Raw genomic sequence first — 57,470 nt, 5'->3', positions numbered from 1 at the left:
CCGCGCTCCAGGTGCTCGCCCTGCCAGGCCGCATCCACTTGCAAGGGCGAGGCCCAGCCCAGAGGCCGCTCGCGAACCTCGGCCGGCAGCGCCGCGCGAAGTTCGGCGAAACCATCGAGCGCTTCCAGCCCGGTCACCACCACGTAGACCGGCAGGCTCAGCCCCAGCCGCTGCAACAGGTCGTTGAAGCGCCGACGTAGCTGGATGCTCTCCTGGGCAAGGCTGGCCGGGTCCAGCAGACGCTCCGCCGGCACCGCCCAGATCACGCCGTCCAGCGGACGGCGCGGACGCATCCGCAGCAGCAGGCCGAGCAGCCGCCGCCAGGGCTGCAGCGACGACGGTGCGCTCTCTTCCGGCATGAACAGGGTCTGCGGTACCGCCAGCAAGGCGCCGTCCTGATCGGCCCACCAGCGACCGAACCAGGCCGGGCGGTTCACCGGAGCCAGGCTCCAGTCCGCGGCCAGGCGCTCGCCCAGCAGCGGGTCGCCCAGCAGGAGATACCAGGGCACGTCGTAGCGGTCGGCGACATCATGGTCCTGCTCCATCTGCCGCACGGTCAGGTAGAAGGTGCGTACCGCTTCGCCCCCCTTGCTGCGCAGCCAGAGGAACCCCGCGACTGCCAGCGCCACCACCAGCAGCAACAGCAGGGCCAGCACCAGCCAGCCGCTCAAACCACCCGCTCCGGGAAGGCGGCCGCACAAGCCAGGTCGAGCAAGGGCGCCAGTTCACCGCGCACGTCGCTCCACAGCCAATGGCCGAGGACGATGAGCAGGAAGACGCCGGCGACAACCATCAGCATCAGGCGCAAGCCGTCGGGCAGCGCACGCCGCAGCGGCAGTCGCAGAGGTACTGCAGCGGCCGGGCGCGCCAGGGTCTCGAGCAACGCCGGCACCTCGGCGTCACGCTGCCAGGCATGGGCGAACAGCGCGTGCCGCCACTTCTCATGGAGCGCCTCGCCCTTCGGACCGCGCAGCTTGCCGTGGAAGCCCAGCAACAGGCATTGCAGGTAGACGTTGGCAAGATCACGCGTGCCCGGTGCGCGGGTATCCAGCAGGCGATGTATCGCCTGGGGCACCCGCTCCCCGGCATTGCGCGTGCCATACAGGCGGGATTCCAGCGGCCGTTCCTGCCACGCGGACTGGCCATCCCAGGGATCGAACAACAGGCTTTCGTCGAGCAGCGCGACGAAGGCGTAAACCATGCCTTTCACCTGCTCGCCGGCGGCATCGCCGACGCTGGCATTGGCGCTGCGCCACAGGCGACGCACCACCGCCTGGGCTTCGTCGGCGACCCGCTCCAGCGTCGCACTGTCCTCGCCGGTGGATTCGCGCAGCTCTTCCCAGCGCCTGCGCCACTCCAGCCAGGCGGCCTGGAAGGCGCCACTGAGAGGGGCCTCGCCGAACGACGGCGGATAGATCGCCTGATTCCCTTCAAGCATCTTCGCTTCCCTGCCTCAGGCGCTGCTGGCGCCGTCCACGATGAACAGCACGACCTGCCAGGGACTGCCACCGCCACTGCTGCCCGCCGAAGCGGCCCGCAGGCACAGGCGCTGGGCGGGATCGAACCAGTCGCCCTCCGCCTGCACGACGAACAGGTGGGTGTCTTCCCCCACGCTGTAGGCGATCTGTTCGGCGCGGCTCATGGGCAGATGCTCCAGGCCGGACATGCGCTGCCGCCCCAGTATCGCCAGGCTGGATTCGGAGGCGACGATGCAGCGTGACAGCCACTCGTGGGCCTGCTCCTCGCCGCAGCCGGGCGGCATGCGCAGGCCGATGACCAGACGCTGGACCGGCGAACGCAGGTCCGGCAGGGCCAGCGCGAAGTCGTTGCCCAGCCGTTCGAAAGCCAGGCTGCGGTAGCCCGCGCGCACGCGCCCGAGGGTGACTTCCAGCCACTCGATCACCGGGTTGAAGGTCCGCAGCAGTTCGTTGAAATCGAAGGTCGGGAAGGCCGGGACGCCGCCCAGCGGATCGAGCACGCTCCAGCTGCCGGCCATTCCGCACAGCAGGCCATGCAGCTGTGCCGGGCTGGCTGTGCCGCTGTAGAGCGCGGCCTCCAGTTCCGGCAGGCGTGCCCACAGCGCCGCCAGCTGGCGGCGGATTTCCTGGCTGTCCTCGGTGTTCTCCGCCTGCTGCGCCTGGCGCAGGCGGCCGGCGAGAAACACGCATTTCTCCCGCGCATGGGCACACAGCGCCACCAGCGCCTGCCCCAGCATCGACGCCGGTGCGATTCGCGGAGTCGGCGCCACGTAAGGCAGGCCGACGAAACCACCGGCGTCCTTGCCGACACGCAGCAGCGGCAGGCACACCGAGTCGGCGCGCTGCGCTTCGGTCACCAGGCGCAGGGCCGGGCGCCAGACGACGACGGGTTCGGGATTCTCGCCACTGGCCAGGTCCGGCACGGCCGGCCCGCTCAAGGATTGCAGACGGCCCTTGAGCGGCAGCACCTGGCCGCCACGGGCGAGTGGGCTGAGTGCGAGGTAGAGGGTGATGCTGGCGTCGGCGGCCGCGGCGATGGCGGCCGTGGCGTCGAACACCAGCGTGCCGCCCTGGCCCAGGCTGACCGGCAGGCCGTCGGGCAGGATCGCCTCCAGCGCGAGAATACGCACCACGCCGGTACTCAGGGCGGAAGGGTCCAGCTCCAGGTGTTCGAGCCCCCAGAACCAGGGGTTGGCCGCATGGGCCAGGCGCGCGGACAGCACTTCGGCGCGCAGGCCCTGGAGCTGGAAGTGCTGGGGAAGCAGTTGCATCCCTTCGTGCCAACAAACTGCGTCAGGCAGAACTCTCACACCACTCCCCCTTCGACGTCCTGGATTGTCATGGGCCCGCCTGGCAAGGCGGTGGTTCAGTGCTCCTCGGCACTCAGCAGGCGCATCTCCCTGCTGTCGAAACGCAGCCACAGGTTGGGCTGCTGATCCAGGCGCATGCGATGGGCGCCGGGAGTGTTATAGCCGGCAAAGACCAAAAGTCCAGAAGCCGGCTTGCCGGCCAGGGGGAAGTCCCTGGCCTCCATGAACTGCCCGGGCACCAGTTCTAGGCTCCACACGGAGAGCTGCTTCTGGTAGTCGCGGCGGTACTGTTCGCGGTCACTGAACCACTGCTTGGCGCTCATCGCCGAGAGCAGCTTGAGCAGGTCCGCATCCTGCACCGCGACAAAGTCCACGGCGATGGGCGAATCGCCGTTGGCCTTGCTCGCGACGTCGAGGGTCAGACGGTCGACATCGACCTTCGGACCGAACCAGGAACAGCCTCCGAGAACTGCCAGGAGCACAGCACAGAGGCAGGCTTTCGTCGACTTCATGAAACGTCCTTGTGAAATGTCTGTCAGAGATTATTTTCGGATTTGCGTTTTTAGCAACCTGATCTAGCTTGCTTGGTTAGCTCGTGGACAACGAGCCCAGATGGGATCGCCAAGGACAGGCCTGTATCGCATTCCCCCTTCCTGTCGTGTGGTCCAGCCAAGGAGCGCGACGACAGCGAGCCCCGCTGCGGCGTGCCCGTCTCCTACGCAGTGGAGTTCGCCAGCATGGCAGAAAGCACGCAGCACAAACTGGACCGGGTGCGCCCTCCCCGCGTCCAGATCACCTACGACGTGGAAATCGGCAACGCCATCGAGAAGAAGGAGCTGCCCCTGGTCGTGGGCATCCTCGCCGACCTCTCCGGCAAGCCGGTCGCTCCCCTGCCCAAGCTCGGCGAGCGCCGCTTCACCGAGATCGACCGTGACAACTTCAACGCCGTGCTCTCGTCCATCGGACCGCGCGTGGCGCTGCAGGTCGACAACACCCTGAGCAACGACGGCAGCCGGCTCAACGTCGAGCTGAACTTCAAACACATCGACGACTTCGACCCGGTGAGCATCGTCAACCAGGTCGTACCGCTGCGCCGCCTGTTCGAAGCCCGCCAGCGCCTGCGCGACCTGCTCACCAAGCTCGACGGCAACGATGAGCTGGACCAGCTGCTGCAGGACGTGGTGAGCAACACCGAGGGCCTGCAGGAAATCCGCGCGACCCACCCGGTGACCGCCGATGCCGGCGCCGCCAACGACACGGCCCAGGCCGCCGCCGACGAAGGCGAAGCACCTGCCGAACCGCAAGCCTGACCCCGCCCGCAAGGAGAGCACAGCAATGGCCAAACCCAGCTCCGCCGCGGCGCAAGGCGCCGAAGGCAGCACCCAGACCCTCGACCTGCTCGACCGCATCATCGCCGACGGCCGCATGGCCCACGATGACAGCCAGCAGGAATACGCCCGCGACATGCTCGCGGAGTTCGCCACCCAGGTCCTCGACGAAGGCATGGCCGTCAGCAAGGACACCGTGGCCATGATCAACGAGCGCATCGGTCGCATCGACGAACTGATCAGCGCCCAGCTCAACCAGATCCTGCACCACCCCGAACTGCAGCAGCTCGAATCTTCCTGGCGCGGCCTGCACCAGCTGGTGCAGAACAGCGAGACCGGCTCGCGCCTCAAGCTGCGCCTGCTCAACGTCAGCCAGCAGGACCTGCAGAACGACCTGGAGAAAGCCGTCGAATTCGACCAGAGCGCGCTGTTCAAGAAAATCTACGAAGAGGAATACGGCACCTTCGGCGGGCACCCCTTCAGCCTGCTGGTGGGCGACTACTCCTTCGGCCGTCACCCGCAGGACATCGCCCTGCTGGAGAAACTCTCCAACGTCGCCGCCGCGGCCCACGCGCCCTTCATCGCTGCGGCCAGCCCGCGCCTGTTCGACATGGGCAGCTTCACCGAGCTGGCGGTGCCGCGTGACCTGAGCAAGGTCTTCGAGAGCCTGGAGCTGATCAAGTGGCGCTCGTTCCGCGAGAGCGAGGATTCGCGCTACGTTTCCCTGGCCCTGCCGCGCTACCTGGTGCGCCTGCCCTACGGCCCGGAAACCCTGCCGGTGGAAGGCATGAACTTCATCGAGGACGTGGACGGCACCGACCACGCCAAGTACCTCTGGGGCAACGCCGCCTGGGTCATGGCCCAGCGCATCACCGAAGCCTTCAGCAAGTACGGCTGGTGCGCGGCGATCCGCGGCAGCGAAGGCGGCGGCGCCGTCGAAGGCTTGCCGGCCCACACCTTCCGCACCCAGGCGGGCGACCTGTCGCTCAAATGCCCGACCGAGGTGGCCATCACCGACCGCCGCGAGAAGGAGCTCAACGACCTGGGCTTCATCGCCCTGTGCCACAAGAAGAACACCGACCTCGCCGTGTTCTTCGGCGGCCAGTCCACCAACAAGCCGCGCCAGTACAACACCAACGAGGCCAACGCCAACGCGCGGCTCTCGGCGATGCTCCCGTACGTGCTGGCGGCCTCGCGCTTCGCCCATTACCTGAAGGTGATCATGCGCGACAAGGTGGGCAGCTTCATGACCCGCGACAACGTGCAGACCTACCTCAACAACTGGATCGCCGACTACGTGCTGATCAACGACAACGCCCCGCAGGAGATCAAGGCGCAGTACCCGCTGCGCGAAGCCCGCGTGGATGTCAGCGAAGTCGCCGGCAAGCCAGGGGTCTACCGCGCCACGGTGTTCCTGCGCCCACACTTCCAGCTCGAGGAGCTGACCGCCTCGATCCGCCTGGTAGCCAGCCTGCCGCCGCCGGTCGCAGCCTGAGCCAGGGGGCCGCCCGTGCGGGCGGCCCCTTCACCTGATCCCACCTCTTTCAAGCAGCGGAGTTTTCCACCATGGATGCGATACTTCTCGACCTGGGCGACGACATCAAGGGCGACAGCCTGCTGGCCGGCTTCGAAAACAAGATCGAAATCATGTCGTACAGCCACAACGTCGCCATGCAGGTGACCAACGATGTCAGCAACTCGGAGCGCACTTCCGGCAAGCCGCACATCGGCGAATTCACCCTGACCAAGTTCGTCGACACCTCGACCCCGACGCTCAACGAATACTGCTGCTCCGGCAAGGCCATCCCCACCGCCACCCTGACCATCGGCCGCAACGCCGCCGAGGGCGACGGCAAGATCATGCCCTTCATCACCTACACCCTGAACAACGTGGTGCTGTCCAACGTCAGCGTCAGCGGTGGCGCCGGTGGCAAACCGGTGGAAACAATGTCGTTGAACTTCACCAAGATCAAATGGGAGCTCACGGCGCAAAAGGACGACGGCAGCAAGGAAGGCACCGCCGCCTCGACCTGGGACATGGCCGCCAACAAGCTGGCCAGTTAAGGACACCGGGCCTTGCACGGCATCGCTCGGCCACCGCTGCTGGACCGTCTCTCCGAAGCCGGAGAGGCGGAACCGGCCTTCGACCAGCGCGCCCTGGCGGCCTCGGTCGCGCAGGAGCTGTCGCGTCTGTTCAATAGCCGCAGTCCCGTGGGCAACGGTGTTGGCATCCTGGCTTACGGCATTGCTGACTGGACGGCCCTGCAGCCCCGCCGCGAAGCCGACCGCCTGCACCTGGCCCGGGAGATCCGCCGCGCGGTGACCCGCTTCGAACCACGCCTGGGGCTGAGCGAAGTCGTGGTCGACGCCGATCCGCAGCACCCGCAGCGCCTGCGCGTACGCCTGCTCGGCAATCTGTGCCAGGACGCCGGCCGTGCGCCCCTTCTGTTCGAACTCATCCCCGTTGGCGGAACACTGGAAGTACGCCATGAGCGACTCGATTGATGCCGAACTGCTGGATTACTACCAGCGCGAACTGACCTGGCTGCGCCACGCCGGCGCCGGTTTCGCCGCGCGCTATCCCAAGGTGGCGCGCCGGCTGGAACTGGGCCCCGGCGAGTGCGGCGACCCCCATGTCGAGCGCCTCCTGGAAGGTTTTGCCCTGCTTGCCGCGCGCCTGCAGCGACGCCTGGACGACGACTATGCCCAGTTCAGCGACGCACTGCTCGAACAGCTCTACCCCATCGCCCTGCGGCCCCTGCCCTCCTGCGCCGTGGTGTGCTTCGAGCCGGACCCGGCCAAGGGCAAGCTGAATGCCGGCTTCCACCTGCCGCGCGGCACCCCGTTGTTCGTCAGCGTACCGGGCCAGGAACGCATCGAACTGCCGGAAGAACTGCGCGGCCAGACCTTGCACTGGCGCACCACCGACGACGTCACCCTGTGGCCGTTGCGCATCGAAGAAGTCGTGCTGCTCGGCGCCGAGGAAGCCCAGGCCGCCACCGGCAGCGCCGGGGTCCGCGGAGCCCTGCGCCTGGACCTGCGCTGCCTCGACAAGGACGGCTGGGCTGCGCTAGACATCGACAGCCTGCGCATCCACCTGGCCGCCAACCCCGTTGCCAAGGCCGCCCTCCATGATCTGCTAGGCGCCCACGCCTGCGGCCTGGTCGCCGAGGCCGAAGGGGCGCCGCCACAACGCCTGGCTGGCCTGCCGCAACGGGTCGGCTTCGCCGCCGAGCAGGCGCTGCTGCCGGAGGACGAACGCGTGCATCCCGGCTTGCGCCTGCTCGCCGAGTACTTCGCCTTCCCCGACAAGTTCGCCTTCTTCGACCTGCCACTCGAAGGCCTGCGCGCCAGCGGCGAGCAGCTCTATCTTTATGTCCTCTTCGACCGCCCCGCCCCTGCCCGCCTGACCCTGCAGGCCAGCGACCTGGCGCTGGGCTGCGTGCCGGCGATCAACCTGTTCCCGCGCACCTCCGAGCCGCTGCGGCCGGATGGCACGCGCAGCGAATACCGCCTGATCGCCGACGCCCACCGCGAGAACTCGGTGGAGATCCACAGTATCCGCTCCCTGCGCGCCAGCACCCCGCTCGGAGTGGTCGCGGTCGCGCCCTACCACGGCACCCAGCACCGCCCCGGCGCGTTCGGCCTCTACTGGCACGCGCGGCGGGTCGAGGGCATGACGCCCAATCGGCGCGGCAGCGACCTGTTGCTGACCCTGGTGGACGCCGGCCTGCAACCCCTGGAAGAAACGCCTCAGTACAGCCTCAGCGCAGAACTCCTGTGCACCAACCGCAGCCTGGCCGAGTACCTGCCGGCCGGCACCGAGCTGGCCTTCGAGCGCCCCGGACCGGTGGCCCGCGCCAGCCTGTTGCGCGCACCGAGTCGGCAATGCCAGCCGGAACTGGATGGCCCCTCGCGCTGGCAACTGGTCTCGCAGCTCACGCTCAACCACCTGTCGCTGGTGGAGGGTCCGCAGGCCCTCGATGCCCTGCGGGAAATCCTCACGCTGCACGACTTCAGCGAAGACAAGCTGGCCGCCCGGCAGATCGGCGGGCTGGTCCGGCTGGACTGCACGCGCGTGGTCGACCATGTCGGCAGCGACGCCTGGCGCGGTTGGCGCAACGGCCTGGAGGTTCGCGTACACCTGGAACGCCAGGCCTTTGTCGGTGCCAGTGCGGTGCTGTTCGGAGCCGTGCTCGCGCAGTTCTTTTCGCTCTACGCCAATGCCAACCGCTTCGTGCGCACGGTGCTGGTGCAATCGGACCAGGAGATCTGCCGATGGCAACCCCAGGCCGGCCAGCCCCTCACTCTCTGAGCCGGCGCCTGCGCGCCGAGCCGCACCGCTTCGAGTGGCTGCAGGCGCTGCTGCTGCTCGAGCACGAACAGCCCCAGGCCACGCCGCTGGGCCACGGCAGCCGTCCGGACGCCGAAGCGCTGCGCCTGCGCGGCCCGCTGACGCCGGTGTTCGCCCCCAGCCAGATCGATACCCTGGAAGACGAGGATGACCGGCCGCTGCTGAGCACTTCCATCTTCGGCCTGGGCGGCGCCGACGGTGCCCTGCCCTACGCCTACCAGGAATGGCTGCAGCAACGCGCCCGGCAGAAGGACCACGCGCCCGCCGAATTCCTCGACCTGTTCCAGCACCGCCTGCTCAGCCTGCTCTACCGGGTATTGCGCAAACACCGGCTGGCCGTGGGTTTCCAACCCCCTGCCGCCGCGCCCCTGCGCCGCCCGCTGCGGGCCCTGGTGGGCCTGCTGCCAGCCGGCCTGCATGAGCGCGGCGCGCTGCCCGACGCCAGCGTGCTCGCCCGCAGCGCGCACTTCTCGGGCAATCGCCGTTCGCTGGTGGGCTTCGCCGCCATGCTCCGCGAACAGTTCGGCATCCCCGCCGAGTGCGAGGCCTATGCCGGCGCCTGGCGCGAGATTCCGCCGGCCCGGCGTAGCGTGCTGCAACGCGGGGGCGCCAACCTGGGCCTCGGCCGCGACGCCATCGCCGGCACCCGCGTGTGGGACGAACACGCCGGCTTCCACCTGCGCCTCGGCCCGCTGGACGAAGCCACGGCGCGGCACTTCTTCCCGGACGGCATCGCCTATCCGCTGCTGGCCCACCTGAGCGCGCTGTACTTCGGCCCCGACCTCGACTGCCGGCTGCGCCTGCTGGTGCGCGCCAGCGGGCCGCTGGCCCTCGGCCGCAACCATGCCCCGAGGCTGAACTGGAACACCGGCCTGCGCCGCAGCGGCGGCGCCGTACAACCCATCGACCTGACCCTGCGCCACGCGGAGATGCCCTGATGGACCTCGCCAGCCTGATCGGCCGCCTCAACCCAGAATCCCGCCGCGCCCTGGAGCGCGCCGCGCAGCGCTGCCTGCAACGCACCCACCACTACGTCGAGATCGAGCACCTGCTGCTGGAGCTGCTGGACATCGACGGCGGCGACCTCGCTCGGCTGCTGCCGCGCTTCGGCCTTGAGCGCGACCAGCTGGTCGGTGAGATCAACACGGCGCTGGAGCTGTTCCGCATCGGCAGCACGCGCACCCCGGCGCTATCGCCACAGACCATCGGCCTGCTGGAAGACGCGGTGGTACAAGCCAGCGTGCTCGGTCAGCCGGCGATCCGCTCCGGACTGCTGCTGCTCGCCCTGCTCGACCGCGAGGAACGCCGTGCCCTGCTGCTCAACAGCGCCTCGTCGCTGCTGCGCATTCCCCACGAGACACTGCGTGAAAAGCTCCTGGAATGGACCGAAGGCTCCCGCGAACAGCCCCCCGGCGCACGCACCCCGGCCAAGGCCGCACCCACCGGTGCAGCGGCCCAGGACAGCGTGCTCGACCAGTACACCCAGGACCTCACCGCCGATGCCCATGCCGGACGCATCGACCCCATCGTCGGGCGCGACGGCGAAATCCGCCAATGCGTGGACATCCTCCTGCGCCGCCGGCAGAACAACCCGATCCTGGTCGGCGCCCCCGGCGTCGGCAAGACCGCCGTGGTGGAAGGCCTGGCCCTGCGCATCGCCGCCGGCGAGGTGCCACCGCCCTTGCAGGGCGTGGTGCTGCGCGTGCTCGACCTCGGCCTGCTGCAGGCCGGCGCCGGGATCAAGGGCGAGTTCGAACAGCGCCTGAAAGGCGTGATCGATGCGGTGCGCAGCAGTGAGCATCCGATCATCCTGTTCATCGACGAAGCCCACACCCTGATCGGTGCTGGCGGCGCGGAAGGCGGCAGCGACGCCGCCAACCTGCTCAAGCCGGCGCTGGCCCGTGGCGAGCTGCGCACCCTGGCCGCCACCACCTGGCTGGAATACAAGAAGTACTTCGAAAAGGACCCCGCGCTGGCCCGGCGCTTCCAGCTGGTGCAGGTCGAGGAGCCCGACGAGGCCACCGCCGTGGATATGCTGCGCGGCGTCGCCGCCAAGCTCGAACAACACCACGGCGTGCAGGTGCTGGACGTGGCCATCCAGGACGCGGTGAAGCTCTCGCACCGCTACATCTCCGGCCGCCAGTTGCCGGACAAGGCCATCAGCGTGCTGGACACCGCCTGCGCCCGTGTCGCCCTGGCCCAGCATGACGTGCCTCCGGCCCTGGAAAACCTGCGCCACCGCGAACTGGCGGTGGAGGAAGAGCTGCAACGCCTGCGCCGCGAACAGGCCACCGGCCTGGACCACAGCGCGCGCATCACCGGTCTGGAGCAGGAATCGGTGGGCAACCTGTCGTCCATCCGCGCCCTGGAAAAACGCTGGGGCGAAGAACGCGAGGCGGTGCGCGAACTGCTGCAATCACGCCGCGAACTGCTGACCCTGAGTGAGAGCGCCGACGCCGCCAAGCCCGATGAAGAACTCGACGGCCGCATCGACCACCTGGCCGCCGAACTGGCGCGCCTGGAAGCCGGCCTCGACGCCATCCGCGAGGACGACCCGCTGGTGCCCGAGCAGGTCGACTCGAAGACCGTGGCCGCAGTGATCGCCGGCTGGACCGGCATCCCCGTGGGCAAGATGCTTGCCGATGAAGCCCACGCCATCCGTACCCTGGCGCAGCGCATGGGCCAGCGGGTGATGGGCCAGGGAGCCGCGCTGGGCACCATTGCCCAGCGCATCCAGGCCTACCGCGCCGGCCTCACCGACCCGGCCAAGCCGGTGGGCGTATTCCTCCTGCTCGGCCCCACCGGCGTGGGCAAGACCGAGACCGCCTACGCCCTGGCCGACGCCCTCTACGGCGGCGAGCGCAACCTCATCAGCATCAACCTCTCCGAGTACCAGGAAGCCCACACCGTCAGCCAGCTCAAGGGCGCCCCGCCCGGCTACGTCGGCTACGGCACCGGGGGTGTGCTAACCGAAGCCGTGCGCCGCCGCCCCTACTCGGTGGTGCTGCTGGATGAAATCGAAAAGGCCCACCCCGACGTGCTGGAAGCCTTCTACAACGTCTTCGACAAGGGCGTGATGGAAGACGGCACCGGCCTGGTGGTGGACTTCAAGAACACCGTGATCCTCGCCACCAGCAACGTCGGCGCCGAACTGCTGCTGGACACCGTTCCCGACCAGATTGCCACGCCGGTGTTCGACGAACGCCTGCGCAAGGTGCTGCTGCAAGCCTTCCGTGCGGCTTTCCTGGCGCGCATGACGGTGGTGCCCTATCGACCGCTGGAGGAAGCGACGCTGGAAGGCATCGTCGTCGCCAAGCTGGAAAAACTGCGTGAGCGCTACAAGGCGGCGACCGGCAAGCAGTTCGATTTCGACCAGGCAATCGTCAAGGCAGTGCTCGCCAAGTGCAGCTCGGCGGGGGCAAGGGATATCGAGAATGTGCTGATGGCGGAAGTGACAGGGAAGTTGGCGGAGTGGGTTCTTGAATAAGCAGAATTATATTTCGCACAATTTTCCACGATACGAAATTACTGATAAACCAATGTAAATCCCACATGGAGACCTTATGTCCATAGAATCACAAGTTTATCAAATTGCCCTAAAAGAGCACAACGCCAATGAAACCAATTGGTCCGCCCCCATATATAACAGCACTGACACCCAAATACACATAGAGACAGGGGCGCATCTAACCTTCAAGAAAAAATCGAGCCTGGAACAAAGCCAATTCACAATAACCGGCAGCCAGGACGGGAGCTTCACCACAAAGTCAATGTCGGTCCAGGAAGTGCTCCGACTAAGCAGATACATTGACCAATACTATATGACAACAAACTACAGAAAAGTCATTGAAAATCAAAAATGGAGGGAGCTTTACCAGGTAACCAAACGAAATTTTTCATATATAGACGGAGAGCTTCCAGGTGAAGAGGAAACCGACGCCATCCCCTGTCACAGCTGCGGAATTGTACTTCCCAGCTACCTCATAACCATTGATCACACGAAGCCGGTTTCGACTGGAAGCGACCAGGCGGTACTTAAAGTATTGCGTTTTACTGGGGGCTACCTAACTCATTCGGGCGCCCACGGCACTTTGTATAATGCACTGCTCAATGCGGGCCCCATTCGAATCCCGACCAAGCGCAGCGTCATCAGGTTTGAAAAGGAAATCAGCTATCAAAAAGCCAAGAGATACACCCTTACGGACAATGGGATAATTTTTCTTTCAACCATTATCTCAGCAGCAGGAGAACAAGGAGTTATAAATGCATGCATGCATTCCATGATAAATCTGAGACCATTTTGCTCTCACTGCAATCCGTCGAAGGGGAATGCAATGGAAAGTCTCGATGGAATCAATACAGGTATTTACTAATAACTCTGATACACAGCAGGGCTTCGCTTCTCTGTTCCGGTTAGTTGAAACTCTTAAACTTAGAGATCGCAGATGCCCCGTCCCAGCGATACCACCACAAGTATTTCCCTAACGGCGTCGGCGCTGACGGAACTCTATGCGCAGACAGTTTCCGGCCTGGAGGCGCTGAACGGTGTCGCCCGCTTGGAGTTACTAGGCTTCGCCTCCAGCCCGCTCATCCTGGCCAGCGGAGTGAATACCCACGTCACCGCCAACCTCCACAACGACGGCAGAAGCCGCCCCCTCGACGCCCTCGTCGCCGAAATCCACCAGCTCCCCGCTGACGCCACCGCCGATCGTTATCAGCTGGTGCTACGGCCCTGGCTCTGGTGGCTGACCCTGGCCAGCAACAACCGCGTCTTCCAGAACCTCCCCACCAGCGACATCGTCACCACGATCTTCAAGGCCCATGGCTTTACCGACTTCAAGCTGTCGCTGACGGGCAGCTATGAGCCCCGCGAATACTGCGTGCAGTACGGCGAAAGCGATTTCGCCTTCGTCTCGCGGCTGCTGGAGGAAGAAGGCATCTTCTGGTTCTTCACCCACGAAGAGGGCAAGCACACGCTGGTGCTGGCGGACAGCAACGACGCCTTCCCTCCCATCCCCAATGGGCCGAAGGTGCCGTACCTGGGCCAGGAGATCGGCGTGCGCGAGCTGCACGGCATCCGTTCGGCGCAGTACTGCCTGCAGGCGGTCGCCGGGACCTACAGCGCCACCGATTACGAGTTCACCACGCCTACCACCTCGCTGTATTCCCAGGCGCAGGCCGAGGCCGGGCCGCGCGCGCAGTACGAACATCCCGGCGGCTACACCGCCAAGGCCCGCGGCGATGCGTTGACCAAGCAGCGCGTGGACGGCCTGCGCAGCCAGGAGAAGCGCCTGATCGGCGAGAGCGATTGCCGCTGGCTGGTGCCGGGGCACTGGTTCACCCTGACCGGGCATGACGACGCCAGCCTGAACATCGATTGGGTGCTGACCTCGGTCACCCACGAAGCCGACCATGAGCACTACGGCAATCGCTTCGAGGCCATCCCCAAGGCCACCGCCTACCGCCCTCCGCGCGCCACGCCCAAGCCGCGCATGCACACCCAGACCGCCAAGGTGGTGGGCAAGGCCGGCGAGGAAATCTGGACCGACCAGTATGGCCGTATCAAGATCCAGTTCCCCTGGGACCAGCAGGGCAAGAACGACGAGGCCTCGTCCTGCTGGGTCCGCGTGGTGCTGCCCTGGAGCGGCAAGGGCTTCGGCATGCAGTTCATTCCGCGCATCGGCCAGGAGGTGATAGTCACCTTCATCGACGGCGACCCGGACCGTCCGCTGGTCACCGGCTGCGTCTACAACGGCGACAACGCCCTGCCCTACGCATTGCCGGACAACCAGACGCAGTCCGGCATCAAGACCAATTCGTCCAAGGGTGGCGGCGGCTTCAACGAGCTGCGCTTCGAGGACAAGAAAGACGCGGAGGAAGTCTTCCTGCAGGCGCAGAAAGACATGAAAGTGAACGTGCTCAATGACAGCACCGCCACCATCGGCCACGATGAAACGCTCACGGTGCAGAACGCCCGCACCCGCACGGTGAAGGAAGGCGACGAGACCATCACCCTGGAAAAGGGCAAGCGCAGCGTAACCATCCAGACCGGCAGCGACACGCTGGACGTGAAGGACACCCGCACGGTCAAGGTCGGCGCCGACCAGACTCACAGCACCGGCGGCAACTACAGCCATCAGGTGAGCGGCAACTTCGAGCTGACGGTGGACGGCAACCTCACCATCAAGGTCAGTGGCACCCTCACCCTGCAGAGTGGCGGCAGCCTGACGCTGAAAACCGACGCCGACCTCGCCGCCCAAGCCGGCACCTCGGTGACCAGCAAGGCTGGCACGACCCTGACCAACCAGGCGGGTACTTCGCTCACCAACAAGGCCGGCACCACCCTCACCAACGACGCCGGCGTCAGCCTCACCAGCAAGGCCGGCGCCGAGCAGACGGTGGACGGCGGCGGCATGCTGACCCTCAAGGGCGGCCTGGTGAAGGTCAACTGAGGACGACAACATGGCCAACAGCAGAACCCTCGACCTCAAGCGCGGCGACAGCACCCTGCAGGGCCGCCTGCAGGACGGCGCGCTGGAAGGCCCGCTGCGCATCAGCGAGCGCGGCCGCCCGCAGGCCAGCCTGGACTACCGCGACGGCGAACTGCACGGCACCAGCACGCTCTACCACCCCAACGGCCAGGTCAGTGCGCAGTTGCCCTACGTGCGCGGACGCCTGCAGGGCGAGGCGCGTTACTTCGCGGCCGAAGGCTGGCTGCAGCGCAAGGTGGGTTACCGTGACGGCCTGATGCATGGCGAGGCCTGCAGCTATCTCGCCGATGGCACGCTTGCCGAGCAGGCCTTCTACCGCGAGGGGGTGCAGGAAGGTCCGTTCCGCCGCTTCCACGGCAACGGTCAGGTGGCGCAGGAGGCCCGCTATGCGAAAGGTGCGCCGCTGGATCAACCGCGAGCCTATGCCGAGGACGGCCGCCCACTGGACCACAACGGCAAACCGATCTCGCGGCTGCGCTGGTGGCTGGGCGGCCGTGGCGATGCCAGCGAGGCCTGAGCGGACTCAGGGAATCAGCATCTGCACCTGGCCGGGAAAGACTACCTTGATCGCCCCGCCCCAGGTGCACATCAGCGTACCGTTGGCGTCCAGCGCCGGCATGCCGCCCAGCAGCACCGTGGGCGGTCCGCCGGGTATCCACGGCGCGGCGGTGGCCGGTATGCAGGGCATGGGCGTCAGTACGCCGAGGGCGGCTGCAGTAGCGGCGGCCACCGTCGGATTGGCAGGGCTGGTGCACAGGCCGAAGGGCAGGATGTTCAGCAGGGGTATGTGATCCTGCAGGTTGGCTGCCGGCATGCCGCCGGTGAGGGTGCGATTGACCGGCAGCACGTTGAGCACCGACGGTGCGACACCGAAACTGCATTGCAGCGTCGCGCCGCTGCAGACCTGGGGACAGCCCATGAAATCACCTCGCCTGATGCCTGCCTTGGCAAAACCTGCTCAAGCGTAGCCAGCTTCGCGCCATTGCGCCCGCAGCGAAGGCCGCCGCCGACCGGCAGAAACCCGCTTGACATTAAAGTTAACTTTAAACTTAGGGTGAGCCCATCTGCCGCCCGACTCGAAACGCCGTGCGGCTCCCACCAAGGTCAAGCAGAAGGTCAAGCAGATGAAGGCGCGATTCAAGGAAGTCGAGTTCGGCACCCAGAGCGTTGAAGTGATCGAGGGCGGCTATTACGACCGCTACCGCATGAATCCGGACCTGAACGAAGTGGCGAAGGACCCCGCCGCCGGCAACATCGACTACTTCCGGCGCATTCCCAAGCAGATGGTCACCTCGCGAGTCGGGCCGACCTGGGCGCCGAACTTCTACTACCGCACCAGCAGCATCCAGTTACTGTTCCTGGCACCCATCGACCGCCTGCGCGCCACGCTGCCGGCGCCGCTGGAACCGCTGCGCGCCCTGCCCGGCCAGGGATTGGTGGCGTTGACCTTCTTCTCCTACTCGGTGTGCGACAACGACCCTTACGATGAAGTCTCGGTCGCCATCGTCATCCGCCGTCCGGGCGCCAGGGGCAGCCATGCCCTGGAGTTGCTCGACGCCATGCGCCGCCGCGACTTCGTCGCCCACGTGCTGGCCCTGCCGGTCTCCACCGAGATTGCACGGGTGCGCGGCGTGCATGGCTACCAGTTGCCGAAATGGCGCACCGGCATCGAGGTGAAGATCGGCGGCCAGGTGTCGGCCAGCATCCAGGGGCCCGACGGTCGAGCCGACCTCGTCCTGCAGGCGCCCCTGCCGGCGCTGGCGATCGCCACCCCACAATCACGCCTGGGCACTACCACCATGGTCCACCAGGTCGATGGACGCTGGCACCAGACGCGGGTGCAGAGCAACACCCTGGCTTATGCGCAGAGGCTGCTGCCCAGCAACGTCCGGCTCGCCCGCAATGGCGGGCCGCTGAGCCAGTTGCTGGAGGGTCTGGGCGCGTCGCGCATTCTGCGCCTGGACGTGGTCAAGGACGCTCAGATCGCGCTCCACCTGCCTTCGCTGCTGGAGAACCAGCCTTGAACGGACGCCCTACTGTGGCTGGACGCTGACGGCGACGGCGGAGGTCACCCGCATCACCAGCTGGCGACCAAGGTACTCCGGCTTCATCACCACGTCGGGACGGACCTTGACCGTGTGCTGGCTGCCGTCGGCGAACTGCAGGGTGGCGGTGCGCTTGGCGGTGTCCATGGATTTGACGGTGGCGGTGACCTCCACCGTATCGGCCGCGAGCATGCCCGGCTTGTTGCCCGGCTGCGCCGTCGCCAGCAGCCCGGCGCCACCGCTGCCGGTCTCCTGGCCCGGCTCGCGCAGGAAGACGAGGCGCTCCAGCGCGACGATGGCGCGGACCCGGTCACCGACCTTGAGCTGGTCGAAGTTGCGCATCTCCGGCGGCGCCTGGAGGGTGCGGCTGTTGCCGTGATCGTCCTTGAGGGTGAAGGTCCGCTTGTTCCGGTCGATGGCACTGACGCTGGCCTGCATCTCCTCCGTCTCGGTCATGGCACCGCCCGGCACACCCTTGGCGACCGACTCGGTGCTGTCGTACTGGTAACTCAGCTCATCGTTCTTCTGGCTCTGGCAGCCGATCAGCAAGCCAGCGGAGAGGGACAGGCAGATCCAACGGGACACACTCATCGGGCGACTCCTTGCGTCAGGGTGTTTGCAGTCCGGTAGCGGGAAACCGAGGTAGCGCCAGCAGGCCTGGCCGCCGCGGCTGCATGAATTCACCCAGCGTAGCCGTTGCCCGGTGATGCGCCACGCGGGTCACTCAGTACTTGATATCCCGCGCGGTCTCGCGCCCCTGCTGCTTGGTCTGGCGTTTGTCCTGCCGGCACTGGGCGTTGTACTGCTGGTCGGCGGCGCGGCAATTCTGCTTGGTCTGGCGTGCGTCCTGGCGGGTTTCCTGGCGCACATCCCGCGCCTGGCGGCGCTGGTTGCCCTGCTCCGTGGCCCAGGCGGTACCGACCGAAGCGACGAGGAAGGCCGCCGCGACCAAAGCAGTGAACAGGGAACGGGGCATGGCGTCACCTCCTGCAGCACAAGGACAGAGACTCTCCAGTACAGCCGATTTCCCACCGGCTTGCCGATGGCGACGCAGGGTTCGCCGCACTCTTCGACGAAAGGCAGCCCCGGCCGCGACGACGGGCGCATGCCACGTCCCGCAGTCGGCTGCGCAACCTCAGTGATCGCGGACCAGCAGCACCGGACGCTTGCTCGACTGCAGCACACCTTCAGCCACGCTGCCCAGCATCAGGCGATGCACACCACGGCGGCTGTGAGTACCCATGACGATGGCGTCGGCCTTGACGGCATCTGCCTCGGCCTCGATGCGATCAGCGACTTCCTCGCCGGTGGTTTCCATCGTGACCCGCTGGTAAGTGGCGGGCACGGCATACTCCCCGACCACCTCCCGCGCCTTGCTCAGGATGTCATCGGCAGCCTTGAGCGCGGCGGCATGCAGCGCCTCGGCGTCATAGTACTTGGCGTAATAAGGCAGGTGCCCCAGCGGGCGATCGACGATGGTGATGACATGCAGCTCACCGCCACTCATGCGGACCAGCCGCGCTCCCTCGGCCAGGGCTCGGAACGAAACGGGGCTGCCATCGACGGCGGCCAGTACGTGCTCGTACATGCTGTGCTCCTCGTTGTTTGGGCAGTTCGACCTTAACTGCCCAGGCCAGGAACGCCCTTGTGCCGCATCAATGTAATCGCCCAAGGCGCATCAGTGCGCCAGAGCGGCGTCCTCACGACAGGCAGACGGGCTCAGCCCGGTCCAGCGCTTGAAGGCGCGGCGGAAGCCGCGTACGTCACTGTAGCCAAGCGCCTCGGCGATGCGCTCGATGGGCATTTCCGGGTTGTTCAGCAGGCTCATGGCGCGGGCGTGGCGCACCTGATCCTGCAACGCATCAAAGGTGATGCCGTGCTCGCTCAGGCGACGGCGCAGGGTCCGGCTGCTCATGTTCAGCTCGCTGGCGACCTTGTCGATCGGGCTGCCGTGGGCCAGGTCGCGGGCAATGGCGCGTTCCACCGTTTCCAGCAGGCCGGTTTTCTGCTGCACCGGGGCAGACTCCGCCTCCAGCAGGCTGAGCGCCTGGCGCAGGGCGACGGGATGGTGGCTGGGCAGTTGCACATCCAGCCAGTGGCTGGCGATGGCCACGCGGTTGTGCAGACAGCCGAACTGCAGGTTCGGCCCGAGCAGGCGCCGGTACTCGGCTTCATAGGCGGGCGCGGCGTGGGTGAACTCGAAGCGCAGGGGCTGGAACTGGGGGCCAATCAGGGTGCGGTTGTAGACCAGCAGGCTGGCGAAGAACTCCTCCACGGCGAACACCTGGATATCGGCGAAGGGCAGCCGGCACTCCACGTCGATGTAGCTCTCCTCCGGCCCCTCGATCAGGTTGCAGACCGCAATGCCGCCGGTGGTGTGCTGGAAGCGGCGGCCCACCTCGAAGGCATCACGCAGGTTCTTGCACAGGGACAGCACATGGCCAAGCAGACCGAGGGTGCCCAGCACGTTGCGGTGCCCGACCCAGAGCCCCAGGCCACGCTCGGGCAGTGCCGCGAGCGCGCGCTGGATCATCGCGACCGTCTGCCGATAGGTGACGCGCTGGGCCGGGTCCTGCAGCTCTTCGGCGGTAAAGCCGAGCCCGCGGCACAGGCGCTCGCCGCTGACGCCTTCGTCGCCGGCTACGTCGGCCAGCGTCTGCAGCAGGAAAGGCGAAACCTGGGCCAGGTCGTATTGCGCATCGATGCTTGTACTGGGCATGCAGGCTGCTCTCGATCGGGGGCGCCGGCGATTCTTGTTATGTGGCTGGCGCACGATGGCCGCATCATAACGCGTTCGCAGGCCCGCCAAGAGCAGGCGTAACAGAATATTACACGCCACCCAGCGAGCGACTCGCCCCCGGAGGTGCGAGCCGAGACCTACTGTGTTGCATAGCCTGCACGGATCACCGGCGCGCCCAGGAAAACCTCCTGCGGCAACTTGAAGTCCCGCAGCCCGAGCATCACCCACGGCCCGCGGCCCTGGGTGCGCATCTCCCAGGTCAGTGGGATGCCGTCCGGCGCCGTCAGCACGACCTGGAAGGTCGACCCACCGCTCTCCAGCGGCGTTACCCGTGCCTGCTCCAGCAGGCGAAGCAACGCCCAGCGGCCCTGGTAGTCGCCGTACAACCGGTCGCCGGCCCTGACGCTCTTCCACATCAGCAGCACGCCAGGGTGATCGTTGGGACTGGGCCAGACGAAGGATTTCCAGCTTTCCATCTGATTGAAATACTCCAGCCGCTCGCCGTCGATTATCAGCGTGGTGCTCACCACATCGCGCACCGGCTTGGCCTTGAGTTCAAAGGACATCCGCATGGCGCCATCCGAGTAGAGCGCATCGGCCAATTCGCTCAACTGATTGACCGCTTTCAGGAACGCCGGGGTGACTTGCAGCCCCTGGCTTTCTCCGCCAATGGGAACCCAGCGCTTGCCTTGCTTTTGCAGCACGCCACCCAGTCGTGACTTGATGAACTGGTCGATACGACCAGTGCCCGGCCAGATCATCTGCCCCAGCAAGGGCAGCGGCGCGTCGGCACCATCGGCCACGAAGGGATAGCGTCCGGCGAAATCGCGCTGCCATCGGGCGACTATCGCTTGCTGCCACTGGCGGTTCAGATCACCAGCCGAAGATTGCATCACCCCCGACCAGGCCTGCCCCAGCGGCAGCACGAAGAGGTTCTGGGCGAAGGCCGCCAGCGGTTTACCGAGACTCTCCGCGACCAACTGGCCATAGTCCTCGTTGTCGATGGTCAGTCCCTGGAAGGTGGCTTGCGCCATGGTCCGGGCCGCTGTTTGCGGATCGGAAGCACTCTCGACCCGTTGCAGCCGTGCCCTCACCTGGGTCACGCGAGCGAGATAGGCCTGCAGGTTGGCCTGCTTGCCAGTCGCCGAGCGCATCTTCCCCTGGATGGCCAACAAGGGGCCGAAGGTCTGCTCCATGGGTGATTGCTCCTCTGCCGACTTGGTGGCTTGTGTCCTAGCCCCGGTGGCGCCCTGCTGGGCCAGCTCCTTCATCAGCGCTACCAGCGGCGAGCGACGCGCATCAGCCAGCAAACCCAGCTGATCGATGGCTGCAGCCTGGGTCGTTGCCTTCTGCCAGCGAATACTGTTGAGGAACGCCAGCCAGGCCTGGCTGAAATCGCTGAAGTAGCGCTCGGTCAGCCGTGCCTTCAGCGCTTCCGGCTGCAGCTCTGGCGCCAGCGAGTGCTGCGGGTCGCTAAGCACCCAATCGAGCTCTTCACGTCTTGCTTCGGCGACCTGGTCAATGGCCTTGCGCAGGTAACCGTCCCAGGCCTGACGGGTCAGCGCTCCGGACACACTGGCCGGTGAAGCGAAGAGCGATGCGACCTCGGTTTCACCGACCAGGCTGGCGAGCGTCAAGGCAACGTACTGACTGTTCGCATCGTCCAGCAGGCGCTGGTACAACGCCTGCTCCAACGCTGGCTGGTCAAGCTGGGTCAACAATACCTGGCGTGCCTGAGCGATGACCTGGCTATCAGGTTGGATACGCCATTGCGGATGGGCCTGCAGGTGTCGGGCATAGAACGCCCAGAGACGCGGCGCCAGCTTCTGCCAGCGGGCGGTCGCAATGCCATCGCGGGTGGCATTGGCCGCACTCAGCTCGCGTGCCAGGAAGTCTGCGTCGGCCTTGTCCGGCTGCGCCATCATCAGGTAGGCCTTGAGCTGGTCGCGCGCGCTGGCCGCGTTGGCGCTCAGCTCGAGGCTGTCCGGCGGCAGGTTCACCAGCCCGTTCAGGCTCTGCTCCAGGCTGCGTGCCGCCACGTCGCGCATCAACTCGTTATTAACCTGGGCAAAGCGCGGCCAGGCTGCTGCCAGCAAGGCATCGTTCTGGCCCAGGCCGAACCGCTGGTACCAGGGCGCCCCTTGCTTCTGGTGAAGCTCCAGCTTCGTCAGGGTGTGGGTCAGTTGATCGAGGGCGGCCAGCCGGGCTTCGAGATCGCCAGGCGCATTCGCCGTTGCCAGCGCTACTTCGACCGAGGCGATCTGGCTGCGGTTGCTGGAAAACGACAGCAGCAACGCCAGTACGCATAAGCCAAGGCAAGCGAGCGTTGCCATCTGCAAACCGCGCAGCCAGGTCCAGCCGGAGGTGCTGCCGCGAGCCTGGCGATCATCGCGGATAGCCGTCCAGACGGGAGCCGGCCACCAGGCGTTGGCGACTCGCCCTTCGCGGACAGGCGGCAGTGGCAGGCCGAACAGCAGCCCGCGCAGCGGTACGCCTCGGGCAAAATCAGGCTTGAGCCGATCCAGCAGCCTGCTCCAGCGGGCAATACCTTCCTGCCCGAGGTTGCGGGAGAGGCGCAGCTGGAAGTCATGCCTGGCGGACGAGTTCAACCGCACCAGCCCCTGTTCGCGCAGCGGTGACAGCAGCTTGCGCAGAGACTCCTCGACCCACCCCGCCGAGGCCTTGGGCGGAAGCAGGCAACCAATCGCGGGCAGCGTACGGTCGTCCTGCTCCCATTCACTGCCATGCACTTGCCAGAGGTACAAGGGCGCCTGCCAGCGCAGGCTCCGCGCCAAGCCGCGCAATTGCTGCAAGCCCACGTTCAATGCCTGTGCATCGGGGCTTTGCCCTTCGCTCAAGGCCCAGACCACGCCATCCAGCGGCAGCCTTGGGCGCAATTGCGCCAGCAGCCCGACGACGCCTGCCCGCCAGGAACCGCGCAGGCTACCGCCATGCAGCAACACCACGCCCTCGCCTTCCAGCCAGCGAGCGGCAGACAGCCCGGGCGCGATGGCATCGACCTCCGTCTGCTCACCCACCACCAACAGCAGACGAACCTTGTTACGCCAGGCAAAGCCATAGGCGACAGGCATATGGTTGCGGATGGCAATCAGATCGTTTTCGGCAGCGGCCTGGACCGGATCGGCCGCCACCTGCGCGGCCGACTCCACATCAGCAGCACTACTCGCCCGGTAATCGAACTGCCCGGACTTCCGGCCCAGGAATCGATAGAGCCCCAGGACCAGCACAAGCACCGAGCCCAGCATCACAGTCCAGAACAGCCCCGAGGACCGCTCCTCACTGCCAGCGCGCACACCCAGCAACTCCGGATGCCGCCACAGCAACACCGCAACGACTCCGGCGATCAGCACAACCAGCGAAGCGAGCAGAACCAGCAAACGAGCAGAACGCATGGACATGTCCCTATGGCGACGACGGCGCGACCACCGAACTCCACAACGTGGAGTCGGCAACGGCGTTGCTGCTGAAGATGATTTGCGGCTGGCCCTCACGGCGCACCGCCTCTACCGCGGCGGCGATGGCAACCCAGGGCGCCGCGCAGCCGGGGTAGCCGAGGCAGGCGCCCAGGTCGCGCACGACCGGATCCGGTTTCAGCAGCTCCAGCACCAACTTGTTGACGTCGCCCTGGCGCTTGGTGGGGATTCCCACCAGCCATGCCCGCTGGAGCGCCTCGGCTTTCAATGGCACCCAGTCCAGCGCCTGATGCACGGCATAGCGCAGGGTTTCGCCGGTGGTGCCGTGCTCCTGCTCCGGGCGATGCAGATAAGCCACGATGGGAGCGGTTTTCTGGGTCAGGCGATTGCCCAGCAACAGCGCCACCGCGACCTCCGCCGAGTCCTCCCGCGGCTCCGGCGCAACACACAGCGCCACCACCAGCACCAACGCTGGATCGGCGATGCGTTTGTCCAACCAATGGTCCACGGCGTCCAGCCCTTCGCGCTCCAGGCGCGTCACCGACTGGCGTATACCCGACTCCGCCCAGGCCCGCTGCCAGGCATCCTGCTGCAGTGCCGGGGGAACGCTGCTGTCGGTTTCCTGCACCAGCATCAGCGGCTGCTCGGCCGGGAAAGCACGTAATGCCACGGCCATCTCGCCCAGCACCTGGCGGTACAGACGCAGCAACATCGCCGCGTCATCCAGCGTCTTCCCCACATCGTTCATCACCGGCAACATCGCGGTGTGTCGAGCCGTGAGCTCCCCCTTGCCACGCACCGTCTGGGTTTTCAGCTCACTCTTGCCGCAGGTCAGCGCCTCGAACTGCGCATCGCCCTCGTCTCGCAAGGCGGTGTAGAGACTGACCGCCAGCACCTGCTGCGAACGGCGCCCCTTGCGCAGCTTGGCCAGCCAATCCGCCTCGCGCGCCTCATCCCAGCCCTCGGCGCTGCTGAGCAGACTGATATGCAGCAGGAACCGCCCGAACAGCAGCAGGCTCCAGACCACCAGGGGAATCCCCAGCGCGCGGCCCCAGAACAGTAAGGGCTGTTGCCCCAGCGACTGCTCGCCCAGCAGCAGGGTCGAGCCCATGCCAATCAACAAAGCCAGCAACAGCAGGCCAAGCCAGACCCACGCACCGGGCGGCGCCGGCAGCTTGGCAGGCGGCGGCACCTTATCCAGACGGACCGCCATGCTCAGCTCGCGGTCGCTTCGGACAGCGACGTGATCAACGCACAACCGCAAGCGCAGCGATGGCCATGGAAGGCAATCGGGACACCGTTATCGTTGAACGTCGAGTGCCCCTCGCTCACCACCGTCGGGCCATGGGCCGGGCAACTCACCCGATCGCCCACACGCGCCACGCCGATGCCGTGGAATTTCCGATTGGCAGAGCCAGTCAGCACACTGCCGCCGCTAGTGGTGTTGTCGCCGATGCGGATGATGCCTTTCATTGAAATATTCATTTGCCAGCAATAGCCAAGCAGTCAAAATAAAAATGGGACAGATCTATTTTAGGCGCTCTAATCTTGACTCCGCGCACAGCTTCAGAGCACGACAAATAAATCTATCACCTTTTGGAATTTTTCGTATTATCAAATCACACTAGATATTGTAAGCCAACCCTTCACTGCCTTTCCGCTCGGCATTTTGTATAATACTTTCAACCATCCATCACGATATGACAAAACCCTTACCACATCACCTTCAGCTAGATAGATCTCGCTACCTTTCTTAAGGTTTGGCTCCCGGTAAATTCTGCTTTTAGAATAGCTAACACTAGTCTCAACCTCCTTGGCCAAGATCAAATCACCCCTCCCGAACAACTCATTCTTATCGACCAATTCAAATCTTGCCCTAGCAATAACCCCAGGCTTGGACCTCAGAATAAGCTTACTAGGAACCTCTCCATTAGAACCACGCAAAGTCGATACAACAAGAGACTCTTTTATCGAAAAATCCTTCACATCAAAATCTATCGAATAAACATTGTTAGGATATTCAAAATAAATCTTAACCACACCTTCTGCCGCCTCAATATGCACAGAGCCATCTGCAACGTCACTCTTACTTACCAAAACTGAATTTCTTAATAACGGACCGCCATTAGAATAAAGCGCAACAACATCCACTCCATTACCAGAGCCAACCAAGCAAACCTCACCACCACTTAGCTGAACCTTCTGATATATTACCGAATTACCACTCTCACCTAGACAATCAATAGCATAAGCCGAGAAATTCGAAAACATCAAAGCCCAGCAAATAAAATTACCAATTCTTTTTAAGAGCTTCATATGCATCCTTTATCTTCACATCATAACCAATCTGATTCATTCCATTATATTTTGCGCTATCTGCAGCCAGTTCTTCGCCTTCATTGGCCCAACAAGATTCTTCTCCTTAGCAAGATAAACCTTGTAATACTGAAGGTGCTGCAAGGAGAGAAAAGTGAACAGATTTATTTTAGGCTCCCCAATCCTGACTTCGCACATAGCTTTAGAGTAGGAAAATAAGTCCGTCACCTTTTCTCCTTTTGCTATATTTTATCGATAAAACCGGGTACTCCCTCCCTTCAATCGAATAAAACACCGAAAATGGGGCGCTAGACTTTATGATTAGTTGGCCAAATTCCCCAGCCCAGGCTTTATAAAAAAGCACCGCACCAGCATCATGAACACTGAAAATAATACGCGCGACCATTAGGCATATTACCCCAACCACTAAGAGCCCTATAATTTTAAATTAAAAAAACGAAACCATTTTAGCCCCCAAGCAAAAAAAGGGGACAGCGAAATAGAATACCCAATCGCCCTCGATTAATTCTCCTCAACCTTAATGAGAACCAGCCTTCCGTTTTTCATTTCAAAATAGCGAACTCTATTCTTCACCGGTAGCAATTGACCACTCTGATCCGTCTCAGGATCAGCCGCCACTCCCGAAATTACCAGCAGTCGACTCTTAGGCCGAAACACCACATCGAAATAACTTCCACCCCCCCCTCCAGTAGGTACGCATTGGGGAAACCAACAACAACCCTACCAGTCTTAGCATCAAGAATCTCACCACATATCGCACCAGCACCACAGTCACCAGTAAATACTATGTAATGCCCAGCAAAATTAACTTTGCGCTTAACTGCCAACGACCGATAAATCATCCACTTCCCTTCAGTTTTAGCAGAACTATCCAAGGCATGATTAGCACCAGAATACAAATCATCTACCTTATAATCCTCGAACCTCGGAGAGGCCGAATCGGCATAAACTTCAACCCCTAAAAAAAATGCAAAAAATAGCAATGCCTTAAAAATTATTTCCTTATCCAGACTCACCTTTTGACTCCTTCAGCGCTTTGACCATCTCATCTGGCAGTATATGAGCCGAGTTAAGACCATCCCCCGAGTAGTAAGACTCACCTTCAAAGCTAGCCGTTCGCTGAATCATAATCGGTTTCCCCGCTGCATCTCTAACTATGTTCCCATTGGAATCTCTCTGTGCTTTCGGGCTAATTCTTTTCCCCTTCCTGACACCTGCCGAGGCGAACTCCATAGCCCAAGCATAAATTGCGTCCTCTACTGAACCATCGCCCTCAAGATATTTAATAAACGCACTCCTCTTCACCTTAATCAGATACTCTTCAAATATCCTATCCTGCATTTCAGCATCAAACTTTTGCGCAGGATCAAGCTTTAAACTTTTTACTGCCGCACTCAGTGTCTCGGGTACTACCTGATATCTGCCCACAGCAAATAACTCTCTAGATGCGTGTTTCTCTTGAACCTCTTTCAAGGTCAAGCTTGTTAAGCTTGTATTGTAATATGATTGCAATTCCGGAGCAGTCTTATTATAAGCGATATAATCGTTATTTGACTCAACCTTACCAAGCAAATTAGCAAAGACACTATGAGCCCAGCGACTCTTAGTTACTTTAAAGAGGCCTATCAATCCAATCGGATGCAAATGATAAACCCGCCCGTTCTCCGGCAATCCCACCCTCCCCGCCACATCACTCCACCACTTCAACTCTCGTATCCTTTCCTTTTCCGCCATCCAGTTCAGGAAAGGGGTCGAAGGGGTATGGCCCTGGACGTCATCCAGGTCATCCCATTTCTGCTGGCGATAGTGCCATTCGGTTTCGTAGTTGATGACCAGCTGTGAAAGCATTTGCGCCTTGGCAGGAATAGCCAGGGCAGCCTGCATTTCATCCGGGCTCAACTTGCCATCTCGGTTGCTATCGACAATGTCGTACAGCCGACTTTGCAGCGGTCCCTGGTCCCATGCGTCGATGTGCGGGCGAAGCCGTTCCGCTTCGTCATCGGTCAGCAGGCCTCGGGTATTGAGGTTGTAGGCCAGGCTGCTCTCTAGGGAGCCGTAGTCGTTGATAATCTCGTAGCCGTCCCAGTGCCAGGGGCTGACCCAGGGCGTAGTACCAATCCGCTCACATACCCAGCCGTTCAGCGGTTTTTCAGCTTCATCGGTGAGTAGTCCGTCGAGGCGATACCAGTTGAACGCCTCGCCGGCGACGACGCGCTTGTCCGCAGCACCCAGGCCATCGAGCAAGCTGCGAGGGACCAGCAGGGTGTAGCCGCTGGGTGTACCCACTTGCATCACCGAGGGCGGGCTACCGGTGCTGGTGATGACACCTGTTATCCCTTTCTCCAGCTTGAGCCAGGTTCTTTCCTTCACCGGCAGGCGGTCCGCCCAGGCGCGGCTGGCTTCGAAGAATTTCGGCAGGTTGTCGGCGGTGAAGGTTTCCAGGTGCAGCTTGTACACGGGGGGTGCAGGTTTGCTGGTCTGGTAGGGACCGAGATGGCCGATCAGTTCACCGGCCTTGATCGCAACGGGCGGTTCCAGGATGGAAACCGTGTCCAGTTGATGGGGCAGGATGATCGGTTCCAGGGCGCTGAAGCGCAGGTAGCCGGCGGCCGCATGGAAATCGTCCGCTTCGGAGCTGGCGGAGTCGGGGGTGAGTACGCTTTCCAGCTTGCGATACTCCCCTTCTCCGCTGACCACCACTTCAGCGCCGCGCGGCAGTGTGGCGATGACCTTGCTGTTTGCCTTGGCTTCGGCATGGACGTTGAGGTGTTCGCACTTTTCCGCACCCAGGGCATCGTCCTTGACCCTGTATCGGCCTGTCGTGTCCTCCAGAGCATTCTTGCGGATATAGCCCAGCGCCGGGTTCTTTGGCCCGAGCGGCGGCAGGTCGATGCCGTCGGCACTGACCAGCTTGCAGTAATCACCGGTGCCGCTGATGGTGACGGCTGTACCTCGCGGCAAGGTCTTGAGCACTTTGCTGCCAGGTTTGGGCTGAGCGTGAACGCTGGCGCCGAGGGGGCCTGGATCGGTGGCATCGGCCTTGACCCGGTAGCTGCCGGACTTCCAGAAGGCGGGGCGTGCAAGCTTCGGGTCATCCTCGTAGGTCTTCCAGTCCTGCAGGTGCATGTAGAGGCTGTAGAAGATCAGGCTTGGCGGTATGTCGGTACTGTTCTCCAGCTTGGGAGCCTGGAGGTGGTGGCGCACCAGCACGAACCCGGAGGCGAAAGGAGCCTCGATCAGTTCATTGGCCTTCGTGTAATAGGCCGTTTTTGGGGTGCTGGTGGCGATGCGGTAGGCCACGACTTCGCCATCGGCCAGACAACGGACGTGATCTTGCTTGAGGATGCCGGCGGTTCCGCCGTCAAAGTGCACACCACCGTGCCACAGGCCGTTTCGGCCTACTGGGTAGTAGCCGGCCACCGCCTTGGAAAGGTTGGTCAGCTGAACCAGCGGATTGGACTTGTCGCCAAACGGATGGGCCCAGTTTTTCAGAGGCGCCAGGGTGCCGCGCACAGTGGCTACTGGTGCAGGAGATGGTACTGCCGGATTCACCGGGGGCGCAGCCAGTGGAAGATCATCAAACAGCGAGCGAGACGACGGCGGACCGTCACGACGGTTTCGATAGACGTCCATCAGGCCTTCGTAGAGGTCGCGCAAATAGTTGAGCATAGGTTTCCGTTCCCTTGTCTGAATTGCGTGATACCCGGTCAGTCGGAGTAGTCATTGCCGTTTTGCCGCGCGACGGGAGCATCGGCGAGCGGCGCTACGTTCGGCATTTCCACCGGCTGCTTCGCCGGCCCCTGGAAATCGAAATGCGCGGACTTGATCAGGTAGTCGCCCTGCGTACCTGATTCGATGCCGCAGTTGTCCATCGTGATGTAGGTGCCGCCGGCATTCAGGATGATTTTCTTCTTGGCCGTGATGTGGATTTCGTCTTCGGTGCTGACGATGTCCATTCCCATGCGGGCGAGGATTTCCATCCGGTCGTTCTGCGCCTGGACCTGCACCGGCCCCTGGTTGGCGATGAGCTTCATGCCGACCTTGCGCACGAACAGGCTCATGCCCTGGCCAACGCCGATGAACAGTCGCTTGACCACGCTGACGTCCGCCTCGTTGCCGGCGTTGAGCATGAGGTTGCGCTGGGCGGCCAGTTGCAGGTGCTGACCGCTGGTGAGGGCGATGCCCTTGGGGGCGCTGAGCAGGAGGACGGAGCTTCTCAGCTGTTCCAGGTCCTGCTTGAGCAAGTCGATCTGCTTCTGTACCTGGGCGGGGTCGGCCTTGGCTGTCTCTGCATCGGCAGAGAGCTTTCGCATTTCGTCGCCAGCCTGATCGAGGCGGGTCACTGCTTCCTGCATGGCCAGCACCTGGCCTTGGGCGCCGGGCTGTACGTCCGCGCTGATAAACACGCCTTTGCCAGCGCGCACCGATCCCCAACCATCCGTGCGCAGTTCAAATCCTTCGCCGCGCTGCTGCCGCTGCGCATCCACCAGGTGCCCCAGGTTGATCTGGCTCTTGCCGCTGTACTCGGTGCTGAGCTTGATGTGCTCTTGGCCACGCGTGTCGTCCATGCGCAATTTGTTATTGGCGGGTGTGCGCAGGACGTTGCGCTTGTAGTTCTGCAGGGTGACGTGATCGGGGTGCTGCGAGTCGTGGATGGCGTGGGCGATGTAGGGTCGATCCGGGTCACCGTTCTCGAAGGCGATGCGCACTTCGGTGCCCTGGATCAGCGGCAGGTGCAGGCCGTAAGTGTCCCCGGCGTAGGGGCGCGCCAGGCGAAGCCAGAGGCTCTCGCGGCCGGCCGGCCAGGTGTCGCGATCGAAGAGGAAGTGGCATTTGTAGCGGCCTTCCTTGTCGATGTGGCCGTACAGGTCGTTCGGTTCCGGGCTGGTGACACGGGCGGGGATGGTGCCGGCGATCACCGGCCGGGCCGGGACGTCAGGACGGAAGCAGATGGTTTCGGCGTAGGGGATCGCCTCGAACTGCACTTCGAAGCTGCGGTCGCGGGCAGCGCTGGTATGCAGCCGGACGATGACGGCGCCGGAAGCGAAGGCTGGAGGTGCGCCCTCGGTTTTCAGTACCTGGCCGGGAACCACGGCCGGGCTGCTGGTGCTGCCGGTCAGGCGTGTACGGGCATTGAGGTAACGTTCGTGGGCAAGACGTGCGTAGAAGTAGCCGCTCTCGCTTTCCAGGTCCTCGTCCTGGGCGTAGGCATCGCCCAGGACACTATGCGGCTCGCCGTAGTGGTAGGCCTCGCCGTAGGTGGTGGAAGACGACTGGAGTAGATCGGCGCCGGCGTCCAACTGCGCAGCGGCATCGCGGTAGTAGTAAGCGCGGTTGCCGACCAGCTGCTGCACCACCTCCTGGCTGGACTGCAGACCCCAGAGGGCGTCCTGGCCGCTGGATTCCAGCGCGGACAGCGGACGCAGGGGCAATGGCGGTGCGGGCAGGTAATGGCGTTGGTCGTCGTGGAACTCCACGACTTCGATGCGCAACCGCGCATCCATGCTGAAGCGGTACCAGATACCGACTTCGGCGGTCAGGCGCTGGATGAAGGCCAGGTCATCCTCGCCGTACTGCATTACTTGTTCGCGTTGCGGGTATTCGCGGGTCAGCTCGAAGAGGAAGTCCTGCCCGGCGAAGTCATTACGTCGCAGTACCTGCTCGACGATCTCCGGCACGCTCTGGTTCTGGTAGATACGAAACTGGCGCGCGCGATCCAGCAGTTTCAGGCGCGGTTCAAACGTCACCTCGTAATGGGCTTGATCCCTCGAGACGGACAGCATGGCGAAGCGAGTGAGGGTGCCGTACAGCGTGCGCAGTGGAGCGGCCAGGGGTGGCGTATAGCCGGGGATACCGAGTTGCTCGGGCGGAGCGCGCAGGCTGAAGCTGGCGTCCTGGCACAGGAAGGAGTCGCCCTCGAGGTCAAGGTCGGTGCTGGTGAATTCGATGCGATAGGTGAACGGCCGGCTCAGCGCTTCGTCACCGGTGAACGCCAGTACATCGAGCGATGCATCGACGCCCTGGACGCCGAGAGTGTGACGGCTGTGGTCGAAGAAAGTGCGCAGTTCGTTGAGCATGGCAGGCATCCGTTCCGGGGAAGCGACCATCCCAACAGCCTGGAAACGGGTCTGTCATTCAGACCTGTCCGGAAAGGGTGTCTGATCGTTCATCAGACAAAATTCCAGTAGCCGCTCGGCCATACGAAACCGGATGCTGGATTCAACAGCAGCCAGAAAAAACCTCAGGTCGAAGACATGAGGCTTTTTCGTCACTCTCGGAACTCAGCTATACACAGGCCACTGCTCGACGATGCGCCCCCCACGCACCGCCAGCAGGTCGCCGAACTGCAGGAGGATCGACTCGGACTGGGTCGGGCGCAGGAACACCTGGTCGTCCACCTTCAGGCCGACCGCGCTGGACCCATTGACCATCTCCTGATTCGAGCTGCGCCCGTACAGGCCATTGAACTGCAGTCCCCTGGGCGACTCGGGCTCGGCCATCCAGTTGCCGCCATAGACGAAGAAGGTCTCGCGCTGGTTCGGGTCCCACCACGAGAACAGTTGCGACTTGCCGTCCAGCGCGGGAATCCGCACCGGGCCGGTGCTCTTGATCACCGGCGTGGCGATGAAGGCAGCCGGCTGGTGGTCCACCAGGGATGGCAGGTCATAGTGCGTCGGCTTGACCAGCGCCGAGCCCACCGATACCTCGGTGCTGGTGCGTTCGTTCTCATGCATCCTGAAACTCGGACTGCCAGCGGTATTGAGCGTCAGGCCTGGCTTCCACAGCGTCGTGTGTTGGGTGCGGGCGTAGTCGACGAAGCCGTTGTAGAGCGTCATCACCTTGGCGAAGAGCTCTTCCGAGGAGCCGAGGACCTCGGGCACGCCCATGCCGACGAAGGGGTCGTAGCCCATGAAGCCGGCGAACTCCAGGTGCTGCAGGTTGGCGCCGATGATCGTGAGCATCCTGCCCAGGGTTTCGTGGTCCGCCACGCCGCCCCGGTGCAGGCCGACGTCCAGTTCGATGTTGATTCGCAGCCGGGTGTTGCGCCCCTGCGCCAGCGCCAGGTACTGCTGCAGGCGCTCGGGGGTGTCGAGCAGCCATTGCAACTGGGTCGTCGGGTCGAAGGGGCCGCGCAGGTTCTCGTAGAACTGCTGCGCCGAGCCCACCGGCAGCGGCTTGCCCAGCAGCAGGTCGGCGTCGGGAAAGCGCTCGGCGTCGTGGTTGAGGAAGGGCTGGTGGAAGGACATCATCCGCCGGGTGCCGGCACGCTTGGCGATGTAGTCGAGCAGTTGTGGCGACGGCAGGGACTTCTCCACCACGCGCAGGTGCTTGCCGGTGCGGGCGACCGACTGCATCACCACATCGACGTTGTGATCCAACCGGTCCAGGTCGATCAGCATCACCGGGCGCATCGGCCCGTGCTCGCGCAGCTCGCGGTTGAGCCGGGCGAAGTAGTCGTCGTAGGGCGCGCCGTGGTCGGTCGGTCGCAGCCAGGCGCCAGCGCCGGCGAGCAGAACGCCCGCCCCCGCTGCACCGACGATGAAATTGCGTCGTTTCATGGATTCTTCTTCCTTGTCAGGCCACGCCCAGGATCGATGACAGGTGGGCATTGAGGAACTTGCCCTGCGGGTCCAGCTCGCGGCGCACCTCGGTGAATTCCTTCCAGCGCGGATACAGCGGTTGCAGCGTGCGCGCATTCAGCGTGTGCAGCTTGCCCCAGTGCGGCCGGCCGGCGTACTTCCAGAAGATCGGTTCGACGGCGGCGAAGAAGTTGTGGTGATCCATGCTGTAGTGCTGGTGCACGGAGATGGAGCAGCTGTCGCGGCCCTCGAACATGCTCAGGGGAATTTCGTCGGCCTTCACGTAGCGGTACTCGATGGGGAACCAGGTGCGCAGGTCCTTGTCGTTGATCAGCTTGAGGATCTCGCGCAGGCAGGCCGGGCCATGCTCGGCCGGGACCGAATACTCCATCTCGTTGAAACGCACGTTGCGCACGTTGGCAAAGACGTCGTAGGAGTCGCCGACGCGGTCGTCGAAGCTGGCCACATGGCGCAGGCTGTTGAGCAGGAAGCGTCGCGCGGCAGGGAAATCACTGCCGTACTTGTCGAGGCCCTCGATGATGCTCACGTACTCGTTGCCGCCCTCCTTGGCCGGGTCCAGCGGCGGCGTGGCCGGGTCGGTGGTCTCGTTCAGGGCGATGGACAGCGCGTAGTCGGAGTGGGTCAGCACCTGCATCTCCCAGTGCTGGTTCTCGCGGGTGTTTTTTTCCACATCCTCCAGCAGTTCTTCCGTGCTGGCGATCCACTGCCGCTCGTGCAGGCGGAAGGCCGCGCGATTCTGCAGGCGCACGCGGGTGGCGATGCCGAATGCCCCCAGAGATACACGCGCGGCATTGAACACCTCGGGATGGCGCTGGGCGTCGCAGTCCAGCACTTCGCCGCTGGCGGTCACCAGTTGCAGGCCGGCGACGCGGGAGGAATAGGAGCCAAAGCCAACGCCGGTGCCGTGGGTCGAGGTGGAAATCGCCCCGGCCAGGGTCTGGTAATCGATGTCCGACATGTTCGGCAGCGCCTGGCCGATCTCTTTCAGCGCCGGCCCCATGAGCGACATGGGCGTGCCGGCGGCGAATTCCGCCTGCAGCGTATCGGCATCGTGGCCGAGCAGGCCATTGAAATAGGCCAGCGAGACCAGCGTGCCGTCGGTGGGCACCAGGGCGCTGAAGGAATGCGCCGAGCCAACCGGGCGGACCTTGCCCTGGGCCTGGCGGATGACCTGCACCAGTTCGTCCAGGCTCTGCGGCGCCAGGCGCGCTGCCGGCAGGCAGCTCTGCCCGCCGGACCAGTTGCGCCAGGGGATCAGTCGCGGCGCACGGGCCAGCTCGGCGGCCAGCGGGCTGCTCGACAGCGCCGCGAAGGCGCCGGCGATTCCGGCGTTCTGCAGGAGTTGGCGCCGGGTGAGATGAATAGGCATCGAAGAAACCCCGCGCTTACTGGACCGATTGGCCGGACATGAAGGAAATCAGCGCCAGGAACTCTTCTTCCGAGCACTGCATGCACATGCCCATTGGCGGCATGCCCTTGAAGCCATTGATGCTGTGGTCCAGCAGGCTGTCGGCGCCCTGGGCGACGCGCGGCTGCCAGGCTTTCGCGTCGCCGCTCTGCGGCGCGCCGGAAGCCGGGTTGGCGTGGCAGAGCTTGCAACTGCTGTCATAGATTTTCGCCAGCGCCGGGTCGGCAGGCGCCAGGGCGGCGGCGTTGCGAGTGGGTGTCGGCGCGGCGTCGTCACCACAGCCGCCGAGCAGGCCGGCCAGGGCCAGCACGGCAATCTGCAGCCAGGGTGTTGCGGGTTTGTGCATGGTGCTCCCCTATTCTTCCCGCGCGCGGCGACGGCGCGGATTCTTGTTGTCATGGGTAGCGGGCAGGTTAAATCGGGCAGCGGCCGTGCCTGAGGGCATTACCGGCCAATAAGGGGGCTCTGAGCGGACAAGGTGGCGGTTTGGGCCCCTTGTCGGTTTCAGGATGCGCAGGGTCGCTGCGGTGCAATCCTTGAACACAAGGGATGGCAAGCTTCCATACTGTCGAGGACCAGGCGCGCCCAGATGCCTGGCCGGATAATAAGAATGGCGCCCCGAACAGCCACGCAGTCCGTGACGTGGCCGGTACGCCGCAGCCGAAGGATTCCGGATCGCCGCCCATGGCAGGCATCCGCGATATCGAGGTGCGCTGTATGCCTGATGATTCGCTTCACCTGCCCCTGATCCACGATGTGCTGGAACGTCTCAAGGCCGCTCCCGGCGCCCTGCTGCCGGTGCTGCACGCCATCCAGGACTGCGTCGGCTACATCCCCGACGATGCCCTCCCGGAAATTGCCCACGCCCTGAACCTCAGCGTCGCCGAAGTGCGCGGGGTGATCAGCTTCTACCACGACTTCCGCAGCGCGCCGCCAGCCCGCCATACGCTGCGCCTGTGCCGGGCCGAGTCGTGCCAGAGCCGGGGGGCCGAAGCCTTGGCCGCGCAGCTGCGCGAGCAGCTTGAACTCGACGACCACGGCACCAGCGCCGATGGCCGCATCGCCCTGCGCCCGGTCTACTGCCTGGGCGCCTGCGCCTGCTCGCCGGCGCTGGAACTCGACGGCCGCGTGCACGCCCGTCTCACCGCCGAACGCCTGCGGGAGCTGGTGAACGGTTGCCGGGAGGACGCCGCATGCTGAAGCTGTTCGTTTCCTGCGATTCCGTGGCCCGCGCGGTGGGCGCCGACGAGGTAACCGACGCCCTGGTCGCCGAGGCCGAGCGCCGCCAGCTGCCGCTGGACATCCAGCGCACCAGCTCGCGCGGCCTGTATTGGCTGGAACCACTGGTAGAAGTCGACAGCGACGCCGGCCGGCTGGGTTTCGGTCCGCTTGCGGCAGCCGACATCCCCGCGCTCCTCGACGCCCTGGCCGGCGACCGGGCCAGCCATCCGCTCGCCCTGGGGCTGGTGGAGGAGCTTCCCTACCTGAAAACCCAACAGCGCCTGCTCTTCGCCCGCGCCGGCATCACCCGGCCGCTGTCGCTGGATGACTACCGCAGCCACGGCGGCTTCGAAGGCCTGATCCGCGCCATAGCGATGGATGGCGCCGAAGTGGTCGCCGCTGTACTCGATTCCGGCCTGCGCGGCCGTGGCGGCGCGGCCTTCCCCGCCGGCATCAAGTGGCGCACCGTGCGTGACGCCGTCGGCCCGCAGAAATACCTGGTGTGCAACGCCGACGAAGGCGACTCCGGGACCTTCGCCGACCGCATGCTGATGGAAGGCGACCCCTTCCTGCTGATCGAGGGCATGGCCATCGCTGGCCTCGCCGTCGGCGCGAGCATGGGCTACCTCTACGTGCGCTCGGAATACCCGGACGCCATCGCCACCCTGAACCAGGCGCTGACGCTCGCCCGCGAAGCCGGCTACCTCGGTGACGACGTCTGCGGCAGCGGCCGCGCCTTCGAGCTGGAAGTGCGGGTCGGCGCCGGCGCCTACATCTGCGGCGAGGAAACCGCCCTGCTGGACTCGCTGGAAGGCAAGCGCGGCGTGGTCCGCGCCAAACCGCCGCTGCCCGCGCTGCAGGGTCTGTTCGGCCTGCCGACGCTGGTGCACAACGTGCTCACCCTGGCCTCGGTGCCCATCATCCTGGCCAGGGGCGCCCCGTTCTACCGTGACTTCGGCATGGGCCGCTCGCTGGGCACCATGCCCTTCCAGCTGGCCGGCAACGTCCGCCAAGGCGGGCTGGTGGAGCGCGCCTTCGGCCTGACCCTGCGCGAGCTGGTGGAAGGCTACGGCGGTGGCACCGCCAGCGGCCGACCGCTGAAGGCCGCGCAAGTCGGCGGCCCGCTCGGTGCCTGGGTACCGCCCTCGCAGTTCGACACCCCGCTGGACTACGAAGCCTTTGCCGCCGTCGGCGCCATGCTCGGCCATGGCGGCGTGGTGGTGGCCGACGACAGCCTGGACATGGCACGCATGGCGCGCTTTGCCCTGCAGTTCTGCGCCGAGGAATCCTGCGGCAAGTGCACGCCCTGCCGCATCGGCTCGACTCGTGGCGTGGAGGTGGTCGACCGGCTGATCGCCGCCACCGACCTCAGCGCCCGCGAGGAGCAGGCGCGGCTGCTCACCGATCTCTGCGACACGATGCAATACGGCTCGCTCTGCGCCCTCGGCGGGATGACCGCCTTCCCCGTGGCCAGCGCCCTCAAGCACTTCCCCGCCGACTTCGGTCTGGCGACTTCGGAGGCCGACTCGTGATCAATTTCTTTGACCCTGCCACGTCCAGCACGGGTGACATAGACCTCGGCACCCCCGCCCGCGAGAGCGACGTGCAGGTCAGCCTGAGCATCGATGGCCGGCAGATCAGCGTCCCCGCCGGCACCTCGGTGATGCGCGCCGCCGCGCTGCTGGGCACCAGCATTCCCAAACTCTGCGCCACCGACAGCCTGGAAGCCTTCGGCTCCTGCCGCCTGTGCCTGGTGGAAATCGACGGCATGCGCGGCTACCCGGCCTCCTGCACCACGCCGGTCGGCGAGGGCATGGTGGTGCGCACGCAGACGCCGAAGCTGGCGGGCCTGCGCCGCAACGTCATGGAACTGTATATCTCCGACCACCCACTGGACTGCCTGACCTGTTCCGCCAACGGCAACTGCGAACTGCAGACCGTGGCCGGCCAGGTCGGCCTGCGCGAGGTGCGCTACGGCTACGACGGCGCCAACCACCTGGGCGATGCGAAAGACGTCTCCAACCCCTACTTCGACTACGACCCGAGCAAGTGCATCGTCTGCAACCGCTGCGTGCGCGCCTGCGAGGAAACCCAGGGCACCTTCGCCCTGACCATCGAGGGACGCGGCTTCGAGTCCCGCGTGGCGGCTGCCGGCGGCGATAATTTCCTCGATTCCGAATGCGTCTCCTGCGGCGCCTGCGTACAGGCCTGCCCCACCGCCACGCTGATGGAAAAGAGCGTGGTCGAGATCGGCCAGCCCGAGCGCGCCGTCATCACCACCTGCGCCTACTGCGGAGTGGGCTGCTCCTTCCGCGCCGAGATGAAGGGCAACCAGTTGGTGCGCATGGTCCCGGACAAGAACGGCCAGGCCAACCACGGCCACTCCTGCGTCAAGGGCCGCTTCGCCTGGGGCTACGCCACGCACCCGGACCGCATCACCAAGCCGATGATCCGCAAGCACATCAGCGACCCCTGGCAGGAAGTCAGCTGGGACGAGGCCGTCACCTATGCTGCCAGCGAATTCCGCCGCATCCAGACGAAATACGGGCGCGACTCCATCGGCGGCATCACCTCCAGCCGCTGCACCAACGAAGAAACCTACCTGGTGCAGAAACTGGTGCGCGCGGCGTTCGGCAACAACAACGTCGACACTTGCGCGCGGGTCTGCCACTCACCCACCGGCTACGGCCTGAAGCAGACCCTGGGCGAATCCGCCGGCACCCAGAGCTTCGACTCGGTGATGCAGTCCGACGTGGTGCTGGTGATGGGTGCCAACCCCACCGACGCGCACCCGGTGTTCGGCTCGCAGCTCAAGCGCCGCCTGCGCCAGGGCGCACAGCTGATCGTCATCGACCCCCGGCGCATCGACCTGGTCGACTCGCCCCACGCCCGCGCCGAGCTGCACCTGCAACTGCGCCCCGGCACCAACGTCGCCATGCTCAACGCCCTGGCCCACGTCATCGTCACCGAGGGGCTGGTCAAGCAGGACTTCGTCGATGCGCGCTGCGAGGCCAGCGACTTCATCCGCTGGCGCGACTTCGTCAGCCTGCCGGAGAACGCCCCGGAAGTGCTCGGCCCGGTCTGCGGCGTGCCCGCCGAGGAAATCCGCGCTGCCGCCCGCCTCTACGCCACCGGCGGCAACGCGGCGATCTACTATGGCCTGGGCGTCACCGAGCACAGCCAGGGCAGCACCGCGGTGATGGGCATCGCCAACCTCGCCATGGCCACCGGCAACGTCGGCCGCGAGGGCGTCGGGGTGAACCCGCTGCGCGGCCAGAACAACGTGCAGGGCTCGTGCGACATGGGCTCCTTCCCCCATGAGCTGCCCGGCTATCGGCACATTTCCAACCAGATCGTGCGCAGCCAGTTCGAACAGGCCTGGGGCGTGACCCTGCAGCCCGATCCCGGCCTGCGCATTCCCAACATGTTCGAAGCGGCGCTGGGCGGCACCTTCAAGGCGCTGTACTGCCAGGGCGAGGACATCGCCCAGAGCGACCCGAATACCCAGCACGTCACCGCCGCCCTCTCCGCCATGGAATGCGTGGTGGTGCAGGACATCTTCCTCAACGAAACCGCCAAGTTCGCCCACGTGTTCCTGCCGGGCAGCTCCTTCCTGGAGAAGGACGGCACCTTCACCAACGCCGAGCGACGCATCTCGCGGGTGCGCAAGGTGATGGAACCGCTGGGCGGCAAGGCCGACTGGGAAGCCACAGTCGCCCTGGCCAACGCCCTGGGTTACCCGATGGACTACCAGCACCCGTCGCAGATCATGGACGAGATCGCCCGCCTGACACCGACCTTCACCCGCGTCAGCTACGCCGAACTGGACCGCCACGGCAGCCTGCAATGGCCGTGCAACGACGCTGCGCCCGATGGCACGCCGACCATGCACATCGAACAGTTCGTGCGCGGCAAGGGGCGCTTCATGCTCACCGGCTACGTGCCCACCGAGGAGAAGGTCAACGCCCGCTACCCGCTGCTGCTCACCACCGGGCGCATCCTCAGCCAGTACAACGTCGGCGCGCAGACCCGGCGCACCGACAACGTCGCCTGGCACGAGGAAGATCGCCTGGAAATCCACGCCAGCGACGCCGAAAGCCGGGGCATCAACGACGGCGACTGGGTCGGCGTGGGCAGCCGCGCCGGGCAGACGGTGCTGCGTGCCAGGGTCAGCGAGCGGGTGGCGCCAGGGGTGGTCTACACCACCTTCCACTTCCCCGAATCGGGCGCCAACGTGATCACCACCGACAACTCCGACTGGGCCACCAACTGCCCGGAATACAAGGTCACCGCGGTGGAAGTGGTGCGCGTGTTCCAGCCTTCGGAATGGCAGAAGCGCTACCAGGCGTTCAGTGACGAACAGCGGCGTCTGCTCAAGGAGCGTCGCCAAGCGGAAAAAGCCGAGGTCCGTCGATGAGCGTCGAGAACCTGATCAAGATGGCCAACCAGATCGGCCTGTACTTCGCCAGCGAGCCGGACCGCGACGTAGCGATCCGTGGCGTGCAGCAGCACCTGCAGAACTTCTGGACGCCGGCCATGCGCCGTGAGCTGAAGGCCTGGCACGCCGAGCATCCAGGCGCGGCACTGCATGCCCTGGTGCAGGCGGCGCTGACGGAGACGCTGGCACAGGCCTAGCCAGCCACACCGCACCCAGCCCGCGCACCGGGCTGGGCCGCAGCATCTCTCAGGCGTGCTTGCCCGATGCGGTATCGGCGGGCACGGCGTACTGTGGCTTGAGCTTGCCATCCTGGTCGAGCAGCCAGGCGTCCATGATCTCGCGCACCACCGGGCCGGCCACCCGCCCGCCGGCCTCGCCATTCTCGATGGTCACCGAGACCACGATGGACGGATCGCTGGCGGGGGCGAAGCCGACGAACAAGGCGTTGTCGCGGTGGCGCTCCTGGGTCTTCAGGCGGTTGTAGCGCTCGCCCTGGCGGATCGCGACGATCTGCGCGGTGCCGCTCTTGCCGGCAATGCGGTACTGCGCGCCCTGCCCCGCCGCCCGCGCGCCGCCGCCCGGATCGTGCATGACCAGCTGCATGCCGTAGTTCACCGCATCCCAGTCGCGGGGATTGCTCAGGTGGATGTCCGGCATGGGATTGGCATCGACAACGTCCTCGCCCCCCACCGTCTCGGCCAGTCGTGGACGGTGCCAGGCGCCCTTGCTGGCGATCAGCGAGGTCGCTTCGGCGAGCTGCAGCGGCGTCACCTGCATGTAGCCCTGGCCGATGCCGAGGATCACCGTTTCACCGGGGAACCAGGCCTGGCGCCGGGTCACACGTTTCCATTCACGGGACGGCATCAGCCCGGGCGACTCCTCGGCCATGTCGATGGACACCTTGCTGCCCAGCCCGAAGCGGGTCAGGTAGTCGTGCATGCGGTCGATGCCAAGCTTGTGCGCGACATCGTAGAAGTAGGTGTCGTTGGAGCGCTTGATGGCCGTGTCCAGGTCCACCCAGCCATCACCGCTGTGGTTCCAGTTGCGGTACTTGTGGTCGTAGTTGGGCAGTTGGAAGTAGCCCGGATCGAAGACCCGCGTGGCCGGCGTGATGGTGCCGGTGTCCAGCCCGGCGATGGCCACCACCGGCTTGATGGTCGAGCCCGGCGAATACAGCCCGCGCAGCGCCCGGTTGAACAGCGGTCGGTCGATGGAGTCGCGCAGTTCGGCGTACTGCGCCGAGCTGATGCCGTTGACGAACAGGTTCGGGTCGAAGCTCGGGTTGCTGACCATGGCCAGCACCTGGCCGGTGTTCGGGTCCAGCGCCACCACAGAGCCACGGCGATCGCCCAGCGCCTTCTCGGCGGCGACCTGCAGGTCCACGTCGAGGCCGAGCACGATGTTCTCGCCAGCCACCGGAGGCACCTTCTTCAGCACCCGCATGACACGGCCCTGGGCGTTGGTCTCGACTTCCTCGTAGCCGACGTGGCCGTGCAGCTGCGGCTCGTAGAAGTGCTCGATGCCGGTCTTGCCGACGTACTCGGTGCCCCGGTATTCGGTGCTGTCCAGCCGCGCCGCCTCGCGCTCGTTGATGCGCCCGACGAAGCCGACCGAGTGAGCGAAGTGTTCGCCGTAGGGATAGTGGCGGACGAACTCGGCATCCACGTCGATGCCCGGCAGCTTGAAGCGATTGACCTCGATGAGGGCGATCTGCTCCTCGCTCAGCTCATGCAGGAGGGTGACCGGCTCGAAGGGGTGGCGGCTCTTCTTCAGTGCCTTGTCGCACTGCAGGCGCTGCTCGGGGCTCAGGTGCAGGATTTCGGTCACCTGGTCGAGCACCGCCTGTGAATTGCCGGCGCGCTCGCGGGTCAGGGTGAGGTTGAAGCTGGGCAGGTTCTCCGCCAGCACCTTGCCATTGCGGTCGAAGATCAGCCCGCGCTCCGGGGGAATCGGCAGCACGTGGATACGGTTGTTCTCGGAGACGGTGGCGTTGGTCGAGTAGTCGGTGACCTGGAGGAAATACATCCTCGCCACCAGGGTCACGCTCATCAGGGCCACCAGCGCGCCGCAGGCGATCAGCCGGCGGTTGACCAGCGTCGACTCCTGCTGGTGGTCCTTGAGTTTGATCGGGTCGTGCATCGGGAGATTCCAGAAGGTCCCCATCGATCCTGCGGAAAAGCGATTCAGCCACGCCGGGCGTGGGGCTTTCCGGTCGATGCGGCCTGTTTGCAGCGCAGTTGGACGGAAGAAGCCGGCAGCACCTGGCGCGGTGCAATCACGCGTCGTCTGGCATGCCGGCGCGGCATGGTACCAGACCGACAGGCCGGATTCTGACCGGTAGTCGAGGCATCTCCCTCGTGCCAGGCGCCCCTGCAGTTCCTGGTATTCCTCTGCCGGGTGATGCCAATCGCGGACGGAGTCCGCTCCTACGAGGCCTGACGCCTTTGCAGAAGAGGGCCTTGTCCGCGACATCCGCCGGACGAATGCAGCCCCTCCGGAAAACGCCAACGGCATGCACTCGCGTAGGAGCGGACTCCGTCCGCGATTGGCCTACCCTCGCACCTGGCCCATCCAGGATCGCGGACAAGATTCGCGGTACCTAAAGCCATAGCGCCGGACGCTACGGAGTGTGTTCGTTGCTGAAAAATCAGACCACCGCACCTTCCGGCGGCTGCTCCAGCACCGCCACGACCACCGCGCTGCCGACGATCAGCACGATGCCGAGCAGCGACAGCAGGCTGAGCACCTCGCCCCAGATCAGGTAGCCGAGCAGGCTCGCCCAGATGATGCTGGTGTAGGTGTATGGCGCCAGCGTGGCCGCATGGGCGCGGCGCACGGCGATGGTGAAGAGCAGTTGGCCCAGGGTCGCGAGCAGGCCGAGGGCGAGCATGAAACCAAGGTCCGGCAGGCTCGGCGTGCTCCAGGAAAACGGCAGCGTGGCGCCAGTGACCAGGGTGCCGACCACGGTGAAATACAGCACCGTGGTGGTCGAGTCGTCGGTCTCGCGGATGCGGCGGATCTGGATCATCGACAGCGCGCCGAAGAAGGCGCTGGCCACCAGCAGCGCCGGACCGACCAGGCTGGCTTCGGCATTGTCGGGCTTGACCACCATCAGCACGCCGAGGAAGCCGAGCACCGCCGCCAGGGCGTTGCGCGGCAGCAGGCGTTCGCCCAGCAGCAGCGGCGCCAGCACGATCACCAGCAGCGCCTCGGAATAGGCGATGGAGATGGCTTCACTCAGCGGCACGTAGGGCAGCCCGGCAAAGAACAGCGCCGAAGAGCCCAGCAACGTCAGCGCGCGGATGGTCTGCCCGCGCACGTCCAGTTGCAGCCAGCGCTCCGCCAGCGGCCGGCCGCGCAGGCACAGGAGAAACGCCGGCAGCACGCCGAAGGCCATGCGGAAGAAGGTCACTTCGTTGGCCGGGTATTTCAGCGCCACGACCTTGGCCAGTGCATCCACCACGGCGAAGCAGAACATCGACAACAGCATCAGGCCCACGCTGCGCAAGGCATGGCTGCGAGGGGCGACGAGGGTCAGCTGGGGCATGTCGTGTTCTCCTTCTTGTTCGGGGTGAATGTTCGGGGTGAATACGGGCGTTTCAGCCCGCGCTGAAGCGGCTGGCAAGGAAGGGCGTCACCGGCACGCTGGTGACGACGTCGCTGGCCTGCTCGGCGAGCAGCTGGCCGGTGATGGCGCCGAGGGTCAGGCCGATGTGGCCGTGGCCGAAGTTGTAGAACACCTGCGGCAGCCGCCGGGACGGGCCGAGCACCGGCATGCTGTCCGGCACCGAGGAGCGAAAGCCCATCCACTGCGACACCGGCTCGTGCTGCAGGCGCAGGAAGCGCCGCGCGCCACGGGTCAAGGAGCGGTAGCGGGCCGGGCTCGGCAGCGCCTCCAGCCCGGCGAATTCCACCGTGCCGGCCACGCGCAGGCCCTGCGCCATGGGCGTCATGTAGAAACCGCCGGCGCCCCAGCACACCGGGCGGTTGAGCACCTGCCCAGCATGGCCGAAGAGCACGTGGTAACCGCGCTCGGTGTCCTGCGGCACGCTATCGCCCAGTTGGTCCACCAAGGTGCGCGACCAGGCGCCGGTGCACAGCGCCACGCGGTCGGCGGCCAGTCGCTCGCCGCTAGTCAGTTGCGCCTGCACCGCATCCCTGCCCTGCCCGGCCGGATCGATGCCCAGCAGCTCGCCGCGACGGAACTCGCCGCCCATGGCCTGGAAGCGTTCGAACAGGCGCAGGCTCAGCGCGTAGGGATCGAGCGTGCGGCTCACACCGGGCAGCTCCACGGCGCAGCTGGCGCGGGCGTTGAGCGCAGGTTCCAGCTCGCGCAGTTCGGAGCCCTCGACGAAGCGGATCGGCACCTCGAAGCGCCGGTGGTAATCCACCATGGCCTGCGCATCGCCGCGCTCATGCTCCTCGAAGATATACAGCGAGCCATCGTGGCGGATCAGGTCGTTGGCGCCGGCCTCGTCGAACAGCCCCTGCCACGCCTCCATGCAGGGGCGCAGCAGGGTGTTGAGGTCGCGGCCGATGGCTTCCACCCGGTCACGCCGCGAGGCCGACAGGAACTGCATCAGCCACGGCGCGATGCGCGGCAGGTAGGCCGGGCGGATCGCCAGCGGGCTGTCCGGGCGCAGCAGCATGCCCGGCGCCTTGCGCCAGATGCCGGGCGTTGCCACCGGCTCCACCGAGTAGGTGGCGAAGGTACAGGCATTGCCGAACGACGTGGCGAGACCCGGCGGATTGCGGTCCAGCAGGGTCACGCGGAAGTCGCGGCGTTGCAGTTGCAGCGCGGTGGCCAGGCCGACCACGCCGGCGCCGACCACCAGGGCGTGGCGGCGCAGGTCGTTGGGCTGGGTCATTTGCCGCTCATCACTCGGGTCCACAGGCGGGTGCTCATGCGCATCCCGGACGGCGACAGGGTCTTGATCGGGAACAGGGTGTCGAGCACTTCCTGCGGCGGGTAGACGGCCGGGTTGCTGCGCAGTTCCGGGTCGACGTACTGGGTCGCGGCGGCGTTGCCGTTGGGGTACTGCACGGCATTGCTGATGTTGGCGATCACTTCCGGCTGCAGCAGGTAGTTCATGTAGGCGTAGGCGTTGTCCAGGTGCGGCGCGCCCTTGGGAATGGTCACGGTGTCCACGGCGATGGTGCTGCCTTCGCGCGGCAGGCTGTAGCCGATCTTCACATTGTTGCCGGCCTGCCGGGCGGTGGTCATGGCCTGCAGCACGTCACCGCTGAAGCCGATGGCGACGCAGATGTTGCCGTTGGCCAGGTCGCTGACGTACTTGGACTGGTGGAAGTAGCGGATCGACGGGCGCACCGCCTGCAGCGCGGCTTCGGCGGCCTTGAAGTCGTCCGGGTTCTGGCTCGCCGGGTCGCGGCCGAGCACCTTGAGGGTGATGGGCACCATCTGGGTGGCGTTGTCGATCACCGCGATACCGCACTGGGCGAGCTTTTCCGCGTTCTTCGGATCGAACAGCAACTGCCAGCTGTGGGTGACGTCGGTGTTGCCGAAGATGGCCTTGATCTTGTCCTCGTTGTAGCCGATGCCGACGGTCACCCAGAGGTAGGGAATGGCGTAGCGGTTACCCGGATCGTTGGCCTCGAGGATCTTCATCAGCTTGGGGTCGAGGTTCTTCCAGTTGGGCAGCTTGCTCTTGTCCAGTTCCTGGATGGCGCCGGCCTTGATCAGGCGCGGCAGGAAGTGGTTGGACGGGCTGGCCAGGTCGTAGCCGCTGGCGCCGGTCATCAGCTTGGCTTCGGTGGTCTCGTTGCTGTCGACCAGGTCGTAGGTCGTCTGGATGCCGGTCTGCCGGGTGAAGTTCGCCAGGGTGTCTTCGGCGATGTAGCCGCTCCAGTTGGCGATGGTGACGGTCTGCGCCGCCTGGGTGGTGCCGGCCGCTGCTGCGAGTGCGAGGCCTGCCAGGGTGAAGCTGGCCAGAGTCTTGGAACGATTGATCATGCTGCCCTCGTTTTTTCTTTATAGGGATTGTTGTGCGTGGGTAAAGCGACGGATCAGGCCTCGGCGCGCGCGCGGCGCACTTCCCAGGCCATGCGCAGCGAGGCGCCGATATCGAAGAACGGGCTGGGCGGCAGGTAGCCGGGGCTGGCCTGCGCCAGCACGTCGGCCAGCACGGGCGAGCTGTCGCCCGCCGCCATCTCCACCAGCAGGCGACCCCACAGGGTGCCGCGCGCCACGCCCGAGCCATTGCAGCCGGCCACCGCATGCAGGCCCTGATCGACGCGGGCGAAGTACGGTTCGCCGGAACGGGTGCCGCTCAGGTGGCCGGTCCAGCTGTAGGCGATGTCGGCTTCGACGATGCCGGGGAAACGCTTCTGCAAACCGGCCAGATGGCGGCGACGGCGCTCGGCCAGCGCCTGGTTGTCGAGGTCGCGATGGCGGTACTCGACGGTGTTGCGGATCAGCAACCGGCGCCCCGGCAGCAGGCGCACGGTGCCGCCACCGGGCAACGGTGCGAGCACGCCCCACTGGCGCTCGCCGAACAGCGACTGCCAGCGAGGCTCATCCAGCGGGCGGGTGATGCTGGCGCTGAGTTCCAGCGGGAAGGCACCACTCTCCCGCAGGCCGGCGCGGGCGATGAATGCGCCCAGGCAGACCAGCACCTGCGAAGCCTGGACTTCGCCCTGCGCCGTGCGTGCCACCCAGCCCTGGCCGCTGCGGCGCAGGTCGGTCACGCCGCTCTGCTCGAAGATGTCCACCGACGCCGGCAGGCGGTCGGCCAGGCCTTTCACATAGCGCGCCGGTTGCAGCAGCGCGTTGCCGCCGGCGCAATGAATGGCCCGCGCGTAGAAGGCGCTGCCGAGTCGCTGTTCCAGCGCCGCGCCTTCGTAGTAGCGGGCGTTGGCGCCGACCGAGGCCAGCGTGGCGAGGATGCCGTCGATATCGCCCAGGTGCTCGGGCCGGTGCGCGGCGAAGTGATAGCCGTCTTCGAAAAGCTCGCAGTCGATGCCCAGCCCGGCGATGCGCTGGCGGACTTCCTGCGCGGCCGCGATGCCGATGCGCGAGGCCACCTGGTAGGCGGCATGGCCGGGTTGCCCCAGGCGTTCGCTGGCCGCCGGCAACTCATGGGCGACGACAAACCCGGAGTTGCGCGCAGAGGCGCCCTGGGCGATGCGCTGGCGTTCCAGCAGCACCACACGCTGTTGCGGAAAGCGCGCTGCCAGCGTGTGGGCGGCGGACAACCCGGTGATGCCGCCACCGATGATCAGCCAGTCCGCCCGCTGGGTCCCGCTCAGCGTCGGCTGCGTCGGCAACTCGCCCGCCAGGGCGATCCAGCCACAGTGATTGTTCATTGCCCGGCACTCCTTCACAATCCATGCGCCGGGCGTATCCAAGCGATTTCCCCGATGGCGCGTCATGACCAGAATCTACGGGCAGTTGCGCTGAGCGCACCAACGCTCATTTTTCATCCTTGTATTCCCATCTCGCATAGATAAGCGCGTAGATCGCGGACGAGAGAGCCATGGACAAACTGCTTCGCGTTCCCTCCCTGCAGGCGCTGCAGGCCCTGGTACAGGTCGCCGACTCCGGCAGCTTCACGGCCGCCGCGAAACAGCTGCACCTGACCCAGAGCGCCATCAGCCGGCAGGTGCAACAGCTGGAGGAGTACTACCGCGTGCCGCTGTTCGACCGCACCAGCCGCAAGGTGGCGCTGACCGACGCCGGCCGCGAAGTGCACGCGGTGGCCGAGGGCATGCTGCAGCAACTGCTGCGCCTGGAGGAACGTCTCGCCCCGGCATCGGCGGAGCGGCCCTTCCGCATCCGCATCTTCGTTTCGCTGGCGGTTCGCTGGCTGCTGCCGCGCCTGAGTTCCTTCTACAACCGGCACCCGGAGCTGTGCCTGTCCATCGAGACGGTGGGCGGCGAAGTGGTGGACGACGGCGGCGACTGCGACGCCTACGTGCTCTACCTGCCCAGCGGCAGCGACCCCCAGGGACGTACGCTGATGCCGCTGTACGACGAATACCTGATCCCCGTCTGCGCCCCGCGCCTGGACGACGGCCAGCAGCCGCCGCGCTCGCTGGAGGAACTGGCGCGTCACCCGCTGATCCACGCCTCCAGCGGCGGCCTGGAGTGGCCGCAATGGCTGCGCGCCCAGGCCGCTCCGCCGCCCACACCGTTCAAGCACATGCTGTTCAACCTCGACGACCTGGCGCTGGACGCTGCCACCCGTGGCCTGGGCGTTGCCATGACCGACCGCCTGCTGGCCCACGATGCCCTGCAGCGCGGCGACCTCATCGTGCCCTTCGGCGAAGCGCTGAAAACCGGCGGTCGCTACGCGCTCTGGCTACGCGACAGCGGCGCCGCCCACCCGGCCTGCCAGCCGGTGCTCGACTGGTTCGAGGAGCAGCGCAGCCAGTTGGAAGGCTGATCCCCGGTCAGCGCAGCGGCGCCGGAATCTCGCTGCACAACCCTTCCACCGCCCGCCAGGCCGTGTCCCGCGCGCGAGTCAGCACCGCGCTCTTCCACTCGTCCGTGTCGATGTAGAAGGCATCGCGCAGCTGCTGCTTGATCCGCCGCACCTTGGCCAACGGCGCATCGGGCGTGCGATGCAGCCACTGGTCCGCGCGCAGCGCTTCGAGGACCTGCGGGCCGGGCACGGTACCGAATTCCAGGCTCATGGAGACCAGCAGCGCCTGCGGGCATTCCTCGAATGCCGCATGCACCAGCTTGCCGCTGAGCTTCACCGAGACGCTGTTGCCCTCCTCCGTCGAGCGCACTTCGTCGCCCCACCAGGCGCGGGCGCGGACCAGCGCTTCGGGGCGCGGATCGCCCGAGTAGATGTACTCGCCGTAGCCGCTCGGGCCGAGGCCGGTGTGCACGTCGATCCAGGCCAATTCGCGGCATTGCCGGCCATGCTGGCGCAGCACCTCGCGCACGGTACGGTTGCTCCAGGTCGGCTGCGAGCCGGAGAAGAACAGCCCATCGGGATGACTGGCCTGGCCGGACGAGATCGCCTTCTGCAACTCCCAGCGACCGTGGCGCAGCGCATAGCCGAGCAGACGCAGGCGCCCCAGCGGGCTGGGCCAGCGTCGCGGCGCGAGTACCGGGTCCAGCTGCACGTAGCCGGGGTTCTCCGGCGCGGCCTGGGTGAAGTCGCGGAAGTTGCGGTTGAGGTCGACGTTCTCCTGGGTCCAGCGGCGCCACCAGGAAAAGCCGTAGGGGTTGGCGGCGTGCAGGTAGAGCACCGCGCAGTCGTTGCGGCGCGCGTGCTCGCGCCATGCCGTGTCCGCGAGCAGCGCGCTCTGCACGCCCGAGCCGCAGAAGCCTTCGACGCCGTGGCAACCGCTGCTGATGATCAACAGGCGCTTGGCATCCGGCGGTCCTTCACGGGCGACGTCCAGCGCCAGCGTCTCACCGTCGCGCCCGGTGAGTGGGTGGACGTGGGACTCCACCAGCAGGCCGGCGGCCGCGCAGGCGTCGAGGAACTTGCTGCGCGCCTGGGCGTAGCTCTGGGAGAAATACGACGATGCATTCATGGAGACTCCGGCCGTTTCCTGGGGCTGATGGCGGCCGGCAGGATGCATCAGCGCGAAAATGCGGAGTAATGATCTCTACACATGAGCATTGAGGCTGGTTATGCCGGTCACGCCGGCTCCGCAAGGAAAGCCGCCAGCATTTCCTCGGCCAGCAACTGGGCTTCGCGGGTCATCAGCTCCTGCGGCCGGGTGACCAGCGAGATGCTCGCCACCGGCGTCGCCTCGGCGATCCGCAAGGGCTCCAGCACCTGGGCCACCGTCGGCAGAGCCAGCATGCGCTGCGACCAGAAACTCACCGCATCGGTGTTGGCCGCCAGTTCCAGGTAGAGCAGCGACGACGAGCATTCGGTGATGCGCCTGGGTGGCGCCACCTGGCGTTCGCGGAAGAACTGCCCGGCCAGGGCCACTTCCAGCGGGTCGGAGAGCAGCCATTCGAGGTCAAGAAGCTCGTGCAGCGATTGCGCCCCTGCCAGGGGGTGGCCCTTGCGCACCGCCAGCGCCGAGGGTTGCGGCGCCAGCTCACGCCAGACCTGCCCGTCGGCCTGCTCCGCCACCGGCTGGGTCGTCAGCACCAGGTCCAGCCGGCCCTCCTTCAGCCCTTCGAACAGCTGCACCGAACGCAACTCGAAAATCTGCAGCTGCACGTTGGGGTACAGCTCGCGGTAACGCCTGAAGCAGTGGGCGAAGGCGCGATTGGGCGTCACCGGCGACACGCCGATGGCCACACGGCCGGCCATCTCGCCCTTCAGGGTGTCGATTTCGTCGCGCGCGCGGCGCACTTCCTCGGTGACCAGCCGGGCCATGCTCACCAGCCGCTCGCCATAAGGCGTGACCGTTACACCCCGATTGGAGCGCACCAGCAGCGGCACGCCCAGCTCGCCTTCCAGCTCCTTCACTGCCTTGGACAGCGACGGCTGGGTCACCTCGAGCAGCCGCGAGGCTTCCTGGATGCTGCCGCTCTCGGCGATGGTGCGCAGGGCGCGCAATTGATGCAGTTTCATGGCGAGATCCGGCCAGTTCCTCGAAGTCGCGCCACCTTAACCAGTATCGGGCCGGATTGAAAAGAAGCCGGGGCCAGGCCCGACTTCTCCCCGCCCGGCAGTCACTCCGCCATGTTCAGGTCCGGCAGCGGCTGCTGGAACATCCGCGTGGCGCTGGCCAGGCAGATGAAGCCCAGGCACATCCAGGCGAAGCCGATCATGAAGGACATGCCCGACAGGCTCGACCAGAGCCAGATGGTGCTGAGGAAGCCCACCGCCGGCAGCGCACCGTAGCGCAGGTAGTTGCCCTTCCCGGTGAGGCGCTCGTCGACCAGGTAGTGCTTGATCACTGCCAGGTTCACCGCGGAGAAGGCGAACAGCGCGCCGAAGCTGATCATGTTGGCGACGGTATCCAGGGTGACGAACAGGGCGATCAGCGAGAGCAGGCTGATCAGCATGATCGCCGTGGCCGGCACGCGCTTCTTCGTCACCAGCTTGCCGAACACGCGGGGCAGCGCGCCGTCCCGGCCCATGGCGAACAGCACGCGGGAGACGCTGGCCTGGGACACCATCGCCGAGGCGAAGCAGCCAGCCACATAGGTGGCGGTGAAGAAGGTCACCAGCCACTCGCCACCAATCCGGCGCAGCACGTCCAGCGACGCGGAGTCGGCATCGGTGAGCGCCTGCCACTCGGGGAACACCAGCTGGCCGAAGTAGGCCATGACGATGAACAGCACGCCGCCGATCAGGGTCACCAGCATGATCGCCGCTGGAATCTGCCGGCGCGGCTCGGGCGTCTCCTCGGCCATGGTCGACACCGCGTCGAAACCGAGGAAGGACAGGCACAGCACCGCCGCGCCGGACATCACCAACGGCAGGCTGAAGTGCTCGTCATAGAAGGGCTGGACCAGCGGCACCGGCTCCGCCTGGGCGCCCAGGTGGCTCAACGACAGGGCGATGAACACCACCACGAACACCATCTGCGCGACGATCAGCACCCAGTTGACGCGGGTGATCGATTCGATGCCGACGAGGTTGAGCAGGGTCACCAGCACGATGGACCCGAGGATCCACACCGACAGCGGCACCGAGGGGAAATAGTCGACCATGTAGATGCCGATCAGCAGGTAGCTCAGCAGCGGCAGGAAGATGTAATCCAGCAGCAGCGTCCAGCCCGCCAGGAAGCCGAATGCCGCGCCGAAGGTCTTGCGCGTGTAGCTGTAGACCGAGCCCGAATACGGGTGCGCCTGCACCATGCGCCCATAGCTGTAGGCGGTCAGCAGCATGGCCGCCAGGGTGAAGAGATAGGCCGCCGGCAGGTGGCCCTTGCTCATGCGGGTGACCAGGCCGTAGGTGGTGAAGACTGCCAGCGGCACCATGTAGGCCAGGCCGAACAGCACCAGCGCCGGGATGCCCAGCGATTTGCGGAAGGACCGTGCGGACGGTTCGTGGGGTTGATGGGCAGGCAAGGAAGTATCGGACGCGCTTGTTGTTTTTTTCATGGCTGACTCATGGACTGCGAGCGACGGGCGCTCGTTGGACTGGAACGGCTCGATGCCGGTCGAGGCTTCCCGCGCAGCGGTCGCAAGCCCGGCGGTTTCAGCCGGGGCAAACCTTCGGGCGGCCGCTGCGGGAGGGATTCAGCGGAGATCGATCGGGGCGGTAAGCGGGAGCCTTCGGCTCAATGCGTCATCGATGAAAACCTGCGTCACAAACCACTGCCGCCACTCGTTGAACGCTTGCACCTGGGCACTCCTGCTGGCCGCCTCGAAGGACGTTGTTATTGGAATGGGGCGGCATGGTGCTTCAGCTTTTCGCCGAGGAAAATTAGTAAAAATATTATCGAGCCCAATGAAAAAAATGGCCGTTCGCAGCGGTCCGGCCACAAACGCCATCCGGCGGGACGTCCGAATTCTGCGGAGAACGCGCGAGGCTGATGTACCATGCCGCGCCCGAACCTCCGGCGAATCCTCTCCCTGGCTGCCCCATGTCCTCCAACGCGCTGTACACCGACCTGTCCTCCTACTACGACCTGATGTGCGCCGACATCGACTATCAGGCGCAGAGCCACTGCGTGCGCCGCCTGCACCAGTTGTTCGGCAATTCGGGGCGCCGGCACCTGGACCTCGCCTGCGGGACCGGTCCGCACGTACGCCACTTCCTGGACTCGGGCTACCGGAGTGCCGGCCTGGACATCAACCAGCCGATGCTGGACATCGCCCGGCAGCGCTGCCCCGAGGCGCAGTTCAGCCGACAGGACATGGCGAGCTTCCGCGTCGAAGCGCCACTGGACCTGATTACCTGCTTCCTCTACTCGATCCACTACAACCCCGGCGTCGAACAGCTGCAGGCGTGCCTGGCGAGCGTGCACGACGCGCTCGCGGAGGGCGGCGTGTTCTGCTTCAACAGCGTGGACAAGGCGCTGATCGACAACGACTCCTTCGTCCGCCACTCGGTGGAGCATGATGGCAGCCAGTTCACCTTCGGCTCGGGCTGGTACTACAGCGGCGCGGGCGAGCGCCAGGCGTTGCGCCTGAGCATCGAGAAGACCACGGCCGGCGAGACCCGGGCCTGGCAGGATGAACATGCGATGGTCGCGCTGACCTTCGCCGAACTGCAACGGCTGCTGGAGCCGCTCTTCGAGGTGCAGGTGTTCGAGCACGACTACGAGCGGATCACGCCCTGGGCCGGCAGTTCGGGCAATGCTCTGTTCGTCTGCGTGAAGCGCTGAGGTCAGCACCTAGCGCGCGAGCATCGACTCAAGACAATGCTGCTGGCGCATTCCGGGCTATGCTGGCACGGAACCGGAACCGATACCCCGCCATGACTTCACCTCCGCTGCACCACGCCCCGCTCGGCCCCATGCTCAGACGCTGGCGCCTGCTGCATCGCGTCAAGCAGAGCCACGCGGCCGGTATGTTCGGCGTCAGCCAGTCCACCATCTCGCGCTGGGAAGCCGGCCTGCAGGATGCCGAGCCGGAGCAGCGCGCACGGATCGAAGCGCTGCTCCTGGCGCGCCTGGACAGCGCAGCGGACCACGCCCTGGCCCGCCTGGTCGCCAGCAGCTCGCAACCCGTCCACCTGGTCTGTGACCTGACCCACCGGCTGCTCGCCTGTTCGCCCGCGCGAGCGGCAGAGTTCAGTGTTCCGCATACCGAGCTGCTGGGCCGCTCGCTCTGGCCGTTCGTGACCGAGGCCATCGCCCTCCAGGAAGCGAAGCTGGATGGGCTCGGCTGGCGCGAGGGCAACGCCACGCCAGCGCTGGAGTTCGCCACCGGCACCAATGGCTCGCTGCTGGTGCCCATTCGCCAGAGCCAGTGCCGCTGGACGCGCCTTACGCTGTCCGATGGCACGACTGCGCGCCTGGTCGAGACGCTCCGGGCGGATGGCACCGCGCATATTTGATGCGTGGACAGCCGGCGGCCCCGGCGACAGGATGATCGCCCGGACGACTCACAAGGGGCCATCGCCGATGAGCGAACAGAACATCCAGGGCAAACTCGCCTTCCTCCGCGAGGCCGAACGACTCAAGAGCGTGCTGCGCAGCGCCCACACGTCCACTGGTCGCCGCGAAAGCACCGCCGAGCACAGCTGGCGCCTGGCCCTGCTGGCGATGGTGTTCGCCGAGGATCTGGGCGAGCTCGACCTCGGCAAGGTGCTGCAGCTGTGCATCATCCACGACCTGGGCGAAGCGCTGGGCGGCGATGTGCCCGCCGTCGACCTGCAGGCCCACGGCAGCAAGGGCGACAGCGAACGGCAGGACCTGCTGCAGATGACCGCCACGCTGGCGCCGCCGCTGCGCGCGCAGCTCCTGGCCCTGTACGACGAGTACGATGCCGCCGCGACCGCCGAAGCACAGGCAGTCAAGGCACTCGACAAGCTGGAAACCATCCTGCAGCACACCCAGGGGCGGAACCCGCCGGACTTCGACTACGCCTTCAACCTCGGCTACGGCCGCCGCTATACCGACGCCACGCCCTTCCTCGCCTCGCTGCGCGAAGTGCTCGACGAAGAAACACGCCAGCGCGCCGCCCGCTAGCGATTGGATTACCGGATCCTGCCCACCGGGGTGAAATTGCCGGTGAGATTGCCGCCCACCGTGTTCTTCGGCTTGTACTGGGGATCGTGCTTGAGGCGCTCCTCCACGCTGGCGTCGATGGCTTCCTGGCCGAAGGCGGTGTTGCCGATATCCCGGTAATACGGCGGGGTGAGCTGGCTGTAGGCGCCCCCCAGGAACTCCTTGTAGGAATTGGTGATGGCGGGGGTCGTGGTGGGAAGGCTGGGGGTCTTGCCGGTGTCCACCGCCAGGCCGCACTCGATCGCCTTGTTGGTCATCCACACCAGCGCGATGTCCGACAGACTGTTGTTCGCGTAGCCACCGCCGACGTTGGCGTGCGCCCCGGAAAACCAGACCTGCTCCACACGCTGGTTGGGCTTGCTTTTCGGGTCCCAGAGGGTGCACTGGTAGTTCTTGCGCCACTCATCGATGGCCACCGCGTGGAAGGCGTTGTGGACAATCGAGCTGAGTTCGGTGTCGTGGAATTCGTAGTAGGACTTGTTGAACCAGTCGAACGATTCCAGCGGCACGCCCAGGGCGCCCACGGTGTCCCAGATACCCAGCATGTGGATGGTGATCTCCCGCGAGAAACTGCCGCGGAAGAGTCGGGCGCTATCGGAATCGGCGCCCTCGTCGCGGGTACGATAGAGGCCGTACGCTTCGTTCGTCAGGTCGATGTGCTCGGGCTTGAGCAGCCCGGCGTTGCGGATCAGCCCGACCAGGCTGCGAGCCGTGTATGCCCCACGGCTGAAACCGAAGAGGTAGATCTGGTCACCGACCTCGTAGGTGCTGACCAGCTGCCGATAGCCATCGAGGATCTTCTCCGAGAGCCCCACGCCGAATGCACCGCCGGCCAGGCGGTCGTACCATGCCGTGCCAACGCCCTGGTCGTACCACTTGTCCTGCGTTGTACCGTTCTTGTCGGCAGGCAGAATGGCAGCATGCAGCTTCCAGACATTGGTGCTTTTGCTGCCTTTGATCTCGGACTTCGCGTCCGGCGTATTCCAGGTCCCGTCAAAGGAAATGATGATTTTCTTGGGCATGTCCTGTCTCCAACGTCAGTGGCTCTGACTGCTCGAAACGTCCCGGTTCCTGGCCCCGGTATCGTCCTCGACAGTGAACTGTAGCCCCCGGTCCGGGCTGTCGACAGAATCGTGAGGGGCGCCCCCAGGGACATGCCCTGCTGGCGGATTGCCTTCCCGCTATACATATGGTTAGGTGCCCTTGCCCTGAACGACTCCGCCGAGCAGGCCAGATGCGGCCTGGAGCGCCAGGTTCGCGCCCGCCACACCTGCGGTACCCGGCTCCCTTTGCTACGTATTCACTGACGCGAACCCATGGTCACCACTGTCATCCTCAGCATGCTCTGCGTGCACCTGCTCTGTTTCAGCGTCATGTTCCTGCTGATCAGCACCCGGCTGAACGGCAAGAAGATGGGCATGGAAGTCTTCGCCCTGGGCAATCTCCTGCTGGGGCTCGCCTACATCCTGCAGTTGCTCGGCGGCCCGGCGAACTGGGGGATGATGAGCATCGTCAACCACACGATGACCCTCTGCGCCCCCGTCGCTTATGTCCTTGGCGCCCTGCGCTTCTTTGGTCGACCGACCGCCGTATGGCGGCCATTGCTCACGCTGGCGGTCCTCTACACGGCGCTGCAGGTTACGGTGCAATTCACCCTTGGAAGTGAAGCGCGCCATGCGCTGCTGGCAGCCTCGTGCACGCTGCTGTTCCTGGGTATGGCCGTGGGGGTGCTCTACGCCCGGCAGAACGTCGCCAGGGACCTGCGCGTCGAAATGGTCGTGTTCGCCATCCTGATTGGCGGCCTCTGCGCGCTGAACGCCGTGAAGTTCGTGATGATCCTCCAGGGTGGGCTGGCGGCGCTCGACATGAACAGCGGCTTCCAGAAAGTCTTCTACCTCTACATGTCGTTCCTCGGCACCGTGCTGCCCCCCTGTGCCGTCTGGCTGGTACTGCGCCGCCTGACGGATGAACTGCGCACCATGGCCGCCCATGATCCGCTCACGCAATTGCTGAACCGCCGCGGACTGGTCGAAGGGCTGGATGCGCATTTCCGCTCCCGCAGCGCGGGGCCGGCCTACCTGCTGATCGTGGACATCGATCACTTCAAGCAGATCAACGACAGCCACGGCCACAAGGTCGGCGATCTCGTCCTGTGCCATGTGGCCCAGGTGCTCAAGGCCACCGCTCGCAAGGGCGACCTGGCCTGCCGGCTGGGCGGCGAGGAATTCGTCCTCGTCGGCCTCAACACGGACAGGACAGGCGCCCTGCAACTGGCCGAACGCGCCCGCGCGGCAATCGAACGCAGTGAAGTACCGGGCGCCACCCCGGAGCAGCCGATCCGTTGCACCGCCACCATCGGTGTCTCGGAAGCCTTCACCAGCACGCAGGCGCTCGACGAGTACATGCAGCAGGCCGATGGCGCGCTCTACCGCGGCAAGACAGCCGGGCGCAATCGCGTCGAGAGGGCTCTGGCGTAACGGCCCCGTCGCCCCGCAAGCTCCGGCGGGTCGCGGCGCCGCACCGCCGAAGACAACCAGCCCTGGCTGCCCGTTCATCAAGGATGAAATCGAATGACGACAGTCAGAAACGCTCGTCGCGAATGGCCGGCAAGGTCAGCTCGCGCACGAACGAGGAAGCGGACAAGCGCAGCAGCGCATCGACCAGGGCGACCACATCGTGCACGGGGATCAGTTGCCCTTCCCCGCGCGCGGCAGCCT

49 protein-coding genes (2 of these 49 running past the window's edge) are annotated in these 57,470 nt (G+C 65.3%); 20 read left to right on the top strand and 29 right to left on the bottom strand.

Features of this window, described 5'->3' with window-relative positions; translation table 11 throughout:
* The 4 genes in view from UB43_RS05635 to UB43_RS05620 are tightly spaced (at most 56 nt apart) and all read right to left on the bottom strand, a layout consistent with a single transcriptional unit that may run on beyond the window.
* Positions 1-671: the start of a type VI secretion protein IcmF/TssM N-terminal domain-containing protein gene (locus tag UB43_RS05635; RefSeq protein WP_045209427.1), read on the bottom strand. Its footprint begins 3,154 nt before the window's first position; the window shows 671 of its 3,825 coding nt (coding positions 1-671); the start codon lies at positions 669-671; its stop codon lies beyond the left edge, outside the window.
* Positions 668-1,438 (bottom strand): DotU family type IV/VI secretion system protein, encoded by a 771-nt coding sequence (locus UB43_RS05630; protein WP_045209425.1) that lies wholly within the window; start codon positions 1,436-1,438, stop codon positions 668-670. The genes UB43_RS05635 and UB43_RS05630 overlap by 4 nt, the downstream gene beginning before the upstream one ends.
* Positions 1,439-1,453: 15 nt before the next feature.
* On the bottom strand, positions 1,454-2,788 hold the full coding sequence (gene tssK, locus UB43_RS05625) for a type VI secretion system baseplate subunit TssK (protein ID WP_045209422.1): 1,335 nt from the start codon (positions 2,786-2,788) through the stop codon (positions 1,454-1,456).
* Positions 2,789-2,844: 56 nt separating this feature from the next.
* Positions 2,845-3,300: a hypothetical protein gene (locus tag UB43_RS05620; RefSeq protein WP_045209420.1), complete on the bottom strand. Its 456-nt coding sequence runs from the start codon at positions 3,298-3,300 to the stop codon at positions 2,845-2,847.
* Between the two features lie 225 nt (positions 3,301-3,525).
* Between UB43_RS05620 and tssB the strand changes: the two genes are divergently transcribed.
* From tssB to UB43_RS05575, 10 genes are all read left to right on the top strand, one after another.
* Positions 3,526-4,098 (top strand): type VI secretion system contractile sheath small subunit, encoded by a 573-nt coding sequence (gene tssB / locus UB43_RS05615; RefSeq protein WP_045209458.1) that lies wholly within the window; start codon positions 3,526-3,528, stop codon positions 4,096-4,098.
* A 25-nt stretch (positions 4,099-4,123) separates the two neighbouring features.
* Positions 4,124-5,611, top strand: a complete 1,488-nt coding sequence (tssC, locus tag UB43_RS05610) for a type VI secretion system contractile sheath large subunit (RefSeq protein ID WP_045209417.1) — start codon at positions 4,124-4,126, stop codon at positions 5,609-5,611.
* A 71-nt stretch (positions 5,612-5,682) separates the two neighbouring features.
* Entirely contained in the window at positions 5,683-6,180 is a 498-nt protein-coding gene (locus UB43_RS05605; RefSeq protein WP_045209415.1) for an Hcp family type VI secretion system effector, read from the top strand.
* Positions 6,181-6,192: 12 nt separating this feature from the next.
* Positions 6,193-6,621 (top strand): type VI secretion system baseplate subunit TssE, encoded by a 429-nt coding sequence (gene tssE / locus UB43_RS05600; RefSeq protein ID WP_045209412.1) that lies wholly within the window; start codon positions 6,193-6,195, stop codon positions 6,619-6,621.
* On the top strand, positions 6,605-8,431 hold the full coding sequence (gene tssF / locus UB43_RS05595; protein ID WP_045209411.1) for a type VI secretion system baseplate subunit TssF: 1,827 nt from the start codon (positions 6,605-6,607) through the stop codon (positions 8,429-8,431). Before tssE ends, tssF begins: the two co-directional genes overlap by 17 nt.
* A complete protein-coding gene (gene tssG / locus UB43_RS05590; RefSeq protein WP_045209409.1) occupies positions 8,395-9,408 on the top strand; it encodes a type VI secretion system baseplate subunit TssG in 1,014 nt (337 codons plus the stop codon). Before tssF ends, tssG begins: the two co-directional genes overlap by 37 nt.
* Positions 9,408-11,957: a type VI secretion system ATPase TssH gene (gene tssH, locus UB43_RS05585; RefSeq protein WP_045209407.1), complete on the top strand. Its 2,550-nt coding sequence runs from the start codon at positions 9,408-9,410 to the stop codon at positions 11,955-11,957. The genes tssG and tssH overlap by 1 nt, the downstream gene beginning before the upstream one ends.
* 76 nt (positions 11,958-12,033) lie before the next feature.
* Positions 12,034-12,843 carry a hypothetical protein gene (locus UB43_RS29520; protein ID WP_156160352.1) on the top strand — a complete coding sequence of 270 codons (810 nt, stop codon included), beginning with the start codon at positions 12,034-12,036 and terminating at the stop codon, positions 12,841-12,843.
* A 72-nt stretch (positions 12,844-12,915) separates the two neighbouring features.
* Positions 12,916-14,922 carry a type VI secretion system tip protein VgrG gene (gene tssI / locus UB43_RS05580; RefSeq protein WP_045209405.1) on the top strand — a complete coding sequence of 669 codons (2,007 nt, stop codon included), beginning with the start codon at positions 12,916-12,918 and terminating at the stop codon, positions 14,920-14,922.
* Between the two features lie 10 nt (positions 14,923-14,932).
* Positions 14,933-15,478 carry a toxin-antitoxin system YwqK family antitoxin gene (locus tag UB43_RS05575; protein ID WP_045209403.1) on the top strand — a complete coding sequence of 182 codons (546 nt, stop codon included), beginning with the start codon at positions 14,933-14,935 and terminating at the stop codon, positions 15,476-15,478.
* A 6-nt stretch (positions 15,479-15,484) separates the two neighbouring features.
* On the opposite strand, the gene UB43_RS05570 is transcribed toward UB43_RS05575, so the two are convergent.
* The gene (locus UB43_RS05570; RefSeq protein WP_045209401.1) at positions 15,485-15,880 is read right to left on the bottom strand and encodes a DUF4280 domain-containing protein; all 396 of its coding nucleotides are present in this window, start codon (positions 15,878-15,880) and stop codon (positions 15,485-15,487) included.
* A 205-nt stretch (positions 15,881-16,085) separates the two neighbouring features.
* On the opposite strand from UB43_RS05570, the gene UB43_RS05565 reads away from it, so the two are divergent.
* Entirely contained in the window at positions 16,086-16,985 is a 900-nt protein-coding gene (locus UB43_RS05565) for an acetoacetate decarboxylase (RefSeq protein WP_045209398.1), read from the top strand.
* Positions 16,986-16,994: 9 nt separating this feature from the next.
* Here the strand turns inward: UB43_RS05565 and UB43_RS05560 are convergent, their stop codons facing one another.
* From UB43_RS05560 to UB43_RS05500, 14 genes are all read right to left on the bottom strand, one after another.
* On the bottom strand, positions 16,995-17,597 hold the full coding sequence (locus UB43_RS05560; protein ID WP_045209396.1) for a hypothetical protein: 603 nt from the start codon (positions 17,595-17,597) through the stop codon (positions 16,995-16,997).
* Positions 17,598-17,730: 133 nt separating this feature from the next.
* Complete coding sequence (locus UB43_RS05555) at positions 17,731-17,982, bottom strand: hypothetical protein (protein ID WP_045209394.1); 252 nt, start codon at positions 17,980-17,982, stop codon at positions 17,731-17,733.
* 159 nt (positions 17,983-18,141) lie between these two features.
* On the bottom strand, positions 18,142-18,594 hold the full coding sequence (locus UB43_RS05550; protein WP_045209392.1) for a universal stress protein: 453 nt from the start codon (positions 18,592-18,594) through the stop codon (positions 18,142-18,144).
* A 90-nt stretch (positions 18,595-18,684) separates the two neighbouring features.
* Positions 18,685-19,725 carry an AraC family transcriptional regulator gene (locus UB43_RS05545; protein WP_045209390.1) on the bottom strand — a complete coding sequence of 347 codons (1,041 nt, stop codon included), beginning with the start codon at positions 19,723-19,725 and terminating at the stop codon, positions 18,685-18,687.
* A 158-nt stretch (positions 19,726-19,883) separates the two neighbouring features.
* Positions 19,884-23,159 carry an ImcF-related family protein gene (locus UB43_RS05540; RefSeq protein WP_177329774.1) on the bottom strand — a complete coding sequence of 1,092 codons (3,276 nt, stop codon included), beginning with the start codon at positions 23,157-23,159 and terminating at the stop codon, positions 19,884-19,886.
* Positions 23,160-23,169: 10 nt separating this feature from the next.
* The gene (locus UB43_RS05535; protein WP_045209386.1) at positions 23,170-24,393 is read right to left on the bottom strand and encodes a hypothetical protein; all 1,224 of its coding nucleotides are present in this window, start codon (positions 24,391-24,393) and stop codon (positions 23,170-23,172) included.
* Between the two features lie 2 nt (positions 24,394-24,395).
* Positions 24,396-24,653: a PAAR domain-containing protein gene (locus UB43_RS05530; RefSeq protein ID WP_045209384.1), complete on the bottom strand. Its 258-nt coding sequence runs from the start codon at positions 24,651-24,653 to the stop codon at positions 24,396-24,398.
* Positions 24,654-24,794: 141 nt separating this feature from the next.
* Positions 24,795-25,502: a hypothetical protein gene (locus UB43_RS29515; protein ID WP_156160351.1), complete on the bottom strand. Its 708-nt coding sequence runs from the start codon at positions 25,500-25,502 to the stop codon at positions 24,795-24,797.
* A 641-nt stretch (positions 25,503-26,143) separates the two neighbouring features.
* Positions 26,144-26,533 (bottom strand): hypothetical protein, encoded by a 390-nt coding sequence (locus UB43_RS29510; RefSeq protein ID WP_156160350.1) that lies wholly within the window; start codon positions 26,531-26,533, stop codon positions 26,144-26,146.
* A complete protein-coding gene (locus UB43_RS05520) occupies positions 26,520-29,186 on the bottom strand; it encodes a hypothetical protein (protein ID WP_156160349.1) in 2,667 nt (888 codons plus the stop codon). The genes UB43_RS29510 and UB43_RS05520 overlap by 14 nt, the downstream gene beginning before the upstream one ends.
* A 38-nt stretch (positions 29,187-29,224) precedes the next feature.
* Positions 29,225-31,594: a type VI secretion system Vgr family protein gene (locus UB43_RS05515; RefSeq protein ID WP_045209379.1), complete on the bottom strand. Its 2,370-nt coding sequence runs from the start codon at positions 31,592-31,594 to the stop codon at positions 29,225-29,227.
* Between the two features lie 204 nt (positions 31,595-31,798).
* The gene (locus UB43_RS05510) at positions 31,799-33,007 is read right to left on the bottom strand and encodes a DSD1 family PLP-dependent enzyme (RefSeq protein WP_371318992.1); all 1,209 of its coding nucleotides are present in this window, start codon (positions 33,005-33,007) and stop codon (positions 31,799-31,801) included.
* A gap of 85 nt (positions 33,008-33,092) precedes the next feature.
* Entirely contained in the window at positions 33,093-34,487 is a 1,395-nt protein-coding gene (locus tag UB43_RS05505; protein WP_045209376.1) for a D-arabinono-1,4-lactone oxidase, read from the bottom strand.
* Between the two features lie 16 nt (positions 34,488-34,503).
* Positions 34,504-34,872, bottom strand: a complete 369-nt coding sequence (locus UB43_RS05500; protein ID WP_045209373.1) for a cytochrome c5 family protein — start codon at positions 34,870-34,872, stop codon at positions 34,504-34,506.
* A 371-nt stretch (positions 34,873-35,243) separates the two neighbouring features.
* Between UB43_RS05500 and UB43_RS05495 the strand changes: the two genes are divergently transcribed.
* Genes UB43_RS05495 through UB43_RS05480 form a run of 4 tightly spaced genes read left to right on the top strand, consistent with a single transcriptional unit; the run spans position 35,244 to position 40,382 of the window.
* Entirely contained in the window at positions 35,244-35,726 is a 483-nt protein-coding gene (locus UB43_RS05495; protein ID WP_045209456.1) for a formate dehydrogenase subunit gamma, read from the top strand.
* On the top strand, positions 35,720-37,279 hold the full coding sequence (locus UB43_RS05490; RefSeq protein WP_045209370.1) for an NADH-quinone oxidoreductase subunit NuoF: 1,560 nt from the start codon (positions 35,720-35,722) through the stop codon (positions 37,277-37,279). The genes UB43_RS05495 and UB43_RS05490 overlap by 7 nt, the downstream gene beginning before the upstream one ends.
* A complete protein-coding gene (fdhF, locus tag UB43_RS05485; RefSeq protein WP_045209368.1) occupies positions 37,276-40,164 on the top strand; it encodes a formate dehydrogenase subunit alpha in 2,889 nt (962 codons plus the stop codon). The genes UB43_RS05490 and fdhF overlap by 4 nt, the downstream gene beginning before the upstream one ends.
* Complete coding sequence (locus UB43_RS05480) at positions 40,161-40,382, top strand: formate dehydrogenase subunit delta (RefSeq protein WP_045209365.1); 222 nt, start codon at positions 40,161-40,163, stop codon at positions 40,380-40,382. Before fdhF ends, UB43_RS05480 begins: the two co-directional genes overlap by 4 nt.
* Before the next feature lie 49 nt (positions 40,383-40,431).
* Here the strand turns inward: UB43_RS05480 and mrdA are convergent, their stop codons facing one another.
* From mrdA to UB43_RS05455, 5 genes are all read right to left on the bottom strand, one after another.
* On the bottom strand, positions 40,432-42,324 hold the full coding sequence (gene mrdA / locus UB43_RS05475) for a penicillin-binding protein 2 (protein WP_045209363.1): 1,893 nt from the start codon (positions 42,322-42,324) through the stop codon (positions 40,432-40,434).
* Between the two features lie 508 nt (positions 42,325-42,832).
* A complete protein-coding gene (locus UB43_RS05470) occupies positions 42,833-43,732 on the bottom strand; it encodes a DMT family transporter (protein ID WP_045209360.1) in 900 nt (299 codons plus the stop codon).
* 52 nt (positions 43,733-43,784) lie between these two features.
* Positions 43,785-45,053: an FAD-binding oxidoreductase gene (locus UB43_RS05465; RefSeq protein WP_045209358.1), complete on the bottom strand. Its 1,269-nt coding sequence runs from the start codon at positions 45,051-45,053 to the stop codon at positions 43,785-43,787.
* Positions 45,050-46,156, bottom strand: a complete 1,107-nt coding sequence (locus tag UB43_RS05460) for a polyamine ABC transporter substrate-binding protein (RefSeq protein WP_045209355.1) — start codon at positions 46,154-46,156, stop codon at positions 45,050-45,052. The genes UB43_RS05465 and UB43_RS05460 overlap by 4 nt, the downstream gene beginning before the upstream one ends.
* Positions 46,157-46,209: 53 nt before the next feature.
* A complete protein-coding gene (locus tag UB43_RS05455) occupies positions 46,210-47,508 on the bottom strand; it encodes an FAD-binding oxidoreductase (protein ID WP_045209353.1) in 1,299 nt (432 codons plus the stop codon).
* A gap of 170 nt (positions 47,509-47,678) precedes the next feature.
* Between UB43_RS05455 and UB43_RS05450 the strand changes: the two genes are divergently transcribed.
* A complete protein-coding gene (locus UB43_RS05450; protein WP_045209351.1) occupies positions 47,679-48,587 on the top strand; it encodes a LysR substrate-binding domain-containing protein in 909 nt (302 codons plus the stop codon).
* 7 nt (positions 48,588-48,594) lie between these two features.
* On the opposite strand, the gene UB43_RS05445 is transcribed toward UB43_RS05450, so the two are convergent.
* The 3 genes from UB43_RS05445 to UB43_RS05435 form a co-directional block, all read right to left on the bottom strand.
* Entirely contained in the window at positions 48,595-49,695 is a 1,101-nt protein-coding gene (locus tag UB43_RS05445) for a M14 family metallopeptidase (protein ID WP_045209350.1), read from the bottom strand.
* Between the two features lie 107 nt (positions 49,696-49,802).
* The gene (locus UB43_RS05440) at positions 49,803-50,696 is read right to left on the bottom strand and encodes a LysR family transcriptional regulator (protein WP_045209349.1); all 894 of its coding nucleotides are present in this window, start codon (positions 50,694-50,696) and stop codon (positions 49,803-49,805) included.
* A 101-nt stretch (positions 50,697-50,797) separates the two neighbouring features.
* Positions 50,798-52,177: an APC family permease gene (locus UB43_RS05435; protein WP_045209347.1), complete on the bottom strand. Its 1,380-nt coding sequence runs from the start codon at positions 52,175-52,177 to the stop codon at positions 50,798-50,800.
* Between the two features lie 485 nt (positions 52,178-52,662).
* On the opposite strand from UB43_RS05435, the gene UB43_RS05430 reads away from it, so the two are divergent.
* The 3 genes from UB43_RS05430 (at position 52,663) to UB43_RS05420 (ending at position 54,714) form a co-directional block, all read left to right on the top strand.
* Positions 52,663-53,406 (top strand): class I SAM-dependent methyltransferase, encoded by a 744-nt coding sequence (locus tag UB43_RS05430; RefSeq protein WP_045209344.1) that lies wholly within the window; start codon positions 52,663-52,665, stop codon positions 53,404-53,406.
* Between the two features lie 92 nt (positions 53,407-53,498).
* Positions 53,499-54,080: a helix-turn-helix domain-containing protein gene (locus UB43_RS05425; RefSeq protein ID WP_045209342.1), complete on the top strand. Its 582-nt coding sequence runs from the start codon at positions 53,499-53,501 to the stop codon at positions 54,078-54,080.
* A 67-nt stretch (positions 54,081-54,147) separates the two neighbouring features.
* A complete protein-coding gene (locus tag UB43_RS05420) occupies positions 54,148-54,714 on the top strand; it encodes an HD family hydrolase (protein ID WP_045209341.1) in 567 nt (188 codons plus the stop codon).
* Positions 54,715-54,722: 8 nt separating this feature from the next.
* Here UB43_RS05420 and UB43_RS05415 read toward each other — a convergent pair whose 3' ends face one another.
* Positions 54,723-55,775: a DUF2235 domain-containing protein gene (locus UB43_RS05415; protein WP_045209339.1), complete on the bottom strand. Its 1,053-nt coding sequence runs from the start codon at positions 55,773-55,775 to the stop codon at positions 54,723-54,725.
* A 294-nt stretch (positions 55,776-56,069) separates the two neighbouring features.
* Here UB43_RS05415 and UB43_RS05410 point away from each other — a divergent pair, with 294 nt between their 5' ends.
* Positions 56,070-57,230 (top strand): GGDEF domain-containing protein, encoded by a 1,161-nt coding sequence (locus tag UB43_RS05410; RefSeq protein WP_045209337.1) that lies wholly within the window; start codon positions 56,070-56,072, stop codon positions 57,228-57,230.
* Between the two features lie 103 nt (positions 57,231-57,333).
* Here the strand turns inward: UB43_RS05410 and UB43_RS05405 are convergent, their stop codons facing one another.
* Positions 57,334-57,470, bottom strand: partial view of an SDR family oxidoreductase gene (locus UB43_RS05405; RefSeq protein ID WP_045209336.1) — the 3' portion only. It continues 580 nt past the right edge of the window; the window shows 137 of its 717 coding nt (coding positions 581-717); its start codon lies off the right edge, out of view — the gene reads right to left on this strand; the stop codon is at positions 57,334-57,336.

This window comes from Pseudomonas sp. 21, assembly GCF_000955805.1.
Taxonomy (GTDB): Bacteria; Pseudomonadota; Gammaproteobacteria; order Pseudomonadales; family Pseudomonadaceae; genus Pseudomonas.
This window is presented reverse-complemented; position numbering and strand designations above follow the sequence as displayed.

What these genes read in the sequence shown, in the direction of transcription:
- UB43_RS05415 (WP_045209339.1), bottom strand. Translation starts at nt 55,775, where the DNA reads ATGCCCAAGAAAATCATCATTTCCTTTGACGGGACCTGGAATACGCCG.
- UB43_RS05430 (WP_045209344.1), top strand. Translation starts at nt 52,663, where the DNA reads ATGTCCTCCAACGCGCTGTACACCGACCTGTCCTCCTACTACGACCTG.
- mrdA (WP_045209363.1), bottom strand. Translation starts at nt 42,324, where the DNA reads ATGCACGACCCGATCAAACTCAAGGACCACCAGCAGGAGTCGACGCTG.
- UB43_RS05540 (WP_177329774.1), bottom strand. Translation starts at nt 23,159, where the DNA reads ATGCGTTCTGCTCGTTTGCTGGTTCTGCTCGCTTCGCTGGTTGTGCTG.
- UB43_RS05425 (WP_045209342.1), top strand. Translation starts at nt 53,499, where the DNA reads ATGACTTCACCTCCGCTGCACCACGCCCCGCTCGGCCCCATGCTCAGA.
- UB43_RS05460 (WP_045209355.1), bottom strand. Translation starts at nt 46,156, where the DNA reads ATGATCAATCGTTCCAAGACTCTGGCCAGCTTCACCCTGGCAGGCCTC.
- UB43_RS05435 (WP_045209347.1), bottom strand. Translation starts at nt 52,177, where the DNA reads ATGAAAAAAACAACAAGCGCGTCCGATACTTCCTTGCCTGCCCATCAA.
- UB43_RS05455 (WP_045209353.1), bottom strand. Translation starts at nt 47,508, where the DNA reads ATGAACAATCACTGTGGCTGGATCGCCCTGGCGGGCGAGTTGCCGACG.
- UB43_RS05470 (WP_045209360.1), bottom strand. Translation starts at nt 43,732, where the DNA reads ATGCCCCAGCTGACCCTCGTCGCCCCTCGCAGCCATGCCTTGCGCAGC.
- UB43_RS05445 (WP_045209350.1), bottom strand. Translation starts at nt 49,695, where the DNA reads ATGAATGCATCGTCGTATTTCTCCCAGAGCTACGCCCAGGCGCGCAGC.
- UB43_RS05410 (WP_045209337.1), top strand. Translation starts at nt 56,070, where the DNA reads ATGGTCACCACTGTCATCCTCAGCATGCTCTGCGTGCACCTGCTCTGT.
- UB43_RS05560 (WP_045209396.1), bottom strand. Translation starts at nt 17,597, where the DNA reads ATGAGTGTGTCCCGTTGGATCTGCCTGTCCCTCTCCGCTGGCTTGCTG.
- tssC (WP_045209417.1), top strand. Translation starts at nt 4,124, where the DNA reads ATGGCCAAACCCAGCTCCGCCGCGGCGCAAGGCGCCGAAGGCAGCACC.
- tssF (WP_045209411.1), top strand. Translation starts at nt 6,605, where the DNA reads ATGAGCGACTCGATTGATGCCGAACTGCTGGATTACTACCAGCGCGAA.
- UB43_RS05565 (WP_045209398.1), top strand. Translation starts at nt 16,086, where the DNA reads ATGAAGGCGCGATTCAAGGAAGTCGAGTTCGGCACCCAGAGCGTTGAA.
- UB43_RS05550 (WP_045209392.1), bottom strand. Translation starts at nt 18,594, where the DNA reads ATGTACGAGCACGTACTGGCCGCCGTCGATGGCAGCCCCGTTTCGTTC.
- UB43_RS05440 (WP_045209349.1), bottom strand. Translation starts at nt 50,696, where the DNA reads ATGAAACTGCATCAATTGCGCGCCCTGCGCACCATCGCCGAGAGCGGC.
- UB43_RS05490 (WP_045209370.1), top strand. Translation starts at nt 35,720, where the DNA reads ATGCTGAAGCTGTTCGTTTCCTGCGATTCCGTGGCCCGCGCGGTGGGC.
- tssB (WP_045209458.1), top strand. Translation starts at nt 3,526, where the DNA reads ATGGCAGAAAGCACGCAGCACAAACTGGACCGGGTGCGCCCTCCCCGC.
- UB43_RS05545 (WP_045209390.1), bottom strand. Translation starts at nt 19,725, where the DNA reads ATGCCCAGTACAAGCATCGATGCGCAATACGACCTGGCCCAGGTTTCG.
- UB43_RS05465 (WP_045209358.1), bottom strand. Translation starts at nt 45,053, where the DNA reads ATGACCCAGCCCAACGACCTGCGCCGCCACGCCCTGGTGGTCGGCGCC.
- UB43_RS05620 (WP_045209420.1), bottom strand. Translation starts at nt 3,300, where the DNA reads ATGAAGTCGACGAAAGCCTGCCTCTGTGCTGTGCTCCTGGCAGTTCTC.
- UB43_RS05520 (WP_156160349.1), bottom strand. Translation starts at nt 29,186, where the DNA reads ATGCTCAACTATTTGCGCGACCTCTACGAAGGCCTGATGGACGTCTAT.
- UB43_RS05570 (WP_045209401.1), bottom strand. Translation starts at nt 15,880, where the DNA reads ATGGGCTGTCCCCAGGTCTGCAGCGGCGCGACGCTGCAATGCAGTTTC.
- UB43_RS05480 (WP_045209365.1), top strand. Translation starts at nt 40,161, where the DNA reads ATGAGCGTCGAGAACCTGATCAAGATGGCCAACCAGATCGGCCTGTAC.
- UB43_RS05495 (WP_045209456.1), top strand. Translation starts at nt 35,244, where the DNA reads ATGCCTGATGATTCGCTTCACCTGCCCCTGATCCACGATGTGCTGGAA.
- UB43_RS05450 (WP_045209351.1), top strand. Translation starts at nt 47,679, where the DNA reads ATGGACAAACTGCTTCGCGTTCCCTCCCTGCAGGCGCTGCAGGCCCTG.
- UB43_RS29515 (WP_156160351.1), bottom strand. Translation starts at nt 25,502, where the DNA reads ATGCATATGAAGCTCTTAAAAAGAATTGGTAATTTTATTTGCTGGGCT.
- UB43_RS05515 (WP_045209379.1), bottom strand. Translation starts at nt 31,594, where the DNA reads ATGCTCAACGAACTGCGCACTTTCTTCGACCACAGCCGTCACACTCTC.
- UB43_RS05530 (WP_045209384.1), bottom strand. Translation starts at nt 24,653, where the DNA reads ATGAAAGGCATCATCCGCATCGGCGACAACACCACTAGCGGCGGCAGT.
- UB43_RS05555 (WP_045209394.1), bottom strand. Translation starts at nt 17,982, where the DNA reads ATGCCCCGTTCCCTGTTCACTGCTTTGGTCGCGGCGGCCTTCCTCGTC.
- tssI (WP_045209405.1), top strand. Translation starts at nt 12,916, where the DNA reads ATGCCCCGTCCCAGCGATACCACCACAAGTATTTCCCTAACGGCGTCG.
- UB43_RS29520 (WP_156160352.1), top strand. Translation starts at nt 12,034, where the DNA reads ATGTCCATAGAATCACAAGTTTATCAAATTGCCCTAAAAGAGCACAAC.
- tssH (WP_045209407.1), top strand. Translation starts at nt 9,408, where the DNA reads ATGGACCTCGCCAGCCTGATCGGCCGCCTCAACCCAGAATCCCGCCGC.
- UB43_RS05500 (WP_045209373.1), bottom strand. Translation starts at nt 34,872, where the DNA reads ATGCACAAACCCGCAACACCCTGGCTGCAGATTGCCGTGCTGGCCCTG.
- tssG (WP_045209409.1), top strand. Translation starts at nt 8,395, where the DNA reads ATGGCAACCCCAGGCCGGCCAGCCCCTCACTCTCTGAGCCGGCGCCTG.
- UB43_RS05575 (WP_045209403.1), top strand. Translation starts at nt 14,933, where the DNA reads ATGGCCAACAGCAGAACCCTCGACCTCAAGCGCGGCGACAGCACCCTG.
- UB43_RS05605 (WP_045209415.1), top strand. Translation starts at nt 5,683, where the DNA reads ATGGATGCGATACTTCTCGACCTGGGCGACGACATCAAGGGCGACAGC.
- UB43_RS05535 (WP_045209386.1), bottom strand. Translation starts at nt 24,393, where the DNA reads ATGGCGGTCCGTCTGGATAAGGTGCCGCCGCCTGCCAAGCTGCCGGCG.
- UB43_RS05420 (WP_045209341.1), top strand. Translation starts at nt 54,148, where the DNA reads ATGAGCGAACAGAACATCCAGGGCAAACTCGCCTTCCTCCGCGAGGCC.
- UB43_RS05505 (WP_045209376.1), bottom strand. Translation starts at nt 34,487, where the DNA reads ATGCCTATTCATCTCACCCGGCGCCAACTCCTGCAGAACGCCGGAATC.
- UB43_RS05630 (WP_045209425.1), bottom strand. Translation starts at nt 1,438, where the DNA reads ATGCTTGAAGGGAATCAGGCGATCTATCCGCCGTCGTTCGGCGAGGCC.